Origin of the sequence: Arthrobacter sp. Alg241-R88 (genome assembly GCF_900537115.1) — a bacterium.
Classification (GTDB): domain Bacteria; phylum Actinomycetota; class Actinomycetes; order Actinomycetales; family Micrococcaceae; genus Arthrobacter.
The window spans coordinates 1-54,751 of record NZ_UNRG01000006.1; the positions used below are offsets into that span (position 1 = coordinate 1).

Annotated in this window: 55 protein-coding genes and 1 pseudogene (1 of these 56 cut by a window edge); 16 read left to right on the forward strand and 40 right to left on the reverse strand. The window is 66.0% G+C overall.

The window, feature by feature from the left end; translation table 11 throughout:
- The 3 genes and pseudogenes from G6R19_RS13570 to G6R19_RS13580 all read right to left on the reverse strand — a co-directional run.
- Nucleotides 1-202, reverse strand: a pseudogene (locus G6R19_RS13570) (hypothetical protein); the annotation flags it as partial.
- 200 nt (nt 203-402) lie between these two features.
- Nucleotides 403-933, reverse strand: coding sequence for a ferritin (locus G6R19_RS13575; RefSeq protein ID WP_163165810.1), 531 nt, complete (start codon nt 931-933; stop codon nt 403-405).
- A 72-nt stretch (nt 934-1,005) separates the two neighbouring features.
- Nucleotides 1,006-1,611 carry a HutD family protein gene (locus G6R19_RS13580; protein WP_163165812.1) on the reverse strand — a complete coding sequence of 202 codons (606 nt, stop codon included), beginning with the start codon at nt 1,609-1,611 and terminating at the stop codon, nt 1,006-1,008.
- 96 nt (nt 1,612-1,707) lie between these two features.
- On the opposite strand from G6R19_RS13580, the gene G6R19_RS13585 reads away from it, so the two are divergent.
- On the forward strand, nt 1,708-2,322 hold the full coding sequence (locus tag G6R19_RS13585) for a phosphoribosylanthranilate isomerase (RefSeq protein ID WP_163165814.1): 615 nt from the start codon (nt 1,708-1,710) through the stop codon (nt 2,320-2,322).
- A 71-nt stretch (nt 2,323-2,393) separates the two neighbouring features.
- On the forward strand, nt 2,394-2,795 hold the full coding sequence (locus G6R19_RS13590) for a YccF domain-containing protein (RefSeq protein WP_163165816.1): 402 nt from the start codon (nt 2,394-2,396) through the stop codon (nt 2,793-2,795).
- A gap of 57 nt (nt 2,796-2,852) precedes the next feature.
- Here G6R19_RS13590 and G6R19_RS13595 read toward each other — a convergent pair whose 3' ends face one another.
- The 3 genes from G6R19_RS13595 to G6R19_RS13605 form a co-directional block, all read right to left on the reverse strand.
- A complete protein-coding gene (locus G6R19_RS13595; protein ID WP_163165818.1) occupies nt 2,853-3,239 on the reverse strand; it encodes a VOC family protein in 387 nt (128 codons plus the stop codon).
- A gap of 95 nt (nt 3,240-3,334) precedes the next feature.
- On the reverse strand, nt 3,335-4,144 hold the full coding sequence (locus G6R19_RS13600; RefSeq protein ID WP_163165820.1) for a 2-phosphosulfolactate phosphatase: 810 nt from the start codon (nt 4,142-4,144) through the stop codon (nt 3,335-3,337).
- Nucleotides 4,141-5,010 (reverse strand): DUF4031 domain-containing protein, encoded by an 870-nt coding sequence (locus tag G6R19_RS13605; RefSeq protein ID WP_163165823.1) that lies wholly within the window; start codon nt 5,008-5,010, stop codon nt 4,141-4,143. The genes G6R19_RS13600 and G6R19_RS13605 overlap by 4 nt, the downstream gene beginning before the upstream one ends.
- Before the next feature lie 139 nt (nt 5,011-5,149).
- Here G6R19_RS13605 and G6R19_RS13610 point away from each other — a divergent pair, with 139 nt between their 5' ends.
- From G6R19_RS13610 to G6R19_RS13625, 4 genes are read left to right on the forward strand one after another with little or no spacing between them, the layout of a single operon-like run.
- On the forward strand, nt 5,150-5,557 hold the full coding sequence (locus G6R19_RS13610; RefSeq protein ID WP_163165825.1) for a TOBE domain-containing protein: 408 nt from the start codon (nt 5,150-5,152) through the stop codon (nt 5,555-5,557).
- 41 nt (nt 5,558-5,598) lie between these two features.
- Nucleotides 5,599-6,336, forward strand: a complete 738-nt coding sequence (gene modA / locus G6R19_RS13615; protein ID WP_163166313.1) for a molybdate ABC transporter substrate-binding protein — start codon at nt 5,599-5,601, stop codon at nt 6,334-6,336.
- Complete coding sequence (locus G6R19_RS13620) at nt 6,333-7,178, forward strand: ABC transporter permease (RefSeq protein ID WP_163165834.1); 846 nt, start codon at nt 6,333-6,335, stop codon at nt 7,176-7,178. The genes modA and G6R19_RS13620 overlap by 4 nt, the downstream gene beginning before the upstream one ends.
- Nucleotides 7,175-8,233: an ABC transporter ATP-binding protein gene (locus tag G6R19_RS13625; RefSeq protein WP_163165836.1), complete on the forward strand. Its 1,059-nt coding sequence runs from the start codon at nt 7,175-7,177 to the stop codon at nt 8,231-8,233. The genes G6R19_RS13620 and G6R19_RS13625 overlap by 4 nt, the downstream gene beginning before the upstream one ends.
- Before the next feature lie 10 nt (nt 8,234-8,243).
- On the opposite strand, the gene G6R19_RS13630 is transcribed toward G6R19_RS13625, so the two are convergent.
- A complete protein-coding gene (locus G6R19_RS13630) occupies nt 8,244-8,579 on the reverse strand; it encodes a hypothetical protein (protein WP_163165838.1) in 336 nt (111 codons plus the stop codon).
- A 204-nt stretch (nt 8,580-8,783) separates the two neighbouring features.
- On the opposite strand from G6R19_RS13630, the gene clpB reads away from it, so the two are divergent.
- A complete protein-coding gene (gene clpB / locus G6R19_RS13635; protein WP_163165840.1) occupies nt 8,784-11,441 on the forward strand; it encodes an ATP-dependent chaperone ClpB in 2,658 nt (885 codons plus the stop codon).
- Nucleotides 11,442-11,485: 44 nt separating this feature from the next.
- On the opposite strand, the gene G6R19_RS13640 is transcribed toward clpB, so the two are convergent.
- Nucleotides 11,486-12,205, reverse strand: a complete 720-nt coding sequence (locus G6R19_RS13640; RefSeq protein WP_163165842.1) for a septum formation family protein — start codon at nt 12,203-12,205, stop codon at nt 11,486-11,488.
- Between the two features lie 272 nt (nt 12,206-12,477).
- On the opposite strand from G6R19_RS13640, the gene G6R19_RS13645 reads away from it, so the two are divergent.
- The gene (locus tag G6R19_RS13645) at nt 12,478-12,711 is read left to right on the forward strand and encodes a DUF3073 domain-containing protein (protein ID WP_050053419.1); all 234 of its coding nucleotides are present in this window, start codon (nt 12,478-12,480) and stop codon (nt 12,709-12,711) included.
- Between the two features lie 272 nt (nt 12,712-12,983).
- Here G6R19_RS13645 and G6R19_RS13650 read toward each other — a convergent pair whose 3' ends face one another.
- The 10 genes from G6R19_RS13650 to uraD form a co-directional block, all read right to left on the reverse strand.
- Complete coding sequence (locus G6R19_RS13650) at nt 12,984-14,762, reverse strand: ABC transporter permease subunit (protein ID WP_346010083.1); 1,779 nt, start codon at nt 14,760-14,762, stop codon at nt 12,984-12,986.
- Nucleotides 14,759-16,321, reverse strand: coding sequence for an ABC transporter substrate-binding protein (locus tag G6R19_RS13655; protein ID WP_163165844.1), 1,563 nt, complete (start codon nt 16,319-16,321; stop codon nt 14,759-14,761). Before G6R19_RS13655 ends, G6R19_RS13650 begins: the two co-directional genes overlap by 4 nt.
- 75 nt (nt 16,322-16,396) lie before the next feature.
- Entirely contained in the window at nt 16,397-17,665 is a 1,269-nt protein-coding gene (locus G6R19_RS13660) for an MFS transporter (protein ID WP_163165846.1), read from the reverse strand.
- A complete protein-coding gene (locus tag G6R19_RS13665; RefSeq protein ID WP_163165848.1) occupies nt 17,662-18,462 on the reverse strand; it encodes a dipeptide/oligopeptide/nickel ABC transporter ATP-binding protein in 801 nt (266 codons plus the stop codon). Before G6R19_RS13665 ends, G6R19_RS13660 begins: the two co-directional genes overlap by 4 nt.
- A complete protein-coding gene (locus tag G6R19_RS13670; protein ID WP_163165850.1) occupies nt 18,459-19,256 on the reverse strand; it encodes an ATP-binding cassette domain-containing protein in 798 nt (265 codons plus the stop codon). The genes G6R19_RS13665 and G6R19_RS13670 overlap by 4 nt, the downstream gene beginning before the upstream one ends.
- A 214-nt stretch (nt 19,257-19,470) precedes the next feature.
- Nucleotides 19,471-20,631, reverse strand: a complete 1,161-nt coding sequence (gene purM / locus G6R19_RS13675; RefSeq protein ID WP_163165852.1) for a phosphoribosylformylglycinamidine cyclo-ligase — start codon at nt 20,629-20,631, stop codon at nt 19,471-19,473.
- Nucleotides 20,628-22,319: an amidophosphoribosyltransferase gene (gene purF, locus G6R19_RS13680; protein WP_163165854.1), complete on the reverse strand. Its 1,692-nt coding sequence runs from the start codon at nt 22,317-22,319 to the stop codon at nt 20,628-20,630. The genes purM and purF overlap by 4 nt, the downstream gene beginning before the upstream one ends.
- A gap of 59 nt (nt 22,320-22,378) precedes the next feature.
- Nucleotides 22,379-22,693, reverse strand: a complete 315-nt coding sequence (locus G6R19_RS13685; RefSeq protein WP_163165856.1) for a hypothetical protein — start codon at nt 22,691-22,693, stop codon at nt 22,379-22,381.
- A gap of 91 nt (nt 22,694-22,784) precedes the next feature.
- Nucleotides 22,785-23,123 carry a hydroxyisourate hydrolase gene (gene uraH / locus G6R19_RS13690; protein ID WP_163165858.1) on the reverse strand — a complete coding sequence of 113 codons (339 nt, stop codon included), beginning with the start codon at nt 23,121-23,123 and terminating at the stop codon, nt 22,785-22,787.
- A complete protein-coding gene (gene uraD / locus G6R19_RS13695; RefSeq protein WP_163165859.1) occupies nt 23,120-23,617 on the reverse strand; it encodes a 2-oxo-4-hydroxy-4-carboxy-5-ureidoimidazoline decarboxylase in 498 nt (165 codons plus the stop codon). The genes uraH and uraD overlap by 4 nt, the downstream gene beginning before the upstream one ends.
- A gap of 267 nt (nt 23,618-23,884) precedes the next feature.
- Here uraD and G6R19_RS13700 point away from each other — a divergent pair, with 267 nt between their 5' ends.
- Entirely contained in the window at nt 23,885-25,102 is a 1,218-nt protein-coding gene (locus tag G6R19_RS13700) for a GAF domain-containing sensor histidine kinase (RefSeq protein WP_163166315.1), read from the forward strand.
- A 91-nt stretch (nt 25,103-25,193) separates the two neighbouring features.
- On the opposite strand, the gene G6R19_RS13705 is transcribed toward G6R19_RS13700, so the two are convergent.
- From G6R19_RS13705 to G6R19_RS13720, 4 genes are read right to left on the reverse strand one after another with little or no spacing between them, the layout of a single operon-like run.
- A complete protein-coding gene (locus G6R19_RS13705) occupies nt 25,194-25,619 on the reverse strand; it encodes an ATP-binding protein (protein WP_163165861.1) in 426 nt (141 codons plus the stop codon).
- The gene (locus G6R19_RS13710) at nt 25,612-25,944 is read right to left on the reverse strand and encodes an STAS domain-containing protein (protein WP_163165863.1); all 333 of its coding nucleotides are present in this window, start codon (nt 25,942-25,944) and stop codon (nt 25,612-25,614) included. The genes G6R19_RS13705 and G6R19_RS13710 overlap by 8 nt, the downstream gene beginning before the upstream one ends.
- Nucleotides 25,934-27,904: a glycosyltransferase family 2 protein gene (locus G6R19_RS13715; RefSeq protein ID WP_163165865.1), complete on the reverse strand. Its 1,971-nt coding sequence runs from the start codon at nt 27,902-27,904 to the stop codon at nt 25,934-25,936. Before G6R19_RS13715 ends, G6R19_RS13710 begins: the two co-directional genes overlap by 11 nt.
- On the reverse strand, nt 27,901-29,013 hold the full coding sequence (locus tag G6R19_RS13720; RefSeq protein ID WP_163165867.1) for a SpoIIE family protein phosphatase: 1,113 nt from the start codon (nt 29,011-29,013) through the stop codon (nt 27,901-27,903). The genes G6R19_RS13715 and G6R19_RS13720 overlap by 4 nt, the downstream gene beginning before the upstream one ends.
- A gap of 275 nt (nt 29,014-29,288) precedes the next feature.
- Here G6R19_RS13720 and G6R19_RS13725 point away from each other — a divergent pair, with 275 nt between their 5' ends.
- A complete protein-coding gene (locus G6R19_RS13725; RefSeq protein WP_240341883.1) occupies nt 29,289-29,687 on the forward strand; it encodes a hypothetical protein in 399 nt (132 codons plus the stop codon).
- 193 nt (nt 29,688-29,880) lie between these two features.
- Here G6R19_RS13725 and G6R19_RS13730 read toward each other — a convergent pair whose 3' ends face one another.
- On the reverse strand, nt 29,881-30,456 hold the full coding sequence (locus G6R19_RS13730; protein ID WP_163165869.1) for a GNAT family N-acetyltransferase: 576 nt from the start codon (nt 30,454-30,456) through the stop codon (nt 29,881-29,883).
- Nucleotides 30,457-30,500: 44 nt separating this feature from the next.
- The gene (locus tag G6R19_RS13735) at nt 30,501-30,905 is read right to left on the reverse strand and encodes a hypothetical protein (RefSeq protein WP_163165871.1); all 405 of its coding nucleotides are present in this window, start codon (nt 30,903-30,905) and stop codon (nt 30,501-30,503) included.
- 97 nt (nt 30,906-31,002) lie between these two features.
- Here G6R19_RS13735 and G6R19_RS13740 point away from each other — a divergent pair, with 97 nt between their 5' ends.
- Entirely contained in the window at nt 31,003-32,499 is a 1,497-nt protein-coding gene (locus G6R19_RS13740) for an MFS transporter (RefSeq protein ID WP_163165873.1), read from the forward strand.
- A gap of 167 nt (nt 32,500-32,666) precedes the next feature.
- On the opposite strand, the gene bcp is transcribed toward G6R19_RS13740, so the two are convergent.
- The 9 genes from bcp to G6R19_RS13785 form a co-directional block, all read right to left on the reverse strand.
- Entirely contained in the window at nt 32,667-33,146 is a 480-nt protein-coding gene (gene bcp / locus G6R19_RS13745; protein ID WP_163165875.1) for a thioredoxin-dependent thiol peroxidase, read from the reverse strand.
- A gap of 81 nt (nt 33,147-33,227) precedes the next feature.
- Nucleotides 33,228-33,896 (reverse strand): winged helix-turn-helix domain-containing protein, encoded by a 669-nt coding sequence (locus tag G6R19_RS13750; RefSeq protein ID WP_163165877.1) that lies wholly within the window; start codon nt 33,894-33,896, stop codon nt 33,228-33,230.
- Between the two features lie 9 nt (nt 33,897-33,905).
- Nucleotides 33,906-35,249: an allantoinase AllB gene (allB, locus tag G6R19_RS13755; RefSeq protein ID WP_163165879.1), complete on the reverse strand. Its 1,344-nt coding sequence runs from the start codon at nt 35,247-35,249 to the stop codon at nt 33,906-33,908.
- Complete coding sequence (locus G6R19_RS13760) at nt 35,242-36,456, reverse strand: glycerate kinase (protein ID WP_163165881.1); 1,215 nt, start codon at nt 36,454-36,456, stop codon at nt 35,242-35,244. Before G6R19_RS13760 ends, allB begins: the two co-directional genes overlap by 8 nt.
- 2 nt (nt 36,457-36,458) lie before the next feature.
- Nucleotides 36,459-38,237 carry a glyoxylate carboligase gene (gene gcl / locus G6R19_RS13765; RefSeq protein ID WP_163165883.1) on the reverse strand — a complete coding sequence of 593 codons (1,779 nt, stop codon included), beginning with the start codon at nt 38,235-38,237 and terminating at the stop codon, nt 36,459-36,461.
- A gap of 145 nt (nt 38,238-38,382) precedes the next feature.
- Entirely contained in the window at nt 38,383-39,261 is an 879-nt protein-coding gene (locus G6R19_RS13770) for a 2-hydroxy-3-oxopropionate reductase (protein ID WP_163165885.1), read from the reverse strand.
- A 122-nt stretch (nt 39,262-39,383) separates the two neighbouring features.
- Complete coding sequence (locus G6R19_RS13775) at nt 39,384-40,184, reverse strand: TIM barrel protein (protein ID WP_163165887.1); 801 nt, start codon at nt 40,182-40,184, stop codon at nt 39,384-39,386.
- 193 nt (nt 40,185-40,377) lie between these two features.
- On the reverse strand, nt 40,378-41,502 hold the full coding sequence (locus tag G6R19_RS13780; RefSeq protein WP_240341884.1) for an aminotransferase class V-fold PLP-dependent enzyme: 1,125 nt from the start codon (nt 41,500-41,502) through the stop codon (nt 40,378-40,380).
- Nucleotides 41,503-41,602: 100 nt separating this feature from the next.
- Nucleotides 41,603-42,106 (reverse strand): hypothetical protein, encoded by a 504-nt coding sequence (locus G6R19_RS13785; RefSeq protein ID WP_163165889.1) that lies wholly within the window; start codon nt 42,104-42,106, stop codon nt 41,603-41,605.
- 572 nt (nt 42,107-42,678) lie between these two features.
- Here G6R19_RS13785 and G6R19_RS13790 point away from each other — a divergent pair.
- Nucleotides 42,679-42,981: a cupin gene (locus G6R19_RS13790; protein ID WP_346010084.1), complete on the forward strand. Its 303-nt coding sequence runs from the start codon at nt 42,679-42,681 to the stop codon at nt 42,979-42,981.
- A 31-nt stretch (nt 42,982-43,012) separates the two neighbouring features.
- On the opposite strand, the gene G6R19_RS13795 is transcribed toward G6R19_RS13790, so the two are convergent.
- Together G6R19_RS13795 and glgX are read right to left on the reverse strand one after the other, a co-directional pair.
- Nucleotides 43,013-43,978, reverse strand: coding sequence for a hypothetical protein (locus G6R19_RS13795; RefSeq protein ID WP_240341885.1), 966 nt, complete (start codon nt 43,976-43,978; stop codon nt 43,013-43,015).
- A 93-nt stretch (nt 43,979-44,071) separates the two neighbouring features.
- Nucleotides 44,072-46,276, reverse strand: coding sequence for a glycogen debranching protein GlgX (gene glgX / locus G6R19_RS13800; RefSeq protein WP_163165893.1), 2,205 nt, complete (start codon nt 46,274-46,276; stop codon nt 44,072-44,074).
- Nucleotides 46,277-46,408: 132 nt separating this feature from the next.
- Between glgX and G6R19_RS13805 the strand changes: the two genes are divergently transcribed.
- Nucleotides 46,409-46,708, forward strand: coding sequence for a putative quinol monooxygenase (locus tag G6R19_RS13805; RefSeq protein WP_163165895.1), 300 nt, complete (start codon nt 46,409-46,411; stop codon nt 46,706-46,708).
- Between the two features lie 128 nt (nt 46,709-46,836).
- On the forward strand, nt 46,837-47,724 hold the full coding sequence (locus G6R19_RS13810) for a Rieske 2Fe-2S domain-containing protein (protein ID WP_163165897.1): 888 nt from the start codon (nt 46,837-46,839) through the stop codon (nt 47,722-47,724).
- An 87-nt stretch (nt 47,725-47,811) separates the two neighbouring features.
- Here G6R19_RS13810 and G6R19_RS13815 read toward each other — a convergent pair whose 3' ends face one another.
- The 5 genes from G6R19_RS13815 to G6R19_RS13835 all read right to left on the reverse strand — a co-directional run bounded on the left by G6R19_RS13815 (nt 47,812) and on the right by G6R19_RS13835 (nt 53,860).
- On the reverse strand, nt 47,812-49,479 hold the full coding sequence (locus G6R19_RS13815; RefSeq protein WP_240341886.1) for an HNH endonuclease signature motif containing protein: 1,668 nt from the start codon (nt 49,477-49,479) through the stop codon (nt 47,812-47,814).
- A 210-nt stretch (nt 49,480-49,689) separates the two neighbouring features.
- Nucleotides 49,690-51,021, reverse strand: a complete 1,332-nt coding sequence (locus G6R19_RS13820; protein ID WP_163165899.1) for an amidohydrolase family protein — start codon at nt 51,019-51,021, stop codon at nt 49,690-49,692.
- A 6-nt stretch (nt 51,022-51,027) separates the two neighbouring features.
- Nucleotides 51,028-51,762, reverse strand: coding sequence for a copper homeostasis protein CutC (locus tag G6R19_RS13825; protein WP_163166322.1), 735 nt, complete (start codon nt 51,760-51,762; stop codon nt 51,028-51,030).
- Between the two features lie 14 nt (nt 51,763-51,776).
- Nucleotides 51,777-52,556 carry a glucosamine-6-phosphate deaminase gene (gene nagB / locus G6R19_RS13830; protein ID WP_163165901.1) on the reverse strand — a complete coding sequence of 260 codons (780 nt, stop codon included), beginning with the start codon at nt 52,554-52,556 and terminating at the stop codon, nt 51,777-51,779.
- A gap of 53 nt (nt 52,557-52,609) precedes the next feature.
- Nucleotides 52,610-53,860, reverse strand: a complete 1,251-nt coding sequence (locus G6R19_RS13835) for a PTS transporter subunit EIIC (protein ID WP_163165903.1) — start codon at nt 53,858-53,860, stop codon at nt 52,610-52,612.
- A gap of 230 nt (nt 53,861-54,090) precedes the next feature.
- Here G6R19_RS13835 and G6R19_RS13840 point away from each other — a divergent pair, with 230 nt between their 5' ends.
- The gene (locus G6R19_RS13840; RefSeq protein WP_104043504.1) at nt 54,091-54,321 is read left to right on the forward strand and encodes a PTS glucose/sucrose transporter subunit IIB; all 231 of its coding nucleotides are present in this window, start codon (nt 54,091-54,093) and stop codon (nt 54,319-54,321) included.
- Nucleotides 54,321-54,751, forward strand: partial view of a glucose PTS transporter subunit IIA gene (locus G6R19_RS13845; RefSeq protein ID WP_163165905.1) — the 5' portion only. 28 nt of this gene lie beyond the right edge of the window; 431 of the gene's 459 nt are visible here — the first part of the coding sequence; the start codon lies at nt 54,321-54,323; its stop codon lies beyond the right edge, outside the window. The genes G6R19_RS13840 and G6R19_RS13845 overlap by 1 nt, the downstream gene beginning before the upstream one ends.

Consider the following 54,751-nt stretch of genomic DNA (forward strand, 5'->3'; position numbering starts at 1 on the left):
GCGTGCTCACTTCCTGCAAGCGTTTCTTCCGGTTTCCCTCTGCGGGAATCCGAACGCAGCACACCAGCTCGGCCTTGCCGATATCCAGTGCAGCGACCCTGGCAATAATCTCTTCCTCATCTTGGGACTCAGCCAGCATGGACTCCGTCATCTCCTCCCGAACGCGCCCGCCGAACATAACAGCGGCCGCCTGGGGAATCACGAGGGAAAGGAAAATCTAGTCCTCGTTCTCAACAACGGAAACAGTAAAGGGCTCACGTCATGATCCCCAACACCTGGCTACCTAACGGCCTCAAGGAACCAAAGAACCACGGCTTCGACAGGCGACCACACGCACATTTTCAGCCCGGAACGGGCGCCCCGCAAGGGACACAAAGGCTACCTACTTGGGGCAGGGAGGGGTCAGAGGGCGCCGCCGGCAGCTTCCGGGGCGGAGGAGTCACGGCCGCCGTCGCCGACGGTTTCGCGGGCAATGAAGTTCTCGATGTCGAACAGGTTGTCCGCGCGCTCGGCGATGTTCAGCAGCGTGGTCATGGACGCGACTTCCTCCACCTGCTCCTTCAGGAACCAGAGCATAAACTGCTCGCCCAGTGCATCGTTTTCGGCGCGGGCGGCCCGGAATAGGTCCTCGATGTTGCGTGTGACTTCCTTTTCCTGCTGCAGGGCCAGGGCCAGCGGCTCGGTGACCGACGTGAAGTCGTTGCGGACGGCGGGGACGCCGGGAATGGTGAAGGCGATGTCCCGGTCCAGCATGTACTGCACCATCATCATGGCGTGGTTCCGTTCCTCCACAGACTGGCGGTAGAAGTACCTGGCCAGCTGGGGGAGGTCCTGGTTGGCGAACCAGGTGGCCACGGCAATGTACTGCTGCGATGCCGTGAATTCGTTGGCGATCTGGGTGGACAGGAGCGCATTGAATGTTGAAGTGGTCATAGCCCGAGTCTAGGGACGGCCGCGGGGAGCCACCAGTGTGGAAAGGCTCTGCTACCCAAAGGCGAGGCTGTCCTATTCCGCGTGGGGCTCATCCTCCACGGGCTCATCCTCCACCGGGTCGATCGAGACGACGGCCAGGAAACCGCGGCCCAGGACCTCAGGGGTGTCGACGTCGGAGCCCACCACGGCGTCGTACCGCCCCAGTGCCTCGGGTTCCTCGGTTCCTTCGGCTGCCGTGGCCTGTCCCTGGAGCAGGATCCCCAGCTGCCCTTCGAAGATGGGCTTGGCACGCTTTTTCGAGAGCTCGATGATAGACGTGAAACCCTTGAAACGGCCTGACCGCGTGATGACGTTGAGGCCCCGGATGTCGCCCGTCGGAAGGGAAGCATGCGTGCTGGCCCCGCCCGGAAACCGGAACGGACGGTACTTCTCGAGGGGATGTTCGGCGCCGTCCACGGACAGCAGCAGGAGCTCTCCCTCGACCACCGTCAGCACCCGCTCCATCCCGGGGAACGTGGAGAAGTCGCCGGCCTTGCTGACATCAGCGATGCTGACCCGCCAGTCCCAGGCCTCGTCCTGCGTGGAAGCTGTGCCGGGGTGGCTGGCCAGCTGGCGCGTCACTCCGCCGCCGTTGCGCCAGGGTTCGGGCTTGAGCTCTGCAAAGCGGATGATCTCCATCTGCCCAGCCTAATTCCCCCGCGTACATCCCGCGGCCAGCCTTCCTGCTACTCTCCTCCGGGGGGATAACACAAAAACAGCCTCAAGGAGCCGGGAATGTTTGTAAAAGTGTGTGGTCTCAGTACGCCCGAATCCGTCCGTGAAGCGGTAAGTGCCGGGGCGGATGCCGTGGGTTTCGTCCTCACCGCCAGCCCCCGCGTTGTCTCGCCGTCCCAGGCCTCCTCGTTGCTGGCGGAGGTCCCCGCGGGAGTCGCGCCCATCGGAGTATTCCGCCACGAACCTGTGGCCGACGCTGTGGCGATCGCCCGCGTTGCCGGGCTGGAATGGATCCAGCTTCACGGCGCGCGCACCCGCGAGGACGTCGCTACCGTGCACGACGCCGGCATGAAGCTGATCAGGGCAGTCACCATGGAAGCCGCTCCGGAGGAGTTCGAAGACTGGGGCGAGGATCTTCTACTGATCGACGCCGCCGTACCCGGCTCCGGGGAGGCATGGGACTATGCTTCCGTGGCCGCCCTGCCGGTTCTTCAAGGACGGCATTGGCTGCTCGCCGGCGGGCTAGACCCCGCCAACGTCGGTACCGCCTCTACGGCAGCCCACGCCTGGGGCGTCGATGTCTCCTCCGGCGTGGAGGCATCCCGGGGCGTGAAGGACCTGGCCAAGGTGCGTGCCTTTGTGCAGGCAGCGAAGGGTGCTGCCGCCCCGGCCTAGCAGCCGGGTTAAGGGGCCGGTCAGGGCAAACCCCCATCCTTTTGTCAGAGCCCCCGGGGCACAATGGATGAATGAAGACACTGCTCAACATCATCTGGCTGGTTTTCGGGGGATTCTGGCTTGCGCTGGGCTACTTCCTGGCCGGCGTCATCTGCTGCCTGCTCATCATCACCATCCCGTGGGGCATCGCCTCCTTCAGGATTGCGGCATACACGCTGTGGCCGTTTGGCCGCACAGTGGTGGACAAGCCCGGCGGCACAGGGGTGTTCTCCCTGCTGGGCAATGTGATCTGGCTGCTGGTGGCGGGCATCTGGATTGCCATCGGCCACGTGGTCACGGCCTTTGCCATGGCCGTCACCATCATCGGCATCCCGCTGGCCATCGCGAACCTGAAGCTCATCCCGGTGTCCCTGATGCCGCTGGGCAAGCAGATCGTGCCAACCAGCGCGCCGTTCGTCACGGCCTACCGGTAACCCGGCTCCCCGCCCCACCGCCGAAAGCAGCCCGGGAACGGATGAGCTGACGCGACTCTACTCCGTCAGCTCATCCGGCCGCAGCGCCCGCAGGACGCAGAACTCATTGCCGTCCGGATCAGCCATTACCACCCAGGTGACCTCCGGGCCCTGGCCCACGGAAACGCGTTTGGCGCCAAGGCCTTCGAGCCTTGCCACCTCTGCGTCGCGGTCCTCCGGCCGCAGGTCCAGGTGAAGCCTGTTCTTGACCTCCTTGCGCTCGGGCACCTTGAGGAAGAGCAGGTCCGGGGATACCCCGTCCTCGGGGCTGCCGGCCGGCGGCTCGAGCACAATCTCGTCGTCCGCCTCGTAGGTCCGGCGCCACCCCAGCGCCTTCTCCCAGAAGTCCGCGGGCACTTTCGGATCGGTCGAATCAGTGCAAAGGGACTGGATGCGCAGGGTCATCCGAGCAGTGTTGCATCCCCCAACGTGAACCGTAAAGGTCCGGCTGGCGGAAACCATCCACTGGGTACGGCCGGACCAACAGGGCGCCGGGTCCTTCAGCGGGGGCTAAATGCCCCGTTTACCAGGAGGGCCACGGCTCCGCTGTCGTCCAATTCCGCGGCTATATCCACGTCGCCGGCATAACCGGCACCGGCCAGCTCGCGGCCGCTTGAACACCCGTGCAGCATTTCGCGGAGCCGCGGTTCCGCCGCCTCGAACACCGCCATCGCCGCAACGGCTTCCGGTGAGTAACCGTGCCTGCCGTCTTCGGCCTCGTAGCCGCCCTTGCCGGCAGCCACCAGGCCCGCCACAAATGCGCCTGCGCCGATCTGGTCCTCCACAGCAGGGCGGAGGGTGCCGTCCGGCCAGTGTTCGCCGGCGGCAATCACCGCGATCACGGCACCTTCATCGAAGTTGGCCATCACCCAATCGGCTGTTGCCGCCGCATTGCGGAGCGATACCGCAGCCACCAGCGGGACCTCGTGGGCCAATTCATGGCAGAGAGCGGAACCGTTTGGCGACGGCAGGACCACCCGTTCCAGGGACCCTGCAGCCCGGAGACTCGCGGGAGAGAGGCTCAGCCCGCCGCCGTTGCGGGGCCCTGCCAGTTGGGCGCCGTGGCGGGCGGCGAAGTCCTCCGCGCTGGTGTCCTTCCAGGGAAACGGAAAGACGACGGCTCCCCGGTCCAGGGCGACGCTGACGCAGGTGCTGAAGGACAGGACGTCCACCACCACGGCGAGGTCCGCCCCGGACGTTACTGTCCTGGCGCCGTCGAGCCCCCATTCCAGCCGCACTGTGTAGGGCAGTTGCCGGTGGGCGGCACTTGCCGTCAGCGTGTGGCGGGGGTTTGAAGTGGGTGCGTTCACGCCAGTTCGCCTTTCAGGTTCCGGTGGGCGGCGTCCAGCCACAGCTCCTGCGCCCGGCCGGTGTGGAACAGCGGGTCAAGTTCCAGCAGGTGGCGTACGACGGCGGCGCGCCCGGCTGCGAAGTCAGCGTCGCCAATGTGGGCATAGTCCTGGCGGACGTCGGCCACGTACCTCGCATACTCGTCAGGTTCGCCGCCCAGGACGGAAAGGTCGGCATCGCAAAGGAGGGCGCCGTCGTCGTCCCCCGGCCCGGGGCGATGGTCCGATGTCAGCCGCACCAGCCGGGCCACCTCCGCAATCTGCGCCCCGGGAAGGCCGGCCGCGACCAACCGGTCCTCCGCGAGGCGGGCCGAGTCCTCTTCGTCCTGCCCCGCCACACCTCGGTAGACGGCGTCGTGGAACCATGCGGCCAGCAGCACCGTGTGCGGCGGGTCAACGGGATCGGTGAGCAGGTCAAGCGCTTCCAGTACCGACAGCAGGTGGGTGCAGCCGTGGTACCGGCGGTGCGGCTCGCTCCAGCGGTCCAGGAGGTCCAGGAACAGCGCGTCGTGGCCGGGCATGATGGCGTCCCAGCGGTTGAACAGCGGGACCTTGAGTGACTTGTTCCGTTGCCGGGCAGGGATCCGCAGCCCGCTGCCGATCAGCTTGCGGACCAGGATCCGGGCCTCCACGGGAATTGCCCCTGCCGCAACCAGCTCATCGAAGCGGCGCTCCGCAACGTCGTAATGGTCGCCGTCGAAGGCCCGCTCCGGAATGCCGGCGGCAGCGGCGAATTCGTGCAGTTCCGCCAGTGACGAGTCAGACACCAGATGAGAGAAGTGGGTCCCGTGGGCAGGCCAGAGCGGCGGATCGATGTAGATGGCCATGGAGGAAGTCTAGTTGGGGCGGGTGCACGGCGCGCTTTGCTGGAATACGCCGATACCAACGGGGAGATATTCGGGCCGTTACCCGAGAATGCGGCACAGATCTCGGGTTCTTACCGCATCTGCGTCTTACACTGGCCCTATGACCATTATTCGCGTTGCTGAGGCTGCCCGCTTCCTTGGTGTCAGCGACGACACTGTGCGGCGCTGGTTGGACAACGGGTCGCTCACCGCCATTAAGGACGACGGCGGCCGGCTTGCCGTGGACGGGCTGGAACTGGCCCGGCACGCCCGGAAACTCGCGCAGCTTCCGGACGATCCGCACCGTACCGGCAGCTCCGCGCGCAACAGGTTCGTGGGCCTGGTTACCGGCATCACGGCGGACAAGGTTATGGCCCAGGTGGAGCTGCAGTGCGGGCCGTTCCGGGTGGTGTCGCTCATGAGCAGCGAGGCCGTTCGGGAGCTGGGGCTGGAACCCGGCTCCGTGGCCACCGCGGTGGTCAAAGCCACCACGGTCATCATCGAAACGCCGCAGGGCAAGGCGCTGTGAACAAGATCCACGAGCTCACCGCATTGCTGCTGGCAGTACTGATGGCCGCCACGCTGGCTGCGTGCACCGGCAAGGGCGATGCGGCCGCCAACACCAGCGGCGGGGTCCTGACCGTGTTCGCGGCCGCGTCCCTCAAAACCAGCTTCACGGAACTGGCAGAGATGTTTGAAGCCCGGCACCCCGGCACCACGGTCACCCTCAGCTTCGCCGGGTCGGCAGACCTTGCCACCCAGATCAACCAGGGCGCGCCGGCGGACGTCTTCGCCTCCGCAGATACCAGGAACATGGAAGAACTTCAGGAGACCGGGCTGGTGGACGGTGAACCGCAGATTTTCGCCACCAACACGCTCGCCATCGCCGTCCCACCGGGAAATCCGGCCGGCATCCGTTCTTTCGCGGACCTCGCCAAAACTGGAACCCGTCTGGTGCAATGTGCCCGGCAGGTTCCCTGCGGTGCGGCCGCAGCCACCATCGAACAGCAGACCGGAATAGACCTGAACCCGGTCAGCGAGGAAAACTCCGTGACGGACGTGCTGGGCAAAGTCGTCTCCGCGGAAGCCGACGCGGGGCTGGTGTACGTCACCGACCTGAAGTCCGCAGCAGGCAGGGTGGAGGGCGTTGCCTTTCCGGAAGCGGCCGGTGCCGTCAACAGCTACCCCGCCGCCGTCCTGTCCAACACCAAAAACAGTGCGAATGCCCGCGCCTTCCTCGAACTCATCGGCAGCCCCGAAGGCCAACAGGTACTGTCAGACGCCGGTTTCGGACCGGGCTCCCCGTGAGCCACCAGGTTTACAGCGGCGTTCCGCGTTGGATCTATGCCGTGGCGGTCCTGGCCGCCCTGGTGGTCGTCCTGCCGCTGATCGCCATGGTCGCGAGGGTCAACTGGGCCAACTTCCTGCCGCTGGTCACTTCCGAGTCCGCTGTGTCGGCCCTGGGCCTGAGCCTCCGGACTTCCGCTGCCAGCACCGTCCTGTGCATCCTCCTGGGTGTACCGCTGGCCCTCGTTCTGGCCCGGGGCAGGTTCCCGCTGCAGGGCCTGCTGCGTTCGCTGGTGCTGCTCCCGCTCGTCCTGCCGCCAGTGGTGGGCGGCATCGCGCTCCTCTATACGTTCGGCCGGCAAGGCCTCCTGGGCAGCACCCTGGAAGTCCTCGGCCTCCAGATTGCCTTCTCCACCACCGCAGTTGTCCTTGCACAGACATTCGTGGCACTGCCGTTTTTGGTGGTGAGCCTGGAGGGGGCACTGCGGACCGGCGGTGAACGGTACGAAGCAGTCGCAGCAACGCTCGGCGCTTCGCCGGGACGGGTCTTCCGCCGCGTGACGCTGCCGCTGGTGCTGCCCGGGCTGGCCTCCGGAGCCGTGCTTTCCTTTGCCCGGAGCCTGGGCGAGTTCGGTGCCACCCTGACATTCGCGGGCAGCCTCCAAGGGGTGACCCGGACGCTGCCGCTGGAAATCTACCTGCAGCGTGAAACGGACCCGGATGCCGCCGTCGCCCTCTCCCTGGTGCTGGTGGCCGTGGCGGTGGCCGTGGTGGCGCTTGCGTACCGGCGGCCCGGCGGGCGTGCCGGCAGGGCGTCGCAGCGGACGACGGCGGCGGCCGCCCCGGTGAGGAACGCCGCGTGACGTTCACATTTGAGGCAGCTGTGGCCGGGCGGGGGTTCGACGTTGCCCTGACGGTCGGTCCGCGAGAAACGGTAGCGGTGATGGGGCCGAACGGGGCGGGTAAGTCCACGCTGCTGGCCGTGATCGCGGGACTGCTGCGGCCGGACAGCGGCCGGGCCGAGCTCAACGGGCGGACGCTGTTCGACCTTTCGCCGGGCAGGAGCAGATGGACTCCGCCCCATCACCGGGGTACAGCACTGCTCGCCCAGGAACCCCTGCTGTTCCCCCACCTCAACGCCCTGGAGAACGTTGCCTTCGGTCCGCGGAGCGCCGGGGTGGCGAAGCGCCAGGCGAGGGCCGATGCCGTTCGCTGGCTGGCCGAGGTGGAAGCGCAGGAGCTCCATGACCGCCGCCCTGCCGAGCTCTCCGGCGGCCAGGCCCAGCGCGTCGCGGTGGCCAGGGCGCTCGCGGCTGATCCGGGACTTCTCCTCCTGGACGAGCCCATGGCAGCGCTGGACATCCATTCCGCGCCGCTGCTCCGCCGCCTGCTGAAACGGGTCCTCGCAGACAGGCCGGCCATCATCATCACCCACGACGTCCTGGACGCGCTGATGCTGGCGGACCGGGTGGTCATCCTGGAAGGCGGCCGGATTTCAGAGGAAGGCCCGACCCGGGAGGTACTCGAGCGGCCCCGCAGCACCTTTGCGGCCGGGCTGGCGGGGCTCAACCTGATTCCTGGAACCCTCGCGCGTGACGGGCTCAGGACTTTCGACGGCCGGACCGTCGCCGGCCACGCGGAGGAACCCGGCCCGGCAGGCGAGGGTGACCTGGCAGCGGTGGCCGTGTTCCCGCCGTCGGCCGTTTCCGTGTTCCTGGACGACGCCCACGGCAGTCCCCGCAACTACTTCGAGGTGACCATCACGGACCTCGAGCCGCACGGCGACCTCATCCGGGTGCGGGCGGGAAGCCTGGCGGCGGACATCACTCCCGCCGCTTCGGCAGACTTGGGCCTGGTCCCCGGCCTGCCCGTGCACTTCGTCGTCAAGGCAACGGCCGTGGCAATTTACCCGGCCTGACCGGCCGCGCCTACATCCCCGGCAGGTCCAGGGACTCGTAGACCTGGATACTCGCGCCGGGCATCATGAGGTGCGGGTGGCCGTCGAGCAGTGCCTGGGCGCCGGCGAGGTCGTCGGCCTGGAGGATCCCATAACCGGCCACGCCGGTGCTGCTGTCTGACGTGCCGGTTGCCGTGATTTCCTTTCCGGCGCCCAGCGGGTTCCCCAGGTCCACGATCCCGTCACCCGCCCGCTGAGCCCATTCCATCCAGGCCTTCATGCCCTCCTGGGCTGCTTCCGGCGAGCTTTCCTGCATCTGCTCCTGGGCTGCCTTGGGTCCAAGGTAAAGAACAATGAACTTCTTCATGGACTGTCCCCTCTCGAATGCGCCGGCGGAACGTCCTCCGCGGTCACACGCCCGATCCTAGGGGTATCTGCAGGTTAGGGGAACAACCGGGTGGACGTTCGCTGTAGGAAAACAGGTGCCTGCATTCGGAAATAAAGAGTCCCAATCCAAAGTTGAGCGTAGTAGACTCAACTTAGAAAAAACTGCCCCTGAAAGGAGCCCCCTTTGGACGTCAAATTCACTACGAAGAGCCAGGAGGCGCTCTCGGCTGCGGCCATGAACGCCTCCACGGCAGGTAATCCGCAGGTGGAACCGGCCCACCTGCTCAAGGCGCTGATGGACCAGCGTGAAGGCGTCGCCGTGGCGCTGCTGCGAGCCACCGGCGCGGACCCGGATGCCGTGAGCGTCCAGGCGAGCAGTGCCATCAAAGCGCTGCCGGCCACCTCCGGCGCTTCCAGTCAGCAGGCCCAGCTGTCCCGGCCTGCCCTTCAGGCCATCCAGAATGCCAAGGAGGAAGCCGACCGGCTGGGCGACACTTTTGTGTCCACCGAAGTGCTCCTGCTGGGGCTCTCGGCGGGAAGCGACGCCGCGGCCCGGTTGCTGCGCGACGCCGGTGCCTCCCACGAGGCCCTGCTCGCCGCCCTGCCCGGTGTCCGCGGCGACCGGAAAGTCACCAGCCCGGACCCGGAGAACACCTTCCAGTCCCTGGAAAAGTTCGGCACCGACCTCACCGCCATGGCCCGGTCAGGCAAGCTGGACCCGGTGATTGGCCGCGACACTGAAATTCGCCGCATCGTGCAGGTCCTGAGCCGCCGCACCAAGAACAACCCCGTGATCATCGGTGAACCCGGCGTGGGTAAGACCGCCGTGGTGGAGGGCCTGGCCCAGCGCATCGTGGCCGGGGACGTGCCGGAAAGCCTGCGCGGCAAGACCCTGATCGCCCTGGATCTTGCCTCGATGGTGGCCGGCGCCAAGTACCGCGGTGAGTTCGAGGAACGCCTCAAGGCCGTCCTGGAGGAGATCAAGAACTCCGAAGGCCAGATCGTCACCTTCATTGACGAAATCCACACGGTGGTGGGTGCAGGTGCCACCGGCGAGTCCTCCATGGACGCCGGGAACATGCTCAAGCCCATGCTGGCCCGCGGTGAGCTGCGGCTCATCGGCGCCACCACCTTGGATGAGTACCGCGAAAACATCGAGAAGGACCCGGCCCTGGAGCGCCGTTTCCAGCAGGTGTATGTGGGGGAGCCGAGCGTTGAGGACACCATCGGCATCCTGCGCGGCCTGAAGGAACGCTACGAGGCGCACCACAAGGTGGCTATTGCCGACTCTGCCCTGGTGGCTGCTGCAACGCTTTCGAACCGCTACATCTCCGGCCGCCAGTTGCCGGACAAGGCTATTGACCTCGTGGATGAGGCAGCGTCGCGGCTGCGCATGGAAATTGACTCCGCTCCGGAGGAGATTGACCAGCTCCGCCGCGCCGTAGACCGGCTCACCATGGAGGAGCTGGCCCTGGAAGGCGAGACCGACGCCGCGTCCGTGGAGCGCCTCGCCGCCCTCCGTGCGGACAAGGCTGACAGGGAAGAGGAACTCGCCGCCCTGAACGCCCGCTGGGAGGCTGAAAAGGCTGGCCTCAACCGGGTGGGTGACCTCAAGGCGAAGCTGGACGAGCTGCGCAGCGCCGCTGACAAGGCATACCGTGAAGGTGACCTGGAGACGACGTCGCGCATCCAATACGGCGAGATCCCTGCCTTGGAACGCGAGCTCAACGCTGCCGCGGAGGCCGAAGCCGCCGTCACGGACAAGTCCGCGCAGATGGTGGCCGAACAGGTGACGGCCGACGATATCGCCGAGGTTATCTCCGCTTGGACCGGCATCCCTGCCGGCCGCATGCTGCAGGGCGAAAGCCAGAAGCTGCTGCATATGGAGGAGGAGCTCGGGAAGCGCCTGATCGGCCAAAAGAAGGCTGTCACCGCGGTCTCCGACGCCGTCCGCCGTGCCCGCGCGGGCATCAGCGATCCCAACCGCCCCACGGGCTCGTTCCTGTTCCTGGGCCCCACGGGCGTCGGTAAGACGGAGCTCGCCAAGGCCCTGGCGGACTTCCTGTTCGACGACGAACGCGCCATGGTGCGGATCGACATGTCCGAGTACGGCGAGAAGCATTCCGTCGCGCGGCTCGTGGGTGCGCCTCCCGGGTACGTGGGCTACGAGGAGGGCGGCCAGCTCACCGAGGCTGTGCGCCGCCGCCCCTACTCGGTGATCCTGCTGGACGAGGTGGAGAAGGCCCATCCCGAGGTCTTCGACATCCTCCTGCAGGTGCTCGACGACGGCCGGCTCACCGACGGCCAGGGCCGCACCGTGGACTTCCGCAACGCAATCCTGGTCCTGACGTCCAACCTGGGCAGCCAGTTCCTGGTGGACCCCTCGCTGGATGCCGAGGCCAAGCGGAACGCCGTGATGGCTACCGTCAACGCCTCCTTCAAGCCGGAGTTCCTGAACCGGCTGGATGAAGTGGTGCTGTTCGATCCGCTGTCAGTGGAGGAGCTTGCCCGCATCGTTGAACTGCAGGTGGCCGAACTCGGCCGGAGGCTGCACGAGCGCCGGCTGACCTTGGATGTTACCGAGGGCGCGCGCGCGTGGCTGGCGATGTCCGGCTTTGATTCGGCGTACGGTGCCCGGCCGCTTCGCCGGCTGGTCCAGCGGGAGATTGGCGACCGCCTGGCCAAGGCCATCCTGTCCGGCGAGATCGCTGACGGGGACACCGTGCTGGTGGACACGGCCACCGACGTGGATGAACTCACCATCGAAGGGCTGGAGGCTCTGTCCGGTCCCAACGGCGGAGCCGTCCCGGGAACAGGGCTGGTGGTCCGCCGGAAGGACTAGGTCCGGAGGTTGGTCACAAGCGTGCTGCCCTGGCGCTCCCAGCGCTAGGGCAGCACGCTCGCGTTGACGTTGTTGCCGCCGGGGGAGGTGACGTAGCAGTGCAGTCTGCGGTCCCCTGCGCCCCAGCTTGTGGAGCTGGGAAAGCTGCGCTCAAAGGTCAGCGTGTACTGGTTGGCGGCTGGGCCCAGCTTTGCCGCCTGGCATGCTTCCAGGGCTTTGGCTTTGAGTGCTTCCGCGCCCGGGTAATCCTCGCCCTCCGGATAGTGGAACACGGCAACCAGCTGTGCGGAATGGCCGGTGTCACACGGCACCACGGTGGTTTTGAGCGCCTCCGGGTCAAAGTCCTTGAAGCAGTCGCCCAAGGCGTAGGCGGCAGGTTCCGCCTCGCGGGGGAGCGGCAGCGGGGTAGCAGGGGGCGTGACAGCGGTTTCGAGGATCCCGGGAACCGAGCCTGCGGAGGCCTCCTGGTTCCCGTTGGTGTTCAGCCACAAGGCAAGCCAGGCCAGTGAGCCGATGACGGCTAAGAGGACGACGACGAAGAACGCCTTCCACAAGGTCTGCTGGCTGACGCTGCCGCGGCCGGCTTCGGGTCCGTCAGGGATAACCGCATGGTCCTGCTCGAACGCCTCGCCCAGGTCCCGCTCCTGGTCCTTGTTGCTTGCCGGCGGTTCGGCTGCTGGGACTCCGTACTCTGCCGCAGGAACCGTGGGCAAACCGGCGGTGGGCGGCGAAGCCGGTTTGGGCGGAACGTCACGGTGGTTCACTGGGCGCCTCCTCCTGCGTTTTCTCCCCATGGGCAGCCGGATTCCCGGCCATTGTCAGTAGCTGCTGAGTCGACTCTACCGAAGAAAAAAGCCGTAATCTGGCCTTGGAAGGGCAGGGATGGTACCCGGCGTGGCCGCAGGGAGCTGTTGCTGGCAAGCAGGGCCCGCAGAAAGCATGTAATCTAGGTGTACGACAAATTGACCAAACATTCCGGGGCCTCACCTACGCCAAGGTGACCACCTCCGGTCCAAGTACAAAAGGGGGTCACGCCATGGGGCGCGGCCGTCAAAAGGCAAAAGCTACCAAGCAGGCTCGGGATATCAAGTACTACTCCCCGAACACTGACTACTCGGCACTTCAGCGTGAGCTGACGGGTCCAGGCAGTCGTGCCACGAGCCATTACGCGAATGAGCCGGTTGAACCGGACTATTCGGCTTATGTGGATAAGTACGCGGATGATTTGGAAGAAGACGACGACGAGGTAGACACCCGTCGGATCGGCTAGTTGTCGCAAGGTGCTGTTGCCGTAATCGGGCAGCCCTGTGACGCCGCAGCACAAACGGATGCAGCAGGCAGTTCTGCAGTTTCCAGCTTTTAGTGCAGCGCTTCTTTTTTGGCACCCTTGATTCAGTGGATCGTCGGTGCTGACTCAGTTATTGAGCCCGCTGCCTGCACCGGAATACCGGTGCAGGCAGCGGGCTTTTGCTGTCCGCGGCCCGGGTCACGGGCTCCCCGACAGCGCTCCATCCGTTCTGCATCAAATCGGGAAACGCTCCATCACTTCTCGGCGCGGGCGGCAGCCGGGTTTCCCAGCCTCCCGGGCCGTGCCGCCCCGGAGCCGCTCCCTGTGCCCGCGAGGCTGACGGCCAGAACCGAGGCCAGCACCAGTGCTGATGCCGGTGCCAGGACCGCCCACGGTGCCCGTTCCACGTAGCCGATGCCCTCGGCCAGGATCAGTCCCCACTCCGGCGACGGCTGTTGCGGCCCCAGCCCCAGGAAACCGAGCGCCGCGAGGGCGAGGGCGACTCCCGGCAGCCGGAGCATCGCGTGGCGCAGGAGCGGACGTGCCACCGCCGGCAGGATGTAGCGGAGCATAATGCCCGCTTTTCCTACCCCCAGCACCGGGAGAATCTGAATATACGGTTGTGCCCGGGCCTCCTGGGCCAGGGCGGCCGTGTGGGCGGCAAGGGGCGCCCAACTTACGGCTGCCACAGCCAGGGCGGCCCCCTGTGCGGATGGGCCGGTGATGGCTGCGACAACCAGTCCGGCGAGGATGGGCGGCGCGGCGTTGGCCACCTCGAGGGGCCCGGTGGCAGCCAGCGGGAAGAGGCCGACGGCGATTCCCACGGCCAGGCAGACGAGCACCACTACCAGCGCGGTCCCGAGCGTCCCCACGGCGCCGTGCCCCACCCGGGCCAGGAGGTCGCGCCCGCTGGCGTCCGCACCAAAGGGCAGCGACCAGGTGGGCGCTGCCAGCCTCTGGTGTGCCGAGGCGTAGGGGTCGCGCAGCAGTCCGGCGCCAATGATGAGCAGCAAGGCCGCAGCCGAAACTGCCGGCACGGCCAGCTGACGGTGGACCGCTGAACGAGGGGGCTCCGCAAGCGGAAGTGTGCCGAGCCGGACTGCAGGCCCGATCAGCAGGTACCGGGCCGCCGTCGTCAGCGTTCCCACCAGCAGGGCTAGCCCCATCAGTGCCAGCATGCCGGCCTGAAGAGTGGGAATGTCCTGCGCGCTGGCGGCTCCCAGCAGCGCCCGGCCGAGCCCCGGAATTGCGTACACCTTCTCCACCGCGACGGCTCCGCCGGTCAGGCCGATGAGGACCAGCCCGAGCTGAGGCAGCACTGCCGGCAGGGCGCGCCGCAGTACCGCCAGCGCTAGCTGGGCGCGCCCTGCGCCCGCCAGCCGCCACGTGGCCACCCACTTTTCCCCGTACGCGGCGCGGATGGCGTCGGACAGCAGCAGCCCCATCAGGCCACCCGCCGGGATGCCGAGGGCGAGGGCCGGCAGGACGGCATGCTCCGGGCCCTTCCACCCGAACGGCGGAAACCACTGGAGCCAGACGCCGCCCACCACCAGCAGCATGGCCGAAAGCAGGAACTCCGGCAGGGAAGTGAGCGCAGCCGGCAGGGCTCCGGATGCCTGCCCTCGCCGCTGCCGAAGCCCATCCCGCACTGCGGGCACGCAGATCAGCAGGACTATGATCGCCGCTGCCACAATGGCAAAACCCATCAGGGTCACCGAAACGCCCAGCGCAGCCCCGATGCCGGGACCCACAGGAGTGCTGTTGATCCAGGAGATGCCCAGGTCGCCCGCGAAGACGCCTTGAACCCAGGATACGAACATGGCCAGCGGGCCCTGCTCGAGCCCGAGTTCGGCCCGGATGGCAGCCAAGGCTTCGGGGGTGGGCTCCCGGTCCGAGTACTTGGCGCGGAGGATGGTGTATTCAGCTCCGCGGCCTGAGAGCCACGGCATCATTCCGACTAGCACCACCAGTCCGGTGAGGGCGACGATCCGCGAGGCAGTGACTTTCAGGAGCGCCGTACCGGTGGGGATCACCCTGCGGCGCCTGGGGCGCTGGCGATCCCTGTACTGCTGGTGAACCCGGTCTTGCCCGTGATCAGCGCCCGCTCCCGCGGATCCCGCTCGACATTCCGCACCCGCCCCGATTCACCCTGGATGACGCGTTCGTGAAGCAGCGGGATGGCCGCGTCCCGGGCCAGGATGAGGCTTTCGGCGGCGGCAATGGCAGCCCGCCGTTCGGGGCCGGCGGGGATGCCTGCGGCTTTGGCCAGGGCTTCGTCTACGCCTGGATCACAGAACTGGGAGATGTTGAAGGAGCCCGCGCAGGAGAAGTCGCTGTAGAGGTAGGCAACGGGGTCACCGGAGTCCAGGACGGTGGCCCGCGACAGGATGAAGGCATCAAACTTTCCTGCCAGTGCGTCGGCCTCGATGTGCTGGTACTCGCGGACGTCCTGTTCCACCGTAAAGCCGGCGGCCTCCAGCTGCTGCTCCAGTTGAACCGCAACTTCCGGCAGTTCGGCGCGGTCGGTGAAGGTTCCAATCCGGATGGGAGTCCCGTTGACGGCAGTTGCGGCCACCCGGGTGGCGAGGTTTGCGGCGTAGCCTGCGCTGCTCCGCTCGTCCGCCGCCCATGGGAGTGCAGGGCCGAGCAGTCCGGCCGCCTTGTCTGCGCGCCCCTCGTAGACACCGTCCACAATGGTGCCGGCATCAATCGCCCCGCGGGCTGCGGCGCGGACTGCAGGATCAGCGAAGGGGCCCCACGCAGTGTTGAGGTACAGCGTATTGGTCCGCGGCATCGGCACCTCATGCACCAGCGCCGGGTCGATCCGCGCCACCTGGCCCACCGGGATGGCTTCCACGATGTCCGCGTCACCGGTCCTGAGGGCAGCTGCCCTCGCGGTTCCGTCCGGCACGAACTGGACGTCGACGCCGTCGGCTTGCGCCTTCTCGCCCCAGTATCTGTCGAAGCGGTCCAGCCGTGCTGATGAGGTGCCCTCCACCGAAGCCAGTCGGTAGGGCCCCGTACCGGCGTTGACCGGATCCACGACGCCGCCCTCCTTGTACGCGGTGGCAGCAAAAACGGCCAACTGGGGACTGGACAGCCGCTGGGGGAGGAGGGGATCCGGCGTCGCCGTCCTGGCGATCACACCGCTCAAACCGTCAGCCTGGGCGGTAAGTTCCACGCCGTCCAGGATCCTCGGTTTGGGGCTTGCCTTGGCCGCGGCGGAGAGGGAGGCAACAACTTCCGCTGACGTCAGGGACGTACCGTCGTGGAATTCGACGCCGTCACGCAGGGTGAAGCGCCACGAGGTCTGGTCAACCTGCTGCCACCCGGTGGCCAGCGCAGGTTTCGCTTCCCCCAGGTCGTCCAGCACCACCAGGGTCTCGGCGGTCTGCCACCGCGAGAGTTTGAAGGCGTCGTCGCTTAGGGGTGACAACCCGGACCTCGGCGGCTGGAGCATGGCCAGCCTGATCCGGCCGGCACCGTTGCCGCTTTCCGCCACCTGACCGCCTCCGGCGAAACAGCCGGTCAGGCCGGCCAGCAGCAGGGCCGAGATGGCAATAACGCCTGTTTTTGATCGCTTTTTGGGCATGTTGGTACCTGTTTCCGAGGTCGGTGGTGAAGGGAAATGCCGGGTCGGGCCGTTGGCTGTTTTACGTTTGGAGGCTTAGCGCTTGGCAGGCAGGAGCCGTGAAAGTCCGACGGCGGGAAGCACCGTGAGTGCCGCCATCACCGCCCAGGGCCAGGCGGCGTCGGGTCCCGGCTGGGTGGCTCCTGAGTAGAGCGGCCCAAGAACGACGTTGCCCAGCAGCACCGCGCAGCCGCCCATGCTCGCGAGGAGCCCGTAATAGATGCCCGTCCGCCGGCCGCGGGCAAAGTCGAGGACCAGCGGCATGGCCACCGGCCCGATGCACATGTGCCCCAGGCACAGCCCCACCACGAGCAGCAGCGGCGGCAGGAGCTGCAGTGTGCCGGCGGCCGGAACCTGGGCGAGCAGGGCCATGGTGGCGAAGGCCAGGCCCTTGAGGAGGAAACCTGCCATCAGGGCCCGGCCCGGGCCGATCCGGGTTGTCAGCCGGGAAATGGGCCACTGCAGCGCAATGGTCAGGACCGAGGCGACGGCAAACAAGCCGGCCAGCGCCCCGGGGCCCGCGCTACTCCTGGTCAACTCGATGGGAAGGCCAAAGTACAGCTGGTTATAGGCCAGCAGGTTCACGCTGTAGAGGGCAGCAAAGGCCACAAAGCGCTTGTCCCGCAGCATCACCGTGATCCCCTCGCGCCGGGTAACGGAGGAAGGCGGCGTGGAGGAGGACGCAGTGCCGCGCAGCCGATTCGGCGCTCCGGCGGGCACGCTGCGCCACAACACCCCGGTCATCACGGCAAAGACCGCTGCTCCGGCCAGTGCTGCCCAGCTGAAGGAGATGCCCAGCAGCAGGGCGCCCACCAGCGGTCCGGCCACAGCCCCGATCTCTCCGCAGATGGCCAGGAGCGCAAACAGTGCGGGCGCTCTCCCGCTGGTGTCCCGCCGTCGTTCTTCCGCCTGCCCAACCAGGGACTCCAGGGCGGGTGAGAACAGCGCGCCGCCCATCCCGGTGAGGACCGCGCCGAGGAGGAACAGCGGAAAGCTGCCGGCAAGCGCCAGGGTGAGGTAGCCGCAGATGCGGACCAGGCAGCCCACCAGCATGGCGGGCCGCGGCCCGAATCGGTCCGTGATGATCCCGCCCACCAGGAAAAGCCCCTGCTGGCTGAAGACGCGAGCGCCCAAAACCACGCCAACCGCTGTTGCCGTCATGCCGAAGTCCTGGGTCATGACCAGTGCCAGGAACGGCACCACGGCGTAGAAACCGATATTGAAAACAAGCTGGCTGGCGAGGAGGAGGCCCGGGGCCGGACGCGGGTTCGTTGCTGTCCGCTCTGCGGCGTTGAGGGCGGTCACAGGGCAACCGCCTGGAGTGGGGCGGGGAGCTGCAGGCCCCGCGACGCCTGCACGAGTGCGACGGCGGCCGGGCTGGCGGGGCTTTCCAGCAACTGGCCCGTTGGCGCCTGTTCCACGGTGCTGCCTCCGGAAAGCACAGCGGTGGTGCCGCACATCCTGGCAGCGGTGGTGAGGTCATGGGTCACGAGGAGCAGGCCCAGGCCTTCGTGCACCAGGCCGTCCAGCAGTTCGAGGACTGCATCGCGCAGGGGCAGGTCCAGGCCGCTGACGGGTTCATCAGCCAGCAGGTACGTCGGCTTCACTGCCAGGGCGCGGGCGATGGCCACCCTCTGGTTCTGGCCGCCGGACAGCTCGCCCGGCCGGCGGTGCATCGCCCGGGCAGGCAATTCCACGCGCTCCAGCGCCTGGGCCGCCAAATCCCGGTGGTTTCCTTCCACGCGGAGCTGCCGTAGCGGTTCCATCAGCAGTTGCGATACGGTCATTCGCGGGTCCAGGCTACCCGCGGGGTTCTGCGGAATGTATTGGACTGCGCGGCGGTACCAACGAAGGGTCCGGACAGGGCCGGGCGCCACGTCCCGCGCCCCGAGGCTCACCGTGCCGGTGGAGGGCTTCGCCATGGCGAGCAGAATCCGTACGAGGGTGGACTTCCCGGAACCTGAACTTCCCACCAGGGCGGTGCTGGTGCCGGGGGAGATGCGGAGGCTGACGTGTCGGAGCGTTTCCGCCGGTTGCTTGTTGCGGAATCCGCGCGTGGGGTAGGCGAAGGAGATGCCCTCCGCGGCCAGCGTGCCGGTCACGCTGCCACCGATGTTCTTGCGGCCGCTTTAAGCAGCGCCGCACCCGAGGCCGCGTGGACCAGCCGGCGGGTGTAGGGGTGCCGGGGGTTCAGCAGCAGCTCAGCCATCGGGGCATCTTCCACAACGTGCCCGCCTTCCATCACGAGCGCACGGCTGCACAGGGCCGCCGCTGCTGCCAGATCGTGGGTGATGAAGAGCAGGGTTCGGCCCTCGGACACCCAGCTGTGGAGGCTCGCAAGGACGGTGTGCCGGGTAACCGCATCGAGGGCCGTGGTGGGTTCGTCTGCCACCAGGACCTCCGTGCGGCATGCCAATGCCAGGGCAATGCACACCCTCTGCAGCTGCCCGCCCGACAGCTCGCCGGTGTAGCGGGGCAGGATCGCGGCAGGGTCCTCGATCCCGGCCTGGGCCAGGAGGAGCACCGCCTCGCGCCGGGCTTCAGTGCGACTGAACCCTGCCCGGCGGTGCGGGATGAGCAGTTGTTTGCCTACCGGCACCAGCGGATTGAGGGAGGTCTGGGGATCTTGGCTGACCAAGGCTGCGCCGGCAATGCCCTCCGCGCTTCCGCGGTCGCCTGGCCGGAAAGCAGTCCCGAACGAAATTTCCCCACTCGCCGTGATTCCTTCCGGCACTGTCCCCGTGAGGGCGGATGCTGTCAGCGACTTCCCGGATCCTGAGGCTCCCAGAAGTGCGACGCTCTCAGCCCACTGGATGGAGAACGTCAGGGGGTGCACCAACTGGCGCCCGGCGTGCGAGAGCACGAGGTTCTTCACGGACAGGGCGGGCGCAGGCATCGGAACGTCGTTTCGTGGCAGGACTTCGGGAACGAGTTCATCCTAACAAGAACCGTTCTCAATTACGCAACTATGTCCAGGGGCCTGCACCTCTGGCTGATCCCAAGGTGATGGAGGGTTGCCTGATGTTTTGCAGGAGGCGATGGCGGGCTTGAGATCGTGGCACAAAAAAGCCGGCGGGTGCTCAAGGCACCCGCCGGCATTCCGCACAATCTTAGGCGTAGGCGTTGACCAGGCGGACCGCGCCGCCGTCCACGCCCTTGGCGCCCTGTACGTAATCCGGGCCGGACTTCAGGATTGAGTCCGAGTCCTTGGTGACGGTGCCCATGATCCATGACGGCAGGCCGCGGTCGTTCAAGCGGGAGACCGCTGCATCAGCAACGTCTGCGGAGACGATGGCCACCATGCCCACGCCCAGGTTCAGGGTGCGCTCCAGGTCTGCCAGGGGCACGTTGCCCAGTTCGGACACCAGCTTGAAGATGGCCGGCAGCTCCCAGGTGGAGCGGTCAACGGTGGCCACCAGGCCCTGGGGGAGGACGCGGGCCAGGTTGGCGGCCAGGCCGCCACCGGTCACGTGGCTGAAGCCGTGGACTGCAGATTCACCGGTGACGGGGAAGGTGCGGGCAAGGTCCAGGCAGTCCGCCGCGTAGACACGCGTGGGCTCCAGGAGTTCCTCGCCGAGGGTACGGCCAAGTTCGGAGACCTGGCGGTCCAGCGCCCAGCCGGCGTGGTTGATCACGCGGCGCACCAGGGAGTAGCCGTTGGAGTGCAGGCCCGAGGAAGCCATGCCGATCACGACGTCGCCGGCGCGGACGCGGTCCGGGCCGAGGAGGTGGTCGGCCTCGATGATGCCGGTGGCTGCGCCGGCAACGTCGTACTCGTGCTCACCCAGCAGGCCGGGGTGCTCGGCGGTTTCGCCGCCCACCAGCGCGGTGCCGGCTACGGAGCAGGCTGCTGCGATGCCGCGGACAATGTCGGCGATGCGCTCGGGCACCACCTTGCCGCAGGCGATGTAGTCCGTCATAAAGAGGGGTTCTGCGCCTACCACGACGATGTCGTCCACCACCATGCCCACCAGGTCGAAGCCGATGGTGTCGTGGATGTCCATGGCCTGGGCAATGGCCACCTTGGTGCCTACGCCGTCGGTGGACGTTGCCAGCAGCGGCTTCTTGTAGGTGAGGAGCTTAGAGACGTCGTAGAGGCCGGCGAAGCCGCCCACCCCGCCGATCACCGAGGAGTTGTGGGTGGCCTTGATGGCACCCTTCATAAGCTCGACGGCGCGGTCGCCGGCTTCAACATCGACGCCCGCGGAGGCGTAGGTGATGCCGGCTGTGTTCCCGGCGGTGTTGCCGGAGGCGGGGGCAGCGGAAGTCATACGGACTCTTTCTTGTCAGCGTCGGGGGTGGTGAGTGCGTGATGAATCTCTGGCACAAGGTCGGCTTCGGTCAGCAGGTTCTCAAACTCCGAGTCCGGTCCGGGATCGCAGCCCGTGGCGCCCGACTTTTCCGCCGGATCCACTGCCGGGTCGACTGCAGGGTCCACGGCAAGGGCGGCAGTCCGGCCCGGAAGGGCGGACGGCGAGGGCTTCAGGCCACCAAGGTCCGTGCGTTCCAGCAGGTTCTTGCCCAGCTTGTCCGAACCCGGAAGCTCGATGGGGTACTTGCCAGTAAAGCATGCGGTGCACAGGCGCTCCCGGGGCTGCCGGGTGGCGCCGATCATCCCGTCCTCAGAGATGTAGGCCAGCGAGTCTGCACCGATGGCCTGCGAGATCTCCTCGATGGTTGCGCCGTTCGCAATGAGCTCGGCGCGGGAGGCGAAGTCGATGCCGTAGAAGCAGGGCCACTGCACCGGCGGGGAGGAGATCTTGACGTGGACTGCTGCGGCACCGGCTTCGCGGAGCATCCGGACGATGGCGCGCTGCGTGTTGCCGCGGACGATGGAATCGTCCACCACCACCACGCGCTTGCCGCGGATCACGGACTCGAGGGCGTTGAGCTTGAGCCGGATACCCAGCTGGCGCAGCGTCTGCGAAGGCTGGATGAAAGTACGGCCAACATAGGAATTCTTAACGAACCCGTGGGCGAACGGGATGCCGGATTCCTCGGCGTAGCCCACGGCGGCAGGCGTGCCGGACTCGGGAACAGGAATCACGATGTCCGCTACCTGCGTGTTTTCACGGGCCAGCTGGCGGCCCATCTCCACCCGGGACTCGTACACGGAGCGGCCTGCGATGGCGGCATCCGGACGGGCAAGGTAGACGTACTCGAAAACGCAACCGGCCGGCGTCGGCTCCGCAAAACGCTGGGAACGCACGCCCTGCTCGTCGATGGCGATGAACTCGCCGGGCTCGATCTCGCGGATGAAGCTGGCGCCTACGGTGGCAAGTGCGGACTGCTCGGACGCGACCACCCAGCCGCGTTCCAGCCGGCCCAGGACCAGCGGGCGGATGCCGAAGGTGTCGCGGGCCGCGTAGAGGGTGCCTTCGTCCATAAAGACGAAGCAAAAGCCGCCCTTGATCTTGGGCAGCAGTTCGATGGCAGTCTCTTCGAGGGACTTGCCCGGCTCGCCCTCCAGGAGGGCGGTGACCAGGGCGGTGTCCGAGGTGTTGCCCTGCTTCATCTCGCCGGTGAGCTGGCCGCCGTTGCGTTCCTGGATCATGGCGTTGAGCTCGGCAGTGTTGGTGAGGTTGCCGTTGTGCGCCAGGGCCACTGTCCCGGTGCTGGTGGCGCCGAGGGTGGGCTGGGCGTTGGCCCAGTGGCTGGCTCCGGTGGTGGAGTAGCGGCAGTGGCCCACGGCAAGGTGCCCGGTGAGGGTGTTCAGGGTGGTCTCGTCGAAGACCTGGGAAACGAGTCCCATGTCCTTGTAGACGTTGATCCGGTTGCCGTCGCTGGTGGCTATACCAGCGGACTCCTGACCGCGGTGCTGCAGTGCATACAGCCCGTAATAGGTTAGTTTTGCTACTTCTTCACCTGGTGCCCAGACTCCGAAAACGCCACAGGCGTCCTGCGGGCCTTTTTCGCCAGGGAGAAGATCATGGGAAAGTTTTCCATCGCCGCGTGCCACTGGTCGATTATCTCACGACATGGGGTAAGACTTTTCCGGCCGCCCGTTTATGACCGGGGCTAGGGCTGCGGGTCCGTATCCGGTTCAGAGTCCGGGACGGACTCCACGACGGCCCGCTGCTGCCGCTTGACGCTGCGCCGGTCCAGGATGAGCGCCACTACGGCACCCAGGACCGCGCCGGCGGCGGCGAACAGCACCAGGAAGAATCCGAAGACGGAGCCGGCGTCGAAGCTTGGCGTTTCCGGCAGGCCGTAGGCCACCACTGCCGCAGCGGCGATACCCACCAGTGCGCCCAGAATCAGGAACGGGACGTACTTGGGCGCACGGCGGACTGTGATTTCGCGGCGCTCGGCGGAGGGTTGTTCAGAAGGCATGCATCAAGCCTACATTTCCGCCGTTGACCTATCACTTACGGTTGCCAAAACCCCGGAATGGGGACCATAAGTGATAGGGCAACGGGGTGGGTCAGCTGCCGCGGTAGGTGGAGTATGCGAACGGGCTCAGCAGGAGGGGGACGTGGTAATGCTCGGGGCCTGTGACTTCGAACACCAGGTCAACCTCCGGGAAGAACGTGGCGGTCTGCAGTCCGGCGTAGTAGCTCCCGGTGGCGAAGTTGAGCTTGTAGTGTCCGGGTTCCAGCTGCTCCGGGCCCAGGTCCTTCGCACGGCCGTCGGCGTCGGTAGTGGAGCCGGCCAGTTCCTGCCAGCTGCCGCCGTCGTTCTTGTACAGCACGACGGCGACCCCCGCCGCCGGGCGTCCGGCGCCTGTGTCGAGGATATGGGTGGTGACGTGGGAGACGCTCATTCGGTGATCAGTCCTTCGAGCCGGAGTACGGCGATCTCGCGCAGCTGCTGGGCCACGATGGTGTCTTCTTCGGCCGGGGAGTTTTCCAGCCGCTCCTTCAGGGACTGCAGGATTTCCGGGGCTGTGCGGCCGGCGGCGCGGATCAGGAAGACGCGGCCAAACTTCTCCTCGTAGTCCCTGTTTCCCTGAGCCAAGGCCTCTGCCAGCGCGGTGTCCGCCGGATCTACCCCGGCCTGCTCGGAACGGGACATGGACGCTTCGGTGGTGGCCGCCGTCGGCCGTTCGCCGATCCGCGGGTGATGCGCCATGGCGGACTCAACCTCTTCGGATGTGAAGGGGTTGGCGGCAACGGAAGCAAGTGCGAGCAGGGCTTCCTTGGTGGGGAAAGGCCGGGCGGCGGCAACGGTGTCCACCCAGCGCTGGACGTCGATGCAGGGCCTGAGGGTTTCCGCAGTCCTTGCGGGGTCCGCGGTATTGAATTCGGCAAGCTTCATGCTGGCTGGTTCCTCGGTGACAAATGCTGGCATCCATGGTGACGGCTATGCGGAGGCCGGATCTCCCGGCACCCAAAGCTGCAGCAAAATCGGCTTTGAGCTTCCGCATCATGGAACTGTTATTTCAGCATACGTAATATTCAAGTTGACCGTTGGGGTGGTGTCAAGAGACTACCGCAGGCGTCTGGCCGGACGGGTATCATCGCGGAAGAGCTTTCGGCTCGACGATGATGCTGGGGGCTCAAGAAGAATATGGACGCGACAGCTATGCAAATGCTGACCGATCAGGATCCGCGGGACCTTGACCTGCGGGATTATGGGCTGCTCCCTGACACTGCGGGACAGATTCCGGAACTGGTTGACGAACAGGCCCGTGGTGCCCTCAATAACCTGGTGCGCCTGGCCGCCTCGCTCTGCGGGGTGCCCTACAGCGTGGTCAACATCATCACGTCCGGCCATCAGCTGCAGATCGCCGCCTCCGGGACCGATGCCGGCATTTGCTCCCGCGAGGACTCCATGTGCGCCAGCGTATTCCTTGAACCAGGAACCACAGTGGTGCGGGATGCCTCGCAGGACCCCCGGTTTGCCGCAAACCCGTTCGTGACCGGGGAGATAGCCGACGTCCGCTTCTACGCCTCCGTGCCGCTAAGGACCGCCAGCGGGCTGGTGCTCGGCTCGCTGTGCGTGTTCTCCGAGGGAGCCGAACTTCCCAGGCGCGAGCAGATTGATGTGCTGGAGGTGCTGGCGCAGCAGGTAGTGGAGCTTCTCGAACTGCAGCACCGCACCCTGCAGCTCAATGAGGCCCTGGCCGAGCTGGAGCGCAGCAATGCGATGCTGGCCGAGTTTGCCGGCCGCGTCAGCCACGACCTCCGTGCTCCGCTCACCACCATCCTTGGTTATGTGGAGCTGGCCGAGGATGATCCCGAAATTCCCCAGGACCATCCGGTTAAGGAGTACCTGCAGCTCATCGGCAGCGGCGGGCAGCGAATGCTGGGCACCCTGCAGGACGTGCTGGACTACTCCCGGGCAAACGGGCAGCTGAACCGCGAACGGGTGTCACTTCTGGCTGTGACGGCAGAGGCGGCCCAGGACCTTGGTGTGAGCCTCGGCCTGGGCAGCGGCATCCTGTGCGAGGATGCCCAGCTGTATGCCGACCGGTCGCAGCTGCGCACGATGGTGCAGAACCTGCTCGCCAACTCCCTGAACTACCGTGACCCCCGGCGGGACCTTCGGGTGGCTGTCACCGCCACAAGCTGCCCCCGCGGACTCACCGTCCACGTCGCCGACAACGGCAAGGGCATCCTCCCCGCCGACCGGCCCCGGGCCGTGGAGCCTTTGGTGCGGCTGAACCGGCCCGGCGACGGTCCCGGGACAGGGCTGGGCCTGGCCACGTGCCGCCGGATCGCGCAGGCGCACGGTGGCGAGCTCACTATCAGCGACACTCCGGGCGGCGGGGCCACTGTCTCGGTGACCTTCCCGAACTAGCGCCACCGCCCCACCCGGAGTTTTTGTCCAGATATGCAGGGTTCCGAGCGCCGGAGGCCTGCATATCTGGACAAAAACTCCGCTGAGGGTTCTAGTCCTGCTGCGAGGTCCGCGACAGGACCCAGGTGTTCGTGCCGTCCTGCCGCTCGAACGTGACCGTGGTGACCAGGGCTTGGATCAGCGCCAGCCCCCGGCCGGACTCGGCCTCCTCGCCCGGCCTCGCCGGTTCCATCGGGCCGAACGGGGGCTTGGCGTGATAGGCGCTGACCCGCGCCTGCAGCAGCGTTGGCCGCACTTCGATGTCCACGCCCAGCTCCACCGGCTCCTGCCCGGCCGGCTCTGCATGCTGGACGATGTTCGACGCCGACTCGATCACCGCCGTCGTAAACGTCATCTGGTCCATGTCCTGCACGAAGGGGACGTCAAGCCACAGGCTGTCGAGATCATTGTGGACGGACTCGATGGCGTCCCCGGCAGCCAGCCCGCGGAAGCTGCGGGATGCCAGGACCTCAGTCATTGCTGAACGCCTCTTCGGCTGATCCGTAGGCCGTGAGGACCTTGTCCATGCTGGTCAGCTGCAGGACCATTTTCACCTGCGGCTGGACCGCTGCGATCCGCAGGTCCCCGCCCGCCTGCCGTGCCGCCTTGAGGCAGCCGATGAGCGCGCCGAGGCCGGAGGAGTCCATAAACGCCGTGTTCTCCAGGTTCACCACAATGCGGTTGGATCCGTTGGCGATGACGCCGGTAACAAACTCGCGGAGCTTGGGGGCCGAGACCATGTTCAGCCGCCCCTCCGCCTTGACCTCCGCATACGAGTCCTTGACCTCATAGCTAAACTCCATCGGCATTCCTCTCTGTAACAGCCGGCTCTGCGGCCGGTTCATAACCCTTGTAAAGCACTGCGCGCACCAGGATGCTCATGACCACCAGGTCGAAGATGACCCAGGCGACGTTCACCAGGGTGCCCAGCGGTTCGGCAAGGCCGTTCGCCAGCCGAATGATTCCGACGACGGCGGCCACGGCCAGCAGCACGGACACCACGATCTGTGGCTGGATCAGGCTCCAGCCGGGTCCGCCGCTCTGACGGGCCTTGGGGGTGACGGCAAACCCGAGGGGACGGCGGAACCAGACGTTGCGGGCCGCCGTCGAGCACGCCTTGATCCAGGTGGGGAACAGGGCGAGGCTGTACTGCTGGCCACGCCAGGTGGGAATGCCCCGGCCGGCGACGGCAAACAACAGCTGGTTGACCACCATGAACGGAATGAACCGGACGAAGAAGTCCCAGCTCAGGCTCGTGACCGGCAGGATGCCCAGCAGCAGGTAGATGATGGGGGCGGCGAAGTAGATGACCGCCGCGTAGCCGCTGAGGTAGGTCCACATGGTGGCGAAGTACATCAGCCGCTGGCCCAGCTTCAGGCCCTTCTGGACGAGCGGATTTTCGCGGAGCAGCACCTGGATGGTGCCCTGCGCCCAGCGGAGGCGCTGGGTGAGCATGGTCTTGAGGTCCTCCGGTGCCAGGCCGTACGCCAGGACCTCGTGGTGGTAGACGCTCTCCCAGCCCATGGCGTGCATGCGCATGGCAGTGGCCATGTCCTCGGTCACGGAGATGGTGGCCAGCGGCATGACCGGCTGGGCTTCGTCGTTGCGTTCCACCGAGAGCGCGTCCAGGACTGCCTGCACGGATTCCAGGGCTCCGAGCGGTGACCAGTCGCGGGCGGACATGCGCTGCACGGCGTCGTCGGCCACGACCGGAACGCCGGACTCGCCCACATGGGCCAGTTCCATGGCGGCGATTTCTTCGAGGTCGGCCTGGAGCGCTTCGACGTCGGCCATCACCAGGGTCTGCACGGCGGCATCCACACGGCGCCGGACGCGGTACGTGATTTCGCTGAGCGGCTGGCCGGCGTCCAGTTCGTGCTGCGCCTCCCGCGTGGCTGCCTCCACCTCATCGAGCACCTGGACCACCAGCGGAGTCTCCACGTCCGCAGACTTCCGGGCCTGCTTGATGGCGGAACGGGAGGCGGACAGCGCGCGGCGGATGCTCTTCTCGGTTTCCTTCACGTAGCCCACAAGGCCCAGCTGCATCAAAGCCTCGCGGCGCAGGATGGCGTTGGAGCCGCAGAAGAAGGCGGCGTTCCAGCCGTCCTTGCCCTGCTGGATGGGGCCGTAGAAAAGCGGTGCCTGGCTGCCCAGGGGGTCATCGGCGGGCACGTTGCTGAAGTACTGCGGCGTCTGGACCAGCGCCACCCGGCGGTTGTTGAAGTACCCCAGCGTTTTTTCGAGGATGTCCGGCTCAGGGATCTGGTCCGCGTCCAGAATCAGGAGGAACTCGCCGTGTGTTTGCATCAGGGCGTTGTTCAGGTTGCCGGCCTTCGCGTGCCGGGGGACGTTCGAGGTCCAGTCCTCGCTGCGGGTGACATAGCCCAGGCCGTGCTGCTCGGCGAGGGCCTTCAGCTCGGGCCGAGCGCCGTCGTCGAGGATCCAGGTGCTGTGCGGATGCCGGACCTTCTGGGCGGCGAGTGCGGTGGTCATCACCATGTCCAGGTCTTCGTTATAGGTGGTGATGAAGACATCCACGGTGGCATCATGCGGGGGCGGTGGCGCGCCCTTGCGGATCTTCAGCTTCCAGACGGTCATGCCGAACAGCATGACGTCGATCAGGCTGTAGGTTTCGGCGACCACCAGCGGCACGGCGATCCACCACGCATCCCAGTTGAGGGAGGCCACCCAGCGCCAGGCAATGTAGTTGACACCGGTAATGACCGTCAGGACCACTACCAGGCGGGTCAGGAAGCGGGTCATGCGGTTGCGTCTTCCGGCAGCCGGCGGACCACCACTACGGTGACGTCATCCTCCGCGGTTTCGGCCGGGGCTAGTGCCATGATGGCGCTGCTGGCCGCCTGCGACGAATCGCCACTTTGGGCGGCGCGGCCCACGGCTTCGGTGAAGTCCTCCACGGAGCCGAAGACGTCCAGCACACCGTCACTGACCACCACCAGCGAATCTCCCGGGGCGAGCTCCAGTGATGATTGCGGCCAGGAAGTCCCTTCCCAGGCGCCCACCGGCGGGCCGCCGGAAGGGAGCCGGTGGGCCGTGCCGCCGGGCCGAACGTGCAGCGCAAGCCCGTGCCCGGCGTCGACATAGCTGACCGTTCCGGAGGCCGCGTCCAGCCGCGCGTGGAACAAGGTGGCAAAGGAGTTGGAGGAGTCCAGGTCCGTGGCGATGGCCTTGCTGGCGGTGGCGAATGCCCCGTCCAGGTCCTGCCGGTGACCGGTGGAGCGCATGACGGCGCGCACTGTTGCTGCGATGAGCGCGGCTCCCATGCCCTTGCCCATGGCGTCGGCGAAGGTCAGGTGGAGCCCGTCCTGCGTCTGGTACCAGTCATAGAAGTCGCCGCCCACGCTGCGGGACGGGCGGAACATGCCGGCCACGTCGTAGCCCTCCACGCGGATGTCCTCCTTGGGAAGGAGGCTTTGCTGGACCTCCGTGGCGCGCTCGAGGTCATTGCGGGCGGCGGAGTCCGCGGCGGCGGAAGGCCTGCGGCGGAAGAGCGCGTTGATCCTGGACTGCAGTTCCCGGGGGCTGAACGGCTTGCTGATGTATTCATCAGCTCCGTTGTCCAGGCCGGTCAGCTTGTCCAGTTCGTCCGCGCGGGCCGTGAGCATCACAATGAAGGCATCCGAGAATTCGCGGAGCATCTTGCAGACTTCCAGGCCGTCGATGTCCGGCAGGTTCAGGTCCAAAGTGACCAGATCTGGCTTGCGGCGGCGGACTTCCTCCACGCCGGGCAGGCCGGCGTCGGCCTCGGTGACGTCGAAGCCCTGCTTAACCAGGACACGGACCAGCAGGCCGCGAATGTCCGGGTCGTCCTCAATAACAACGGCACGACGGATTTCAGGGGGAGAGACCATAGCTCTACTTCTACCGTATTAACCGCTACCGGCGGTGTCACAGCGCTTCGCAGGCTTGGATTTCGTGGTTGTTTCCTTGCTCACGCCGGGGCGACGGCGGCGACGGCGGCGCGGAGCCGGCCGGACGGGGAGATCTTGCGTCAATCTTGGGACCCGCTTGCCCGGACGTTGAGGAAGGCCCGGGACACTCGAAGGGAGGGAGCAGCTTCTTCAAGTACGAGGGTCAAGGACGATCCGTCCGGAGGCTGCACGGCTGGCAGGAAGGCGGAGCAGCCATGGGACAGATCAATAAAAAAGACCGGACGACGGCGGGCGGCCCTGTCGCGGAACCGGCCCGTGCAGTGCCGGCTGGTTCAGAGCTGGACTCCCTGACATCAGGAGGGGAAGCGGTGCCCGGCGACCTGTTGCAGGCAGCTGTGGACAAGGGCAGGGCGCTGCTGCGTGTCTACTTCCACTCACGGAAAGTGCGTGCCGCCGCCAATGCTCTGGCCCAGGCGCTGGCCGAATCGCGCGAGGCGTCCAGCTGGCCGGGCGATCGGCTCCCGGTCGGCGCGGAGATGTCCGTGCAGGTGGAGAAGCTGACGCGCCGCCTCAAGTTGGAAACCGAGGCGCACAACAGGTTGGAGGCACTTTTCAAGAGTGTGGATTTGGGGCGTTCCGCAGCGGCGGCTTAGGTGCCACACTTAGGAGCAATCGAGTGGCTGGGGGTTACCGGGTCAGGAGATTGTTATGGGTTGGTGGACAGGTTGGGCGTACCTCATTGCGGGACTCATGACGGTCGACGCTCTGCTTCTGGCATTGTGGGCCATCGACGAGGACTGGCCCGGCAAATGGTGGAAAAAGCCCTGACCCGCTGGTCCAGGACCATCAACCTCCCAAGTCCAGGCGCATCAGGACCCGCGGGAAGCCGTTGAGGATTGATTCCGTGTCCGCGGCCTTCGTGAAGCCGGCGTCCTCGAAAAGCTTTCGGGTGCCCACGTAGGCCATGGTGAGGTCGACTTTCCGGCCGCCGTTATCCACTGGGTAGCCCTCCACGGCTGCTGCCCCATGGCTCCGCGCCAGTTCTACGGCACCCTTCAGCAGGTGGTGGGAAATGCCCTTACCCCGATGGCCCGGCCGTACCCGGATGCACCACACCGACCACGCCTCCAGATCGTCCACGTGCGGGATCTTCCGGTTGACGGCGAAACTGGTGTCGGCACGGGGGTGGACTGCTGCCCACCCAACTACCTCGCCGCCGTCGTACGCCAAGACACCCGGCGGGGGATCCTGGGCCACCAGCTCTTTCATCAGGTCCCCGCGCTCCGTCCCATGCAAGGCCTGGTTCTGTTTGGACGGGATTCGGTAGCTCAGGCACCAGCAGACGTTGGCGTCGGGCCGCTTGGGCCCCACCATCGTCCTGACGTCCTCGAACTCGGTGGCCGGACGGACCTCGATCGCCATGCGGCCATCCTGTCACCGGACCCCGGAAGGGGCAACGGGGGCTCTTAGTCCACAGCAACACGTCCGATGCTCCACGCCGCGACTTTGCGGAGGTCAACCCTGGTGGCTGGCATACGCACGTGGACTCCCCCTGAAAGCAGTACCGGCTCAAGGAAGTGGATGTACCGCTCCTGCCTCGTCAACCCCACGGTCGGCTCCAAAGATTCGAAGGCGTCCGCGATGGCAGGGCTGCCGATGCGGATCTGGTCATTCTGCCGCTGCACCCATGCCTGCTCCGAGACCACGGACCCGGAGATGACGGTGCCGTCAACTACAACGGTGAGCTCGATGGTGGCGTCATGGGCCGCAAACAGCCGGGTCAACAGCAGCGCCAGGCGGTGGTCGATCCCGTACCAGGACTGCTCTGCACCCACTGTGGAGAATGCTTCTTCCATCGGATCGTCCGCCATGGTTCGTCCTTTCGTGGCCGGTGGAGCTGAATGCCCTCCTTTACGAGCTTAGTTTCCACCCTGTCGGCTCCGGTCAGTCCTCACTACACTGGGACGCATGACCGAGCAGGAACCGGCCCGGGGCAGGGCTGCTGCGGCTTCCGACGGCGGGGCGGGGCTTGGCGAGGATGTGGCCCTCGCCTCCACCCCTGGTGAGGACGGGGAAGCCCCGCACCTGGCGGACCCGGACGCCGTCGACTCCTCCGTGCGCAGCCCGGCGGAAAGGTCCCGCACCTTCACCGGGATCCTGGTGAACACCGCCCTCGCCAACATCACCACCAGTTACCTGTGGTTTGCACTGACGTTCTGGGTGTACCTGGAAACGCGCAACGTAATCGCCACCGGGGTGGTGGGCGGCGCGTACATGCTGCTGATTGCCCTTTCCAGCATCAGCTTCGGCACCTTCGTGGACCGTTACCGCAAGCTGGCCGTGATGCGCTTCGCCGCCGCCTTCACCCTGGTGATGTTTGTCCTGTCCGGGGTGATGTTCCTCCTGACGCCCGCGTCGTCGCTGCTGGACCTTGGGCAGCCCTGGTTCTGGGTGTTCACCCTGGTCATCCTGATCGGTGCGGTGGTGGAGAACCTGCGGAACATCGCGCTGTCCACCACTGTCACCATCCTGATCGAGCCGGACCGGCGGGCCAACGCCAACGGCCTGGTGGGAATGGTGCAGGGGTTGATGTTCCTCATCACTTCCGTGCTGTCAGGGCTGTCCGTGGGGCTGCTGGGTATGGGGTGGACCATCGTGGTCGCCCTCTTGCTCACGGCGCTCGCCTTCGCACACCTGCTCACCCTCCGCATGCCTGAGGAGACGCAGGTCGCGGCCACCGATGCGCACGGCGGGTTCGACCTTCGCGGCTCCTACGCCGCTGTGCTGGCCATTTCCGGCCTGTTCGCACTGATCCTGTTCTCCACGTTCAACAACTTCATCGGCGGCGTCTACATGGCGCTGATGGACCCCTACGGCCTGGAGATGTTCCCAGTGGAACTCTGGGGCGTTTTTCTGGCTGTAGGCTCCAGCGGATTCCTGATCGGCGGGGCGCTGATCGGCAAGTTCGGCCTCGGGTCCAACCCGTTGCGCACCCTGCTCCTCGCGGTGGTGGCCATGGGGGTCCTCGGCGCCGTGTTCACACTCCGGGAGTGGGCATGGCTGTACGTCGTCGGGATCTGGCTGTACCTGACGCTGGTCCCCGTTGTGGAGGCCGCCGAGCAGACGGTGATCCAGCAGGTGGTTCCGCTGCCACGGCAGGGCCGGGTGTTCGGTTTCGCCATGGCGTTTGAGTCTGCGGCGGCGCCCATCACGTCCTTCCTTATTGCGCCGATCGCCCAGTTCTGGATCATTCCCTACGCACGGTCGGCCGACGGCGCGGCCCAGCTGGCCCCGCTGCTGGGCGAGGGCACCTCCCGCGGTATTGCGCTGGTGTTCCTCATCGCAGGGATCATTATGGTCATCGCCGCGCTGCTGGCTTTCCTGACCCCCGTGTACCGGCGGGTGTCGGCCGAATATCAGCAGGCGGCCGCAGAGGCGAAGGCTACGGCGGACACGGACGCGTAGGGCGCCAAAGTCGCAGGATGACGTGCCGCCGCGATTGTGCCCTTAACGCCGGGACGCCCCGCAGTCGTTTCCTGAAGAAGGTGCGAGAGCGTCCCGTGAAAATGCGCGTTAAGTGCGAGAGCGTCCGTTGAAAATGCGCGTTAAGTGAGAGAGCGTCCGGGGGGAGGCTAGATTCCCAGGGCTTCCTTCAGTGCAGCAACGTGGCCGTCGGCCTTGACCTGGTACTGGGCCAGCGTGACTTTGCCTTCGGGATCCAGCACCACGGTTGAGCGGACAATGCCCTCGGTGATTTCGCCGTTGACCAGCTTCTCGCCCCAGGCACCGTAGGCCAGGGCGACTGCGTGGTCGGGGTCGGACAGCAGCGGGAAGGTCAGGGAGAAGTCGCCGGTGAAGCCGGCGAGGGCCTCCGGCGCATCGGGGGAGATGCCGATGACCTCGTAGCCCTTGCCCTGCAGGGAGGCCAGGCTGTCGCGGAAGTCGCAGGCCTCGGTGGTGCATCCGGGGGTGGCGGCCTTGGGGTAGAAGTACACGATGACGTTCTTGCCACGGTAGTCGGCCAAGGCAGTCTCGCGGCCCTGGGCGTCCTGAAGGGTGAAATCAGGGGCCTGGGTTCCGGGCTGAAGCTTGGTGGTCAGGGTCTGGCTCATGGCGTTCCTTTGGAAGACTTTGTCAGTTACTGGCAAAACATCAAGTGAAGCGGCTTCCCGCTCAGTCATACAACTCCGGCGTCATATGCAGTATTCCGCCGGGCCGCGGACGGTTGCGCGCTGCCCCGGCACAAACCGGTACCCGCCGCCCCGGACAGTGGCCACGGCATGGCGTGCATTTCCGAGTTTCCGCCGGATTCGGCCCACGTACACGTCGATGGACCGGGCCGAGGCGCCGGGGGTTTCGAACGAGTCCAGGAACTGCTGGAGTTCCTCCCTGCCCACAGTGCGCGACAGGTGGGTCACCAGGTACCTGAGCACCTTGAACTCGACGCCGGTCAGCGGCACGGGGCGGCCGTCCAGCAGCACGGAGTCGGCAGCCAAATCCACGGCAACCCGGCTGACGGGGCCGGCCGACGGCGGCAGCCGGGTGCCGCCGTCGTCATCGGTGCCGCCGGGGTTCTCCGCCGCGGAGGGAGGCTGAGAGGAGTCGTCTGCGGCTCCTTCCGCCGTGGCGGAGACCCCGGACGTGGAAGCCCCGGCGGCGGGCCAGTGGACTTCCGCCTCCGGAGCAGTTTCGAGGGCCCTGGCGAGGACCAGTTGGGCGGCACGGGCGAGGAGTTCCGGGCTGGTGCCTTCCCCGGGAACCACCCACACGGCGAGGCCCCGGGCAGCCGCCGGCGCGGCAGCACCCCTGACGGCAAACTGCGGCCGTGCCACCGTCCTCGGATGGTGGGCTTCCACTGCCATGGCGCGTCCCTAGACTCCGCCGCGGCGGATCAGCTTGCCCGTGGGGGTTTGGCCGTCCACCACGGCGCCGCGCAGGAACGTCTTGCGGACCACGCCGGAGAGGGCCTTGCCGTCGTAGGGGGTGATGGGGTTCTTGTGCTTGAGCTTGGACACGTCCACCACGAACGCCTCGTCCGGGGCGAACACGGCGAAGTCGGCATCGTAGCCCAGCGCCAGCTGGCCCTTGTTGGAGAGCCGGGCCAGCGCTGCCGGCTTCTCGCCCATCCAGGACACCACCTGCTCCAGCGGAATGCCGCGGTGCCGTGCCTCGGTCCAGATCAGGGACAGGCCCAGCTGCAGCGACGAGACGCCGCCCCAGGCCACCGCGAAGTCACCGTTCTCCAGGTCCTTCAGATCGAGGGTGGAGGGGGAGTGGTCCGAGACGATGCAGTCGATGGTGCCGTCCTGCAGGCCCTGCCACAGCAGCTCCCGGTTGGAGGCCTCGCGGATGGGCGGGCAGCACTTGTAGGCGGTGGCGCCGTCCGGGATTTCCTCGGCCATCAGCGTCAGGTAGTGCGGGCACGTCTCCACGGTCAGCTTCACGCCGTCGCGTTTGGCGGACGCAATCATCGGCAGGGCGTCCGACGACGAGAGGTGCAGGATGTGCGCACGGGCACCGGTCCAGCGGGCCCGCTCGATGACCTCGGCGATGGCCTTGTTCTCGGCGCCGCGGGGGCGGGAGGCCAGGAAGGTTTGATAGTGGTCGCCGCCGGGGTGCGGCGCGCGGTCGATGGCATGGGAGTCCTCTGCGTGGACAATCATGAGGGAATCGAAGGACTTCAGCTCGGCCATGTCCTCCTCCATCTCATCCGCGTCCAGGTGCGGGAACTCGTCCACACCTGAGTGCAGCAGGAAGCACTTGAAACCGAAGACGCCTTCGTCGTGCAGGGCACGCAGGTCACCTTTGTTGCCGGGGATTGCGCCGCCCCAGAACCCAACGTCAATGTACGCCTGGTCCTCGGCTACCTCGCGCTTCAGCTTGAGGTTTTCCACCGTGGTGGTGGGCGGAACGGAGTTCAGCGGCATGTCGATGATGGTGGTTACCCCGCCGGCAGCGGCTGCACGGGTGGCGGAGGCGAAGCCCTCCCACTCGGTGCGGCCGGGCTCGTTGACATGGACGTGGGTGTCCACCAGCCCGGGGATCAGGGTTTCGTCGTCGGCCAGCTCAATGACCTCAGCGCCGGCCAGGCCGTTGCCCAGCGGTTCCAGGGCCACGATTTTTCCGCCGCGGACGCCCACTTCGCGGGGTGCCAGGCCGGCGGTGGTAAGGATGCGCTGGCCGCGGATGACCAGGTCAAAACGTTCTTCAGACATGGAGGTCCTCCTTGGTGGTTGCGGAACGGGACAGCGTGTTCGCCGCCAGCCTTCCGCTGATCTGCGTACCCAGCTGCTCCAGAAGCTGCGCTGCCTCTGCTATGCACCTGTCTACATTGCTTTCAAGCTCGGTCAAAGCGTAAACGTCCTCGAATCCGGCAGCGGTTGCCTGGCCCGCTCCAAGCGTGGTCCGGCCGCATACCGCGATCACCGGGACACCCTGGGCTGCGGCTGCCCGGGCAACACCCATGGGCGTCTTACCCAGCAGGCTCTGCTGGTCCAGGCTGCCTTCGCCGGTGATCACCAGGTCGGCGCCGGCCAGCCTGTGCTTCAATTCCGTGAATTCCAGGACGACGTCGATGCCCGGGCGGCGGGTTGCGGCGAGTACGGCGATGGCGGCGTAGCCAACGCCTCCTGCCGCTCCGGCGCCCGGGGCTTCCGCTGCCTTGACGGCCCGGTTATTGGGGCCGTCGGGACCGATTTCCCTGGCCAGGACTTCGACAAACCTGGCCAGGGCGGCGTCGAGCATGTCGACGTCCTGTTGTGTGGCGCCCTTCTGCGGGCCGAAAATCGCCGCGGCGCCCTGGGCGCCGAGCAGGGGATTGTCGACGTCGGACGCCAGCACAAAGCGTGTGTCCTTCAGCCGGGGTTCAAACCCGCTGAAGTCGATCCGGTCCAGGCGGGCCAAGGCGGCACCCCCGGGCGGAATATCGTTGCCCTTGTTATCGAGGAACCTGGCGCCGAGCCCCTGCAGGACGCCCGCACCGCCGTCGGTGTTGGCACTGCCGCCCACGCCCAGGATGATGCGGTTGCAGCCTGCGTCAAGGGCGGCGGTGATCAGCTGGCCGGTGCCGAGGCTGGTGGCGGTGGCGGCCGCCGTGGAGCCTGGCCGTCCGTTAACCAGCGCGCCGGCGGGGAGCAGGGCCAAACCCGAGGCCGCCGCCATTTCGATGACCGCCTCATTGCCCCGGACAGCGAACTCGGCCGTTACCGGTTCGCCGGTTGGTCCGGTAACCACCGCACTGCGGCGGATGAAGCCGGAGCCGACGGCGGCGTCGAGGGTGCCCTCACCGCCGTCGGCTACTGGAATCCGGACCACGTCAAGGTTGCCGCCCGCCCCGTGCTGCAGCCCCTTTTCCAGGTGGCTGCAGACCTCCGGCGCGGACAGGGATCCCTTGAACTTGTCCGGGGCAATGACGATGCGCATGTTTAGCCCTGCAATGCCAGGATGGCGGTGGGGGCGTCGGCAGCGGTCTCGGCCAGCTCCTCGAACTCGTTCACGGCGTTGATTTCCACGCCCATGGAGATGTTGGTGATCTTTTCCAGGATCACTTCCACCACCACGGGAACCTGGAATTCACCCATCAGTGCCTTGGCCTTATCGAACGCGGCGGCGAGGTCATTGGGGTCCTCCACCCGAACGGCCTTGCAGCCCAGGCCCTCGGCCACTTTCAGGTGGTCCACGCCGTAACCGTTGGTCTCCGGAGAGTTGATGTTGTCAAACGCCAGGGACACGTTCTGTTCCATGTTGAACCCGCGCTGGGACTGGCGGATCAGGCCCAGGTAGGAGTTGTTGACCACCACGTGGATGTACGGGAGGTTGAACTGCGCGCCCACGGCCAGTTCCTCGATCATGAACTGGAAGTCGTAGTCACCGGAGAGGGCAACCACCGTCTCGTCCGGCTTGCCGCGAACGACGCCGAGGGCCGCCGGAGCGGTCCAGCCCAGGGGACCTGCCTGGCCGGCGTTGATCCACTTGCGCGGGCCGAACACGTGCAGCATCTGCGCGCCGGCGATCTGGGACAGGCCAATGGTGGACACGTAGATGGTGTCGCGGCCGAAGGCCTTGTTCATCTCCTCGTATACGCGCTGGGGCTTGATGGGGATGTTCTCGAAGTGCGTCTTGCGGTGCAGGGACGCCTTGCGCTCCTGGCATTCGGCAACCCAGGCGCTGTAGTCCGGCAGGGACCCTGCCGCCTTGCGCTCTTTGGCGAGCTCAACCAGCCCGGTCAGCGCCGCACCGGCGTCGGACGCGATGCCCAGGTCCGGGGAGAAAACGCGGCCGATCTGCGTGGGCTCGATGTCGATGTGCACGAACTTGCGGCCTGCCATGTAGGTGTCCAAGCCGCCGGTGTGGCGGTTGGCCCAGCGGTTGCCGATGCCAATCACGAAGTCGCTCTGCAGGTAGTTCTCGTTGCCGTAGCGGTGCGAGGTCTGCAGGCCCACCATGCCCGCCATGAGCTGGTGGTCGTCCGGGATGGTGCCCCAGCCCATCAGGGTGGGGATCACCGGGATGTTCAGGGTCTCTGCCAGTTCCACCAGCTGCGCGGAGGCCCCGGCGTTGATGATGCCGCCGCCGGCCACGATCAGCGGGTGCTGTGCGGCGGTGAGCATGTCCAGGGCTTTTTCCAGCTGCTTGCGGGAGGCCTTGGGCTTTTCGACGGGCAGGGGCTCGTAGGTATCGATGTCGAATTCGATCTCCGCCAGCTGCACGTCGATGGGCAGGTCCAGCAGGACCGGGCCGGGGCGGCCGGAACGCATCAGCTGGAAGGCCTTCTGGAAGGCGCCGGGAACCTGGCCGGGCTCCAGGATGGTCATGGCCATCTTGGTGACCGGCTTGGCGATGGACTCGATGTCCACGGCCTGGAAGTCTTCCTTGTGCAGCTTGGCAACCGGGGCCTGGCCGGTGATGCAGAGCATGGGGATGGAATCGGCCCAGGCAGCGTAGAGGCCGGTGATCATGTCGGTGCCGGCCGGGCCGGAGGTGCCGATGCAGATGCCGATGTTGCCGTCCTTGGCGCGGCTGAAGCCGTCGGCCATGTGGCTGGCGCCTTCAACGTGGCGGGCCAGGGTGTGGCGGATGCCGCCGTGGGCCCGCATGGCGGAATAGAAAGGGTTGATCGCCGCGCCTGGCAGGCCGAACGCCTCAATGGCGCCTTCCTTTTCCAGGATGGCCACCGCCGCATCAACGGTACGCATCTTGCTCATGGTGTGCTCCTACTTAAGTCTGTTCGGGGGAAGTCTGTTTTTGGGTGTGCTGAAGGGAGTTTTTGTCCAGATATGCAGACTTAGAGGACGTGAAAGCCTGCTTATCTGGACAAAAACTTTTGTGCTGGGTGGCTGGGGGCCGGGGTTACTCGTGGCCGCTGAGCTGGAGGACCTGCTTGAAGAGTCCGGAGTGGTCCAGGCCGCCGTCGCCCTGGTTGACGGTGGCGGCGACGAGCTGTGCGACGACGGCGCCAAGGGGGACGGCGACGTTGGCTTCGCGGGCGGCGGAGGTGACGATGCCCAGGTCCTTGTGGTGCAGGGCGAGGCGGAAGCCGGGGTCGAAGTTGCGGTCCAGCATCTTCTGGCCCTTCTGGTCCAGGACCTTGGAGCCGGCCAGGCCGCCGCCGAGGACCTTGAGGGCGGCGTCGGTGTCCACGCCGTAGGCCTCAAGGAAGGCGATGGCTTCGCCGAGGACCTCGATGTTGACGGCGACGATCAGCTGGTTGGCTGCCTTGACGGTCTGGCCGGAGCCGGAGGGGCCGACGTGGACGATGGTTTTGCCGACGGCGTTCAGGACGTCCGAGGCGGCGTCGAAGTCTTCCGTGTCGCCGCCGACCATAATGGAGAGGACCGCGTCGATGGCGCCCTGTTCACCGCCGGAGACCGGGGCGTCGAGGGGACGGATGCCGGCTTCGCGGGCTTCATCGGCGAGGCGCTTGGCGACGTCCGGGCGGATGCTGGAGGCATCGATCCATAGGGTGCCCTTCTTCGCGTTGGCGAAGATGCCGTCCTTGCCGCTGACGACCCCCTCAACATCGGGGGAGTCCGGCACCATGGTGATAACGACGTCGGCATCCTTGACGGCGTCCGCGATGCTGGTGGCGCCCTTGCCGCCTTCGGAGACGAGCTTGTCGATTTTGTCCTGGCTGCGGTTGAAGCCGGTGACGGTGTGGCCGGCCTTGACCAGGTTGATGGCCATGGGCAGGCCCATGATTCCGAGTCCGATAACTGCAACGTTGCTCATGATGGTTCTCTTTCTGAAAGTCTGTGTGGTGATTGGGGAAGCCGACCCAACTGGGTAGCGCTATCTGTCGTTATGGGGGCTCAAAACGACAGTTGGCGCTACTCAGTTGGGCGGGGTGGGGATTACTGGCTGACGCGCTGGCGGATGGCCCAGCTGAAGGCGGTTTCCTGCGGTTCCTTGTATTCGAGGCCGATGTAGCCTTCGTAGCCGAGTTCGCGGCTGCGGGCGATCCACTCGCCCAGGGGGAGGGTGCCGGTGCCGGGGGCGCCGCGGCCGGGGTTGTCGGCAATCTGGATGTGGCCGAAGTCCTTGGCGTGGTTTTCGATGACGGATTCGACGTCGTCGCCGTTGACGGACAGGTGGTAGAAGTCGGCGAGGAGCTTAATGTTGCCGACGCCGGCCTCCGCCTTAACGCGGGCGATGACCTTGAGTGCGTCGTCAGCCGTGAGGAGCGGGTACTTGGGTGCGCCGCTGACCGGTTCGAGGAGGACGGTTCCGCCGATCCTGGCCACGCCTTCTGCAGCTGCGGCGAGGTTCTTGACGGCCAGTTCGTCCTGATCTTCGGGGGCGAATTCGTCCTGCCGGTTGCCGTAAAGGGCGTTGAAGGCCTTGCAGCCAAGGCGCTCGCCGATGCCTGCAACAACGTCGATGTTGTCCTTGAACTCGGAGCAGCGTCCCTTCCACGACACCAGGCCGCGGTCCCCGCCGGGCATGTTGCCGGCGTTGAAGTTCAGGCCGGTGAGCTGGACGCCGGCATCCGTGATGGCGTTCTCGAATTCGGAGACCTGTGCGTCGGAGGGGACGGAGCTTTCGAAGGGCCACCAGAACTCGACAGCGTCAAAGCCTGCTGCCTTGGCTGCGGCGGGGCGCTGCAGCAGGGGCAGCTCCGTGAGGAGGATGGAGCAGTTCACTGTGTACGTCATCGTAGGTCCTTCCGAGGAGGGGCTTGGATCTATCTTCCCTTGCTTATCGGCCTCTCTGCCGTTTCCGCTTTGTGGAATTTAGATTCTGCTTTATGAAAAGTGTAGGGAAGGGTGGTGTGGCGAGTCAAGGGGAAGGCGCAGGGTGAACAAAAGCAGGCAAATGCTACGACTCCGGATGACCTTGCGGTTCCGGTCATTCAGAAAGGCCGATAAGCTCCGCGACCCGGTCGAGTTCTTCCTCCAGGTTGTAAAAATGTACTGCCAGCCGAATCCTGCCGGTGCGCACCGAGGCCACCACGTTTGCCTTCCGAAACCGCTCCGCCACCGCGCCTGTGTCAGGGACCTGGACTGAAACAATGGTCGAGCGGTCTTTGTCAGACGAAGGCTGGAAGGATAGGCCCTGCGTCCGCAATGCATCCCGTAGCCGAAGCGACAAGCGGGAGTTTCGCTCCAGGAGCGCGCTGGTACCGAATCGGCGGAAAATATCCAACGCCGCCTGGTCTCCCATGGCTGGAAACCATGCCAGGGAGGCATCGAGCTTGGAAGCAGTGGGTGAGAGCTCCATTGTTGGCCCGTAGAAGCTTTCTGCCGGTTTCCGGGCTGCCTTCCACCCGGGCCCGACGGGATGGAGGGCGTCCAGCAAGTCCCGACGGACATAGAGGTAGCCCATGCCCCTGGAGCCGAGGAGGAATTTGTGGCTCGCTGCGGCGAGGAAGTCCACGCCGACGCGCACGACGTCGAGCGGCACCGCCCCGGCCGCTTGGCAGGCGTCGACGAAAAACCAGGCCCCGGAGTTCCTGGCAATTTGGCCAATGGCGTCCAGGTCAGTCCGATAGCCGTTGGCTGAACTGACAGCACTCACCGCGATCAGGCGGGTGCCGCCGTCGGCCGCCCGTTCGAACTCCTCCGCTGAGACCCCTTCTCCGCTCGGCGCGACCGTACGCACGTGGTAGCCCCGCTCCTGAAGCAAGAGCCAGGAGTAGTAGTTTGACGCGAACTCGTTTTCGGCGACCACGACATTCTCACCATGCTCCGCCGCGGGCATGTTCGCGGCCACGATCCCGGCAGCTGCACTCACCGCCGGGACGATCGCGATTTCCCCGGCCGTGCAACCGACAATTTCGGCGAACATAGCGCGCGCATCCTCCCCGGCTAATTCCGCTTCGGTCCAGTCAAACCGGCCCGCTGACCAACGCTCGAGCACCCGCTCATACGCTTCCCGGGCTGGAGCGCAGCCGACGTTCATGGTGGCTGTGTTGAGATAAATGGTGTTTTGGAGCCCTGGGAACAACCGACGAATATCGTCAGCCTGCATCATGGCCACTCCTTCTTTGCGGCCAGATCTGGTGGAGCGCCGCGCAGTGAGGAGCCAGGGGCGGCGGCCCCTGGCTCTTTTGTGTTCGTCGAGGACAGTCGCCTTAGCGGCGTATCTCAACCACGTCGCTCTTCTTCCACTCGGTCCAGTCAGACCAATGCCCGTTGTCCTTCTGCACTCGGAAGGAAACGAGATGGTAGACCTCTTCGGCGCCCCTGTGATCCAGGTTGCGCACTTTGTCAACGCTGTGGATTATCTTGGCGTCGTCACTCTTCTTGATGTGCTCAAAGAAGTGGGAACGGCCGAGGAAATCGTCGGTGCGCCGCGGACCTTTCTCGTCTTCATAGCGGAGTTGGCGGATGTGGACAGCTTTCTTGCCGTCCTTGCCGTCGCAGTCGACCTTGATCCTGAAGTCGACCCACTTGCCGCGGAGGTCCTTTGGGTCCAGTGGTTTGACAGTGCAGCCGTGACGATCGTCATGCCCATCGTAGTTGGCCTGGGCCGGGGCAGCCATTGCCACGGAGCCCCCGAGCAGACCCAATGAGAGGGCCGGAACCAAGGCGATCTTTGCCCTGATTGACCGGGTTGTTGTTGGAGAAATGGACATTTTTGCTCCTGTGAGGATGCGATTTTCAATTTTTGTGAGGGTGCGACTCACCATTTGTTGGGGGTGCGATTGCCCCATTTTTGGATGCAACCCGCGGCTGAGCGTGTCGCGATTGATCGGTGTCGCGATTGATCAGAGTGGCGGCCATAGCCTGCCCGTCCCATTTCAAACAGCACGCCCGGCTAAGCGGGGGCGCCGGACTCACTTGATGCTGGATCCGGTAGTTCAATATTGCTCCTGCGTCTGGTTCAACGCTAGGGCCAGACCTACCCTGCTTGGCAGGTTTTTCCCATTGACTTCAGGTGCCGCAGGGCTACGGTTATAGATACGCCAGCACGCTCTGGTGAACGGGCGTGCGCCGGGGGCCAAGGCGCACGCAGCTACTTGGTCTCGACATTCTTAACCGCTCGCCGGTATCCAAACAGATCGTCTGGCTCGCCGCCAGACGTCCACCTCCATCCGTAGGCTGTGTCCGAATGACCGCAAATTTCATCAGAGCTTTAGCAGTTAAGTCGTTTGATGTTCCTGACAGGAAGCGCTGCCCTGACAAGGCGGAGTTCGACCTTGTGACCGTGGATGATTACTCTGTAGCGCGGCTGATCCTCGCGCCGGGCTGGCGCTGGTCGGAGTCCGCCAAGCCCACCGAGCTGACAACCTTTTGCGAGCACCACCACCTCGGCTACTGCATCTCTGGGCAGCTGGAAATTGAAACGGCCGACGGCGGGCGGTCCATGATCCACGCGAACGACACGTATGCGCTTCCTCCCGGCCACGATGAATGGGTGGTGGGAGATGAGCCCTTCGTCGCCGTCGAATTCCTTGGCGCCGCTTCGTTCGGCCGGCCGAGAAGCCACGGGATGCATGCGCTGATCTGACTGCTTTTGGCCAGGACGGGCGTTCCAACGGTCAGGCCGTGGTACCGGCCTGGCGTCTCCTGCGCAGTACTTCCAGGGCGCCCGTTCCGGCCAGGGCAATCGCCAGCGCCAGCATGACGATGGGACCTGCCCCGCCGTCCGGCCCAAGGGTGGCTGCCAGGATCTGCCGGGCCAGCAAGGCCATCTCGTCCAGGTCGCCCAGATATATGCGGGTGCCAAAGACGTAGTTGACCGAAGTGAACAATGCCGGAACCACCCACAGCAGAACGAGGTTCGCCACCCACACGAGGACGCGGCGGGTGGGGCGGAAGCCGCACCAGGTCAACGCTGCGCCCACCAGTGCCGCCGGCAACCAGTGCGCCACCGCCGGCACCAAAGGGGACACATTCCCTACGTCGCTCAGGTTCACAACCCACTCGACGGCCCACGAGACCACCGGCACCGCCATGAGGCCCACCCCCAAGGCGGCCCGTGCCCGGGACCGTGCCGCGAGGAGAAACAGGGCCACCACGCTGGCGGCGACGGCGGCGCCCACCCCTGCCAGGACGCCGGCGAAATAGAGGGCGGACGCTGAGCCCGGCGCCAGTCCGGCCCGGAGGACAGCGAACGCCTGCACGGTTGCCGTGATCTGCACAGTGAGGACTCCCGCCGCGACGCTCCACACACCTGTACGCCCCCGGCCAGGCCGCCAGAACTGCAGGGAAAACCCAGCTGCTGCTCCGCCCACTGTCATCAGGGCAACGAGGGTAGTGAGCTCGTATTGGCTTAGCGGAAGCAGCGATAGGGGCATCTCCGCCGGCAGCACTTCCCGGCCCCAAAGATTCTGCAGCGGAAGCCGCGCGCCGGTGACCAGCCACGGGGCAAGGCCCAGCAACCCGGCCAGGACACCTAGCAGCACACCGGTCCACGCAACAGAGCCCCTGTTTTCGCGCTGACCGGAAGGGTGCGCAGGTGCCGCGTCCGTCGACGGGGTGTGGTCAGGGCTGGCGTGGCTCAAGGTGGCTCCCCCGCTATGGGTGTTCAGCGCACTCAAGGCGAGCGCTGGGCGGCGACTGCATCTGGACAAAGCGCCATACTACAGTGATTGGATTTATCCGCGCCCAGTCACCTCCGTCTTCGGTGACTCCCGCTGCTCCGGTGTTGTAAGCAGCGCCAGGGAAGCGGAGACCGAGTGGTCAGGTTTCTCCGGCGGGGTGGTGTAGGCCCGAAGCACCAACAGGGACTTTCCTACAAGTTCCACAGTCTCATTGGCGTGGAGAAGGCCCGTGTCCGCGTGTTCACCGGCTGTGTCGATGAGCTGCTCCCAGCTGGGCGAGTATTCCGCGCTGGGGAGCGTGAAAACCACCGGATCGTCGCCCGAATTGCAGTACAGCAGGAAATGGTGGTCACGGATCATGCGGCCACGGTGGTCCTTGCCCACCGCCGAACCGTTGTAGAACACACCCAGGGCCCTGGCGAGGGGGTTGTCCCAGTCGCCGGGAACCATGGCAGAAGCGTCCTTGTCGAGCCAGACGATGTCCGGCAGTGGCTGCCCGAGGCCACGCAGGACGGGGCGGCCCTGAAAGAATCTGTTGCGGCGGAAGGTGGGGTGCTCACGGCGCAGCCTGGAGACGGCGGCAAGAAACTCCACCAAGGGCTGGTCCGCTTCCTCCCAGTTGATCCATGAGACCGGCGAGTCCTGGCAGTAGGCGTTGTTGTTGCCCAGTTGGCTGCGCCCCAGTTCGTCGCCGTGCAGCACCATGGGAACGCCCTGGGAAAGGAGGAGTGTCGCCAGGAAGTTTCGCTGCTGGCGGGCCCGCAGCGCGAGGATGCCGCTGTCCGTGGTGGGACCTTCCACCCCGCAGTTCCACGAGCGGTTGTGGGATTCTCCGTCGTTGTTGTTTTCGCCGTTGGCTTCGTTGTGCTTGGAGTCGTAGGAGACCAGGTCGCGCATAGTGAAGCCGTCGTGGGCAGTGACGAAGTTGATGGATGCCACGGGCCGGCGTCCTGAGCTTTCGTAAAGGTCGGAGGAACCTGCCAGGCGGGAGGCGAACTCGCCCAGCGTGGCCGGTGCGCCGCGCCAAAAGTCGCGGACGGCGTCGCGGTACTTGCCGTTCCATTCCGTCCAAAGGGGTGGAAAGTTGCCTACCTGGTACCCGCCCGGGCCCACATCCCATGGCTCGGCGATGAGCTTCACCTGGGACACCACGGGGTCCTGCTGGACGAGGTCGAAGAAACTCGACAGCCGGTCCACCTCGTAGAACTCGCGCGCCAGGGCAGAGGCGAGGTCGAAGCGAAACCCGTCCACATGCATTTCCAGCACCCAGTACCGCAGCGAATCCATCATCAGCTGCAGGGCGTGCGGGTGCCTGACATTGATGGTGTTGCCCGTGCCCGTGTAGTCCAGGTAATGCTGCTTCTCATGGTCAACCAGCCGGTAATACGCCTGGTTGTCGATGCCCTTGAAGGACAGTGTGGGTCCCAGGTGGTTCCCTTCGGCGGTGTGGTTATAAACGACGTCGAGGATCACCTCGATGCCGGCGGCGTGCAGGGAGCGGACCATCGCCTTGAATTCCTGCACCTGCTGCCCCGGCCTGGTGCTGGAACTGTAGCTCTCGTGCGGGGCAAAGAAACCGATGGTGTTGTAGCCCCAGTAGTTGCTGAGGCCTTTGTCCTTCAGCGTGCTGTCTTGGACGAACTGGTGAACCGGCATCAGTTCGATCGCAGTCACGCCTAATTTCTTCAGGTGTTCGATGACGGCGGGGTGGGCGATGCCGGCGTAAGTGCCGCGTTCCCGCTCCGGCACCTCCGGATGACTCATGGTCAGGCCCTTCACGTGGGCTTCATAGATCAGGCTGTCGCTGTAGGGGATCCGCGGCGGGCGGTCGTGCTGCCAGTCGAAGAACGGGCTGATCACCACGGACCTCATCGTGTTGGGGGCGGAGTCTTCCGTGTTGAAAGTTGTGGGGTCGCCGAAGTTATAGGAGAACATCGGCTGGCCCCAACTAATATCGCCGCTGGTTGCCTTGGCGTAGGGGTCGAGCAGGAGTTTGTGCGGGTTGAAGCGGAGGCCGCGGGCGGGATCATACGGGCCGTCCATCCGGTAGCCGTACAGCTGGCCCGGCAGGATATGCGGGAGGTAGCAGTGCCAGACGAAGGCATCCACGGCCTCAAGGCTGATCCGCTGCTCCACGCCGTCGTCGTCGAAGAGGCATAGATGGACGGCGCTCGCCGCCTCGCTGAACACCGCGAAGTTCGTGCCGCTGCCGTCATAGGTGGCGCCCAGCGGATAGGGGCTCCCCATCCACACTTCCATGTCCGCCTCCATCCCCGATAAGAGAACTCCATCCAACCACAGCGGTGTGACAGAGGCCGGGAGCGGGCGGACGTACGACGGCGGCGCGATAGTTTCCCGGTTCTTGTCGCCCCCATGCTGCACACTGTCTCCATGACCTTTGCGAATGTGGGAAGTCTCGGAACTAATCCCGGCCAGCGCGACGCCGTTGTGTCCATCCTGCTCCGGCCCATGGCCGGGCTGAAGGAGGCAGGCTGCCTGCTGTACGAGGTGGGCGTCAATGATGAGGTGCCGGACACGGTGTTTGTCTCCGAACTCTGGGAATCACGAGAAGCGCACCGGGCCTCACTTCAGCTGGACAGTGTGCGGGCAGCCATCGCCGAGGCGATGCCCTTGCTCTCCGGTGAGATGGGCGGCAACCAATTCACGGTGCTGGGGTCGCCGCTGCGCTGAACCGCGCCCATTGCGCGGCGCTGCTGCCGCCCACCCCTGTCCCTCGCGTGCGCCAGCGGCTAGGCTCTCGGGCATCGGCTGGACCTGGATCATCGACTGGACTTTGACGAACGGGGTAAGGGACTGACATGAAACCGCTGCCTGCACTTGAACTTGTTGCCCGGCTGGAAGATGCCGAGTGGCTCGATCCCGTGGCCAAGAAGGTCCGGAAAGTAGTAAAACGCACGATCCGTCCGCAGTGGGCCCGCGACATCCTGCACGGAGTGCCCATCGGCCACCCGGTTCATCCACTCGCTGTTCAGGTTCCCCTGGGTTCGTGGATCTCAGCTGCCGTCCTCGATGCGCTGCCGGGCAACGACCGGCCAGCAACGGTGCTGATCGGCGTCGGAACTGCCTCTGCTGTGCCTTCCGCAGTGGCAGGTTTTATGGACTGGTCGCAGCTGCACAGCCAGCAGCAGCGGGTGGGCCTGGTCCATGCGGCAGCCAACATCACCGCCGTTAGTCTCTACGGCGCTTCGCTGGTGGCGCGGGCAAATGGGCAGCAGGGCGCAGGCAAGGTGCTCGCCTACATGGGCTTGGGAGTTGTCAGTTTTGGCGGCTTCCTGGGTGGCCATCTCAGCTACCGCCAGGCGGCCGGTGTGAACCACAGCGAGGACATTCCCCACCGCTTCCCCAGCGGGTGGCAGGCCCTCGCCCCGTTGGAGGACCTGCCGGAGGGCAAGCTCCACAAGCGGGTGGTTGCCGGACTCCCGTTGCTCGTATTTAGGGAGGCAGAGACAGTCAACGTGCTGTCCGACGTCTGCAGCCACCTCTCCGGGCCGCTTCACGAGGGCAAGCTAAAGGGCGCCAACAATAACGACGACGGCGACCCGTGCGTGGTCTGCCCGTGGCACGGCAGCACCTTCTCGCTGCGGTCCGGCGAGGTGCAGGCAGGGCCGGCCACTGCCAGGCAGCCGCGGTTTGAAACCCGCGTCACGGGCGGGCTGGTGGAAGTGAACCTTCCCGGCGCTGACTAAGTTTCTTCGTGCGGCTGAACCGGGCTGCTTGGGCGTGAAACGGACACAGCCGCCATACGCCCGCACCCGCCGGCGCGAGAGAGCACCTTAGCTAACTACGTAATCCACAAGAACCGCCTCAAAGTAGCTCTTTTCAGCCTGCCGGAATCCTGGTGGCCATACTGGTGGTTCCCAGTCGGGGTGTTCGCTTTTGTAGTGCCGGCCGGTGGGGGAGATCCAGCCGGGTGGTTCGTTTTGGGTTGCTGTTGTGGGTGTCCAGGTGCCGTGGTGTTTGAGGCGGTGGTGTTTTGGGCAGAGTTGGGCCAGGTTGCTGATTCCGGTGGTTCCGCCGTGGTGCCAGGCGTGGAGGTGGTCGGTGTGGTTGTCTGGGGAGTTGTTGTTGCAGCCGGGGAAGGTGCATTTTCCGTCCCGCAGCTGTAGTGCCTGCTGCATGGCTTTGGTGAGCCGGTAGCTGGTCCGTCCGATTTCCAGTGGTGCCCCGTCCCTCGGATCCACGAGCACCCGGTGGAAGGAGGTGGCGCCGTCGGCGAGGAGTTGCCGTGCCATCGAGGCGGGGATGGGGCCGTACCCGTCCAGCATTGCGGGTTCGTCGGTGAGGCCCAGCAGTGCGAACACCGGGACGGTGACCAGGACCTGGGCGTTCGGGACCGGGACTGTGGCGGTGTCGGCGTACCGCCCGTGACCGGCGTACCCCTTGTCGTCGGCAGGGCCCGCGGGATCGTGAGTGCCGGTGCCGGTGCTGGTGCTGGTGTTGGTGCTGGTGTTGGTGCTTGTTGTTTTGGTGTCTGTTGCGGCCAGGGATGCCAGGCCGATTGCGTCGTCGGGACCGTCGTCGGGACCGTCGTCGGAGGTGTTTTTGGTGGTGTGTTCGCTGGTTTCCGGGGCGGGGTTGAGGGCTGGTGCTGCGCTGAGGAGCAGGTGGGCGAGGGTGTCGGCCCGGAGTTGGGTGAGGGTGCGGGGTTCGTCCGGTCTTTGGGCGCCGCGGGCGAGGGCGGTGATCCTGTTCCAGATGGCTAAGCCCTGGTGGGCGGGGAGGCAGGCGGAGATCCAGGTCATGCCGTCGCGGTCTGGGCTGTGCTCTACTCTCCGGTCGGCGACGCTTTTGGTGTGGCGTTTTTCGAGGGATTCGGGGTGGTGGCGTTCGCGCCAGTTGCGGRCTTTGGTCCGGAACCGGGAGGGGACCAATTTACCGGCGGCTGCTCCGCGGGCAGGGTTGGGGGCGTCCGGGTCCAGGAAATGGGCGACAAGGTTGGCGGCGCCGGCGGGGCCCAGGTTGTCGGTTTCGTCGGCGATGATTTTGGCGTGCTGCCAGGAGATGGTCCCGACGGAGAGGGCGTCCAGGGCCGGTGCCAGAGGCGGGGAGCAGAGCTGACGGGATTGGGTGACGAGCGCCCCGGCGGCCGCGGCGCTGATGGTCAGGACACCCGCGATTTCCTCCACCGCGGACATCTCGGCATAGGTCCGCTCGTGCACGGGCGCCTCGGGCGGGGTCATCGCGTGTTGCAGTTCGACGCACTCGGCTGCGTCCCGGGCCTTGAGCGCAGCGAGCTGTGCTTCCAGGAGCGCCACGGCCGCCAACCGGTCCAAACGGAGTTCGTATTTACGTTGCAGCACATCAACCCCGGCAGCGGCTGCCGCTGCAGTCTCCAGCGATGCATCCTTGACGAATAGAGCCTGGAGGGCAGCAACGGAGGCATGAATGCCCTTCATTGCTGCTGTCCCACCGACGCCGTGTCCCATATGAACATCATCCATGGAGGCACCGACAATTTGAGTGCGTGCGGCTGATGGAGTGACTAGCGCAGTGGGCGCGGTGGAAAACAGTCCGTCCGCGGTTGTCTCGCGGCCGCTTGCCCCTGTCCGCATCCCAGCATCATCTACGGAGGCACTGACAGTAATGAGGATTGCATAGCCGCCCAACGGGGCAGCCAGACAAATTTCCGACATTCCGAGCGTTGCGTGCGGCTAAACGGAGGACTGCAGCCCCATCACCCACTCGCCCCGGCGCAGGACTCCTGCCAGCTGCAGTTCGGTGTTGACCACCACGACGTCGGCCGGCATCCCTGCCCGCAGGTCACCCGCCTGCCGCGACAATCCCAGGACTGCCGCCGGCACCGCACTGGCTGACGTGATGGCGTCCCTTAACGCAACGCCGGCTGCCACGGCGGTGCGGACAACACCCAGGAGCGTGGCCGTGCCGCCGGCGATCGCGCCCGTGCTGTCCACGCGGGCCACGCCTCCCTCAACCGTTGCCGTCAGCGTACCCAGCTTGTAGTGGCCGTCCTGCAGGCCGGTGGCGGCCATGGAGTCGGTAACCAGCGCGATGTTGTTTGCTCCCACCAGCTCGAACACCGTCTTTACTGTATCGGGAGCCAGGTGGACTCCGTCGGCAATGAGTTCGACGACGGCGCTTCCGGCGCGGGCGGCGCTGAGGCACGCGGAGACGGGGCCGGGGGAGCGGTGGTGCAGGCTGGGCATGGCATTGAAGAGGTGCGTGACGGTTGGGCGCCGGCCCCCGCGGGCGGTTTCAGGGCTTGGCTCCACGGAAGGGTCTGGCTCCGCGGAAGGCTCCGGTGCTGCAGAGAGCGCAGGCGCCACAGAAAGCCCTGCGGCAGCACGCTCCAGGAACGAGGCAGCGGCCGGGTGATCCGCGGCGGTGTGTCCCAGGGACGGAATGACGCCGCGGGCAGAAAGCCGGTCCGCCAGTTCCCCGGCGCCCGGCAGCTCAGGCGCCAGCGTCATGGAAGCCAGGGAGGGGCCTGCCGCCTCGAGCAGTTCGGCCATCAGCCCGGTATCGGGTTCCAGGAGCAGCGAGGGGTCATGCGCTCCGCACTGCCCGGGTGAGAGGAACGGGCCTTCCAGGTGCGACCCCGCGACCAGCCCTTCCTCCGTTACTGTCCGCAACGCCTTAAGGCTACGGAGCAGGTCTGCGGGCGCTGCCGTCACCAGGCTGGCCAGCAGCGTGGTGGTGCCCTGCCCGTGCAGGTAGCGGGCAGCAGCACGGGCGCCCTCCACGGAACCTTCGGAGAAATCCGACCCGTGGGCGCCATGGCAGTGCAGGTCCACCAGGCCCGGCATCAGGATGTGGCCCGCACCTTTTTCGGCGGCACTTCCGTCTGGTGCATTCCCCTCTGGTGCATTCCCCTCTGGTGTACTGACGTCCCCTGCAGCCTTCCCTGGGAAGCCCGACGCCGGCCCGGCGTAGGTGATGTGCCCGCCGTCGACCGCTATTATGCCGTCCTCGATGTCCATGCTCCCGGACACGATCCGGCCCCGAAGTATCAGTTCCTCGCCCATAAGTGGTCAACCTCCTGCTGAAAGCGCTGCTGCCATACTGGCAGCGAGTAAGGGATCAGCGGCATTCGCCCTGGTCCCGGTGGAATGGTCGTAGTTCCGCGCCGACGTGTGAACGGCATGGACTCCGCTGCGGACCAGCGCGGACATCAGTTCCAGCCGGACGCCTCCTCCAGCCATGATCTGTAACGACGGCGCGTGGTCCCGTCCCAGTTCCACCAGCCGGGCCAGCATCGGCCGCCCCGCCGTGCAATCGGCGCTTCCGCCGCTGGTCAGCACGCGGCTGACTCCGCCATCATGCAACCGGGCCAGTGCATCGGCAGGGTCCACGCCTGCGGCGAGAGCCGCATCGAACGCCCGGTGGAACGTCACCTCCGCAGCTGGACTGTGACTGCGTGCCACGTCTGAAACCCGACGAAGCGCTGCAACGTCGGGTCCGCCGTCGTCCGCCAACATGCCCACCACGACGCCAGCGGCCCCGGCAGCCAGCGCCGCAACGACGTCGCGCTCCAGCACCTCAAGCTCCTCGGCGCTGTAGGTGAAGCTGCCCGGGCGGGGGCGGACCAGCACATGGACCGGGAGGTCCACCCCACACGCCTGCTCCACGGTTCCGATGCTCGGTGTGATCCCGTCAGTTTCGGTGAGGGCCGCGCAAAGCTCCACCCTCGCGGCGCCCACCGATGCTGCCAACCGCACACCCTCGGCGCTCTCCACCGCCAGCTCGAGCTGCGGTGTCCGGAGCATGGCCGGGGCCACGCTCAAAGTCCCTGCCAGGCAGGTTTCCGCCCGAACGTGTCCTGGTAGTACTCGCGGTGAGCCAGCCTGGACGCCGCAGCCTCGTCCAGCAGGACGGTGACGTGCGGATGGAGCTGGAGCGCGGAGGCAGGGCACACCGCCGCCACCGGACCTTCCACGGCCGCCGCGATCGCCTCTGCCTTGGCCTCGCCCATCGCCAGCAGCAGAAGGTGCCGGGCTTCGCGGATGGTGCCCAGCCCCTGGGTCAGCACATGGTCCGGAACATCCGCCGGATCCTCGAAGAAGCGGGCGTTGTCCTGCCGTGTCTGCTGGGTCAGCGTCTTGATCCGGGTCCGCGAGCCAAGCGAGGACATCGGCTCGTTGAAACCCACGTGGCCGTCCGTTCCGATCCCCAAAATCTGGATGTCCACCCCTCCTGCTGCCGTAATCGCTGCCTCGTACCGGTCCGCCTCGGCTTCGAGATCCTCCGCCACGCCGTCCAGGCCGTGGACAGCACCCGCGGCGAAGTCCACGCTGTCCACGAACTCCTCCCGGATCACCGAATGGTAGGACTGGGGATGCGCGCTGGGCAGGCCCACGTACTCATCCAGGAGGAAGGCCTGCGCTCCGGCAAAACTCAGTTCGCCGTTTCGGTGCCGGGCAATGAGTTCCTGGTAGGTGCCGAGCGGTGTTGAACCCGTGGCCAGGCCAAGGACGGACGGGCCGCTGCGGACCTGCTGTTCGATGGCGTCTGCGGCAGTGCGGGCCACAACTGCGGGAGTGGGAAGGATGACGATTTCCATGATGTTCAGTGCTTTCGGTTGCTGTGGCTGTTGGGTGGCGGCTGGCCTGTGGCCTACTTGGCCGCGTCAGTCTCCACGGTGACCTCGTCGTCCTCCCGGCCGGGCGTCCGCAGGTTCCAGCGCTTGATGACGATGGAGAAGAGGAAGTAGTAGATCACCGCGTAGCCCAGGCCGATGGGGATCAGGAGCCAGCCGTTCTCCGACTTGCCGAAGTTGAGGATGAAGTCGATCAGCCCGGCGGAGAACGTGAACCCGTGATGGATGTCCAGCGCGTTGACCAGGGCCATGGAGGTTCCGGTCAGGGCAGCATGGACGATGTAGAGCGGGAAGGCAACGAACATAAAGGAGTACTCGAGCGGTTCCGTGATGCCGGTGAGGAATGCCGTGAGGGCGGTGGAGAGCATGATGCCACCCACAATCTTCTTCTGCGAAGGCTTGGCGTGGCGCCAGATGGCCAGTGCGGCAGCCGGAAGGCCGAACATCATGATGGGGAAGAACCCGGTCATGAAGATGCCCGCGCTGGGGTCGCCGGCAAAGAACCGGTTGAGGTCGCCGCGGACCAGCTGGCCGGAGGCGTCGGTGTAGTCGCCGATCAGGAACCACACGGCGGAGTTCAGGATGTGGTGCAGCCCTGCAGGGATGAGCATGCGGTTGGCAAAGCCGTAAACTCCACCGCCGGCAACAGCATTGCCTGCCACGGCCTCACCTACGGCTGAAAGGCCTGCATTGAAGAACGGGTAGACAAAGGCCAGGGCGACGCCGGCCACCAGGCTGGCGACGGAGGTCAGGATTGGCACCAGGCGCCGGCCGCTGAAGAAGCCCAGGAAGTCAGGAAGCTTGGTGCGGTAGAACCGCTGCCAGAGCATCGCGGAAAACAGGCCCACCACAATGCCGGCGAGGACGCCGTAGTTGATCATAGCCGGCTTGCCCGCCGGATCCACCTGTCCCGCCAATACCAACGGGGACATTGCCTTGAAGACGCCGTCAATCACCATGTAGCCCACCACCGCGGCCAACGCGGTGGATCCATCAGCCTTCTTGGCCCAGCCGATGGCAATGCCCACCGCGAAGATCAGCGGGAGCCAGGTGAAGACGGCGTTGCCTGCCGCCGAGATGACCGCCGCGCCCCCTTCGAAGCCGGGGATGGCTCCCAGCAGGTCGGCCTGGCCGATGCGCAGGAGGATGCCTGCCGCGGGCAGGACGGCGATGGGGAGCATCAGGCAGCGGCCAAGGCGCTGCAGGGTCGCGAAAACCCTGTTTGGCTTCTTCTCCGGAGCCAGGGCGGCGGTATCAGATGTTGACATGGTTGCACCTCTGCGGGGTTGGTGGGGCTTGTGGAGTGATGGGGTGAGCCGGTACTGTCTGGTTATGACCAGTTCAGTGTGATCCATCCCACGAGTGCCTGTCAAGGCAGTGGATAAGCTGCCGGGCTATTCAAAAGCCCGGGCGATGGACGCCATAATTGGTCGCACTTGGGCCGCCGGCCCCGGTGATGAGTCAGTGCTCCGAGCGGGCACCGTCAGAAAGGGCAGCCATGTCCAAAGCAGAAAAGATCATTGAAGGCCTCGGCGGAGCCGGCAACATCGTCGAAATCGAAGCCTGCATCACCCGCCTTCGCACGGAGGTCAAAGACGGCTCACTCGTCAACGAAGCCACCCTCAAAGCCGCCGGAGCCCACGGCGTCCTGGCTGCCGGGACAGCCGTCCAGGTCATTGTGGGGCCCGAGGCTGACAACCTGGCCGAGGACATCGAGGACCTCCTCTAGTGGCGCAGTCCCTGGTTGTCCATTCGCCCCTTAGCGGCAGGGTGCTTCCCCTCGCCGAGGTTCCGGACCCCGTGTTCGCGGGTCAGATGGTGGGGTCCGGCGCCGCCGTCGAACCGCCTTCGGGCGAGATGTTCGACGTCGTATCCCCGGTGGCGGGAAAGGTGATCAAGCTCCTGCCGCATGCGTTTGTTGTGGTGGAGTCGTCCGGGCGGGGTGTCCTGACGCACGTGGGCATTGATACGGTCAAGCTCAAGGGCGAAGGCTTCAAGCTGCTCATTGCGCAAGGGGACACCATTGATGCCGGCGCTCCCGTTATGCGCGTGGACCCCACCGCCGCCCTGGCGGCGGGGTATTCGATGGTGAGTCCCGTCGTCGTCCTTGACACGAAACCCGACACCGCAACGCTGGTCGCATCCGGCACTGTAGCCGC

Excerpts from the sequence above, each read along its gene's own strand:
- G6R19_RS13575 (WP_163165810.1), bottom strand. The coding sequence starts at position 933 with ATGACCACTTCAACATTCAATGCGCTCCTGTCCACCCAGATCGCCAAC.
- G6R19_RS13580 (WP_163165812.1), bottom strand. The coding sequence starts at position 1,611 with ATGGAGATCATCCGCTTTGCAGAGCTCAAGCCCGAACCCTGGCGCAAC.
- G6R19_RS13585 (WP_163165814.1), top strand. The coding sequence starts at position 1,708 with ATGTTTGTAAAAGTGTGTGGTCTCAGTACGCCCGAATCCGTCCGTGAA.
- G6R19_RS13590 (WP_163165816.1), top strand. The coding sequence starts at position 2,394 with ATGAAGACACTGCTCAACATCATCTGGCTGGTTTTCGGGGGATTCTGG.
- G6R19_RS13595 (WP_163165818.1), bottom strand. The coding sequence starts at position 3,239 with ATGACCCTGCGCATCCAGTCCCTTTGCACTGATTCGACCGATCCGAAA.
- G6R19_RS13605 (WP_163165823.1), bottom strand. The coding sequence starts at position 5,010 with ATGGCCATCTACATCGATCCGCCGCTCTGGCCTGCCCACGGGACCCAC.
- G6R19_RS13610 (WP_163165825.1), top strand. The coding sequence starts at position 5,150 with ATGACCATTATTCGCGTTGCTGAGGCTGCCCGCTTCCTTGGTGTCAGC.
- modA (WP_163166313.1), top strand. The coding sequence starts at position 5,599 with ATGGCCGCCACGCTGGCTGCGTGCACCGGCAAGGGCGATGCGGCCGCC.
- G6R19_RS13630 (WP_163165838.1), bottom strand. The coding sequence starts at position 8,579 with ATGAAGAAGTTCATTGTTCTTTACCTTGGACCCAAGGCAGCCCAGGAG.
- G6R19_RS13645 (WP_050053419.1), top strand. The coding sequence starts at position 12,478 with ATGGGGCGCGGCCGTCAAAAGGCAAAAGCTACCAAGCAGGCTCGGGAT.
- G6R19_RS13655 (WP_163165844.1), bottom strand. The coding sequence starts at position 16,321 with ATGCCCAAAAAGCGATCAAAAACAGGCGTTATTGCCATCTCGGCCCTG.
- G6R19_RS13670 (WP_163165850.1), bottom strand. The coding sequence starts at position 19,256 with ATGCCTGCGCCCGCCCTGTCCGTGAAGAACCTCGTGCTCTCGCACGCC.
- purM (WP_163165852.1), bottom strand. The coding sequence starts at position 20,631 with ATGACTTCCGCTGCCCCCGCCTCCGGCAACACCGCCGGGAACACAGCC.
- G6R19_RS13685 (WP_163165856.1), bottom strand. The coding sequence starts at position 22,693 with ATGCCTTCTGAACAACCCTCCGCCGAGCGCCGCGAAATCACAGTCCGC.
- uraH (WP_163165858.1), bottom strand. The coding sequence starts at position 23,123 with ATGAGCGTCTCCCACGTCACCACCCATATCCTCGACACAGGCGCCGGA.
- uraD (WP_163165859.1), bottom strand. The coding sequence starts at position 23,617 with ATGAAGCTTGCCGAATTCAATACCGCGGACCCCGCAAGGACTGCGGAA.
- G6R19_RS13700 (WP_163166315.1), top strand. The coding sequence starts at position 23,885 with ATGCAAATGCTGACCGATCAGGATCCGCGGGACCTTGACCTGCGGGAT.
- G6R19_RS13705 (WP_163165861.1), bottom strand. The coding sequence starts at position 25,619 with ATGACTGAGGTCCTGGCATCCCGCAGCTTCCGCGGGCTGGCTGCCGGG.
- G6R19_RS13710 (WP_163165863.1), bottom strand. The coding sequence starts at position 25,944 with ATGGAGTTTAGCTATGAGGTCAAGGACTCGTATGCGGAGGTCAAGGCG.
- G6R19_RS13715 (WP_163165865.1), bottom strand. The coding sequence starts at position 27,904 with ATGACCCGCTTCCTGACCCGCCTGGTAGTGGTCCTGACGGTCATTACC.
- G6R19_RS13720 (WP_163165867.1), bottom strand. The coding sequence starts at position 29,013 with ATGGTCTCTCCCCCTGAAATCCGTCGTGCCGTTGTTATTGAGGACGAC.
- G6R19_RS13725 (WP_240341883.1), top strand. The coding sequence starts at position 29,289 with ATGGGACAGATCAATAAAAAAGACCGGACGACGGCGGGCGGCCCTGTC.
- G6R19_RS13730 (WP_163165869.1), bottom strand. The coding sequence starts at position 30,456 with ATGGCGATCGAGGTCCGTCCGGCCACCGAGTTCGAGGACGTCAGGACG.
- G6R19_RS13735 (WP_163165871.1), bottom strand. The coding sequence starts at position 30,905 with ATGGCGGACGATCCGATGGAAGAAGCATTCTCCACAGTGGGTGCAGAG.
- G6R19_RS13740 (WP_163165873.1), top strand. The coding sequence starts at position 31,003 with ATGACCGAGCAGGAACCGGCCCGGGGCAGGGCTGCTGCGGCTTCCGAC.
- bcp (WP_163165875.1), bottom strand. The coding sequence starts at position 33,146 with ATGAGCCAGACCCTGACCACCAAGCTTCAGCCCGGAACCCAGGCCCCT.
- G6R19_RS13750 (WP_163165877.1), bottom strand. The coding sequence starts at position 33,896 with ATGGCAGTGGAAGCCCACCATCCGAGGACGGTGGCACGGCCGCAGTTT.
- allB (WP_163165879.1), bottom strand. The coding sequence starts at position 35,249 with ATGTCTGAAGAACGTTTTGACCTGGTCATCCGCGGCCAGCGCATCCTT.
- G6R19_RS13760 (WP_163165881.1), bottom strand. The coding sequence starts at position 36,456 with ATGCGCATCGTCATTGCCCCGGACAAGTTCAAGGGATCCCTGTCCGCG.
- gcl (WP_163165883.1), bottom strand. The coding sequence starts at position 38,237 with ATGAGCAAGATGCGTACCGTTGATGCGGCGGTGGCCATCCTGGAAAAG.
- G6R19_RS13770 (WP_163165885.1), bottom strand. The coding sequence starts at position 39,261 with ATGAGCAACGTTGCAGTTATCGGACTCGGAATCATGGGCCTGCCCATG.
- G6R19_RS13775 (WP_163165887.1), bottom strand. The coding sequence starts at position 40,184 with ATGACGTACACAGTGAACTGCTCCATCCTCCTCACGGAGCTGCCCCTG.
- G6R19_RS13780 (WP_240341884.1), bottom strand. The coding sequence starts at position 41,502 with ATGATGCAGGCTGACGATATTCGTCGGTTGTTCCCAGGGCTCCAAAAC.
- G6R19_RS13785 (WP_163165889.1), bottom strand. The coding sequence starts at position 42,106 with ATGTCCATTTCTCCAACAACAACCCGGTCAATCAGGGCAAAGATCGCC.
- glgX (WP_163165893.1), bottom strand. The coding sequence starts at position 46,276 with ATGGAAGTGTGGATGGGGAGCCCCTATCCGCTGGGCGCCACCTATGAC.
- G6R19_RS13805 (WP_163165895.1), top strand. The coding sequence starts at position 46,409 with ATGACCTTTGCGAATGTGGGAAGTCTCGGAACTAATCCCGGCCAGCGC.
- G6R19_RS13810 (WP_163165897.1), top strand. The coding sequence starts at position 46,837 with ATGAAACCGCTGCCTGCACTTGAACTTGTTGCCCGGCTGGAAGATGCC.
- G6R19_RS13820 (WP_163165899.1), bottom strand. The coding sequence starts at position 51,021 with ATGGGCGAGGAACTGATACTTCGGGGCCGGATCGTGTCCGGGAGCATG.
- G6R19_RS13825 (WP_163166322.1), bottom strand. The coding sequence starts at position 51,762 with ATGCTCCGGACACCGCAGCTCGAGCTGGCGGTGGAGAGCGCCGAGGGT.
- nagB (WP_163165901.1), bottom strand. The coding sequence starts at position 52,556 with ATGGAAATCGTCATCCTTCCCACTCCCGCAGTTGTGGCCCGCACTGCC.
- G6R19_RS13835 (WP_163165903.1), bottom strand. The coding sequence starts at position 53,860 with ATGTCAACATCTGATACCGCCGCCCTGGCTCCGGAGAAGAAGCCAAAC.
- G6R19_RS13840 (WP_104043504.1), top strand. The coding sequence starts at position 54,091 with ATGTCCAAAGCAGAAAAGATCATTGAAGGCCTCGGCGGAGCCGGCAAC.